The organism is Kocuria oxytropis, assembly GCF_040981195.1.
Lineage (GTDB): Bacteria > Actinomycetota > Actinomycetes > Actinomycetales > Micrococcaceae > Kocuria > Kocuria oxytropis.
In genome coordinates, this window is the sequence record NZ_JAVFXA010000001.1 from 285302 (window position 1) to 341613 (window position 56312).

A 56312-nucleotide genomic window follows, 5' to 3' on the forward strand; every position below is an offset into this window, starting at 1 on the left:
GCTGGCCCGCCCCTCGCACCGGCTGTGCCTGATCGAGCCCGCGGCCGGGCCCGTCGTCGTCGTGCTCGCGGCCGACCACGCCCACGTGGACGCCTGGTCCCTGCCCCTGCTCGCCCGGGACCTCCTCGACGGGATGGCCGACCACCGCGCCGGGCGCCCGGTCGGGGCGGGCCGTGCGCCCGCGGCGTCCTTCGTCGAGCACACGCGCGAGCTCGCCGCGCGCCCGCCGGCACCGCCGCACGTCGCCCGGCGCTGGGCGCGGATCCTCGCGGACGGCGGCGGCACGATGCCGGTCTTCCCGCTGCCCCTGGGGGAGCTCGGCGCACCGGTGCCCGAGACCGTGACCACGCGCGACGTCCTGGACGCCGCGGACCTCGCCCGCCTGGAGGCCCGGGCGGGGGCGCTGCGCGTCCGGCTGCTGGTGCTGGTGGTCTCGGTGCTGACCCGGGCGACCGCGGACCTGGCGGGCCGGCCCCTGCGCGCGGTGCTGCCCGTGCACAGCCGCACTGAGCCGCGCTGGCGGGACGCCGTGGGCTGGTTCATCACCAACTCGGTGCTCGAGTGCTCGGACCCCGCCCCGGAGTCCTGCCGGGCCGCCGTCCGCGAGACCCTGGAGCTCGGCTCGCACGCCCTGGAGCCGATCCTGCGGCCCCACGGCGGCATGCCCGTGCCCCCGGGCATGTTCATGCTGTCCTACCTCGACTACCGGCGGCTGCCGGCCGCGCCGGCGCCGGAGCAGCGAGCGCAGCACATCTCCGCGGCCGCACCGACCACCGGGGTGCAGGTCTGGTTCGTGGTGGGCGAGGGCGGCCTGCACCTGCGCGCCCGCTACCCGGGCACCGGGCAGGCCCACCGGTCGGTGGGGGCGTGGCTGGACGCCGTCGGGGCGGGGCTGCGCGCCGCGGCCCGCCCGTAGCCGCGGCGGCCTCCGCTGCGCCCGCCCCGGCCGGCCCGCGGTCCCGCCGAGGCGGGCCGCGGCGCTGCCGGGGAGGGCCGCGGCGCTGCCGGGCGCGCCGCGGCGCCACCGGCGGGGGCGCGTGCGGACCTGCCGCGGACCCGGCGCCCCGACTATCCTGGGGGGAGCGGGCAGAAGGGGTCAGATGGACGATCGGACCGTCGCCAGGACACAGGCCAGGATGATCCGCACCGCGCTGACGAGCACCGGGCTGGGAGCCCGCGAGCTGTGGCTGCGGTACGTCCACCTGGGCGGAGAGGTCGGGGAGCTGGAGCTCGACGCCTACCTGCACCATGCCCTGTACCTGCCGCCCCGGCACCGGGACGTCCTCGCGCGGGCCGCCAACCAGCTGGCGCCCGGGCACCGCGTCCCGTGCAGCCGCGACCTGCGTCCCGAGGAGTTCCCGCCCGAGGTCTGAGCGTCCGGCCCGGGCCCGGCTAGCCTGCCCGCCGGGCCGGTGGCGCCGGGGCCGCGTGCTCCTTCTGCCACGGCCACCGCCCGGTGATCTCGAGCTCCAGGGACCAGCTGAGGAAGGTGCGCACGAGCACGATCAGCGCCAGGACGCCCACCGACTCGAACGTGGGGGTGATGGCGACGGTCTTGATGATGTCCGCGGCCACGAGCAGCTCCAGGCCCAGCAGGATCGAGCGTCCGAGCCGCTGCCGGTAGCTCTCGTAGGTGTCGCGGTCCCCGCCCCGGCGTCCCAGCAGCTCCCGCAGCGCCAGGAGGCTGGCCACCAGCGTCCCGATGACGATGGCGACCACGCCGGCGACGTCGACCGCCTCCCCGACGAGCTCCATGGACTCCTGGAACGACATCCTGCACCTCCCGTGACCCGGCGGACGCGCCGGTTCGTGCCGGCGACGAGGAGGCCAGGATCTCACGCCCGCCCGGCGACCACGGTGTCCGCGGTCCCGGTGTCCCGGGATCACCGTGCGGCTGTTGACCCGCGGGCGCCCGCGTGCGAAGGTTTGATGAACGATCGGTCAGTAAAGTCGGGCGACGATGCCCGGCCACCGGCCACTCCCCGTCGCGACAGGAGTCCATCCATGCCCTCCACCCCTCAGGCCCTCCTCGTCGGCGGGGCCCGCACCCCGGTGGGCCGCTACGGCGGCGCACTGGCGGGCGTGCGCCCCGACGACCTGGCCGCCCTCGTGGTCAAGCACGCGGTGACCGACGCCGGGATCGACCCGCACGACGTCGACGAGGTGATCCTCGGCAACGCCAATGGCGCCGGCGAGGAGAACCGCAACGTGGCCCGCATGGCCTGGCTGCTGGCCGGCTTCACCGACACCGTCCCGGGCATCACCGTCAACCGGCTCTGCGCCTCCGGGCTGTCGGCCATCATCATGGCCTCCCACATGATCAAGGCCGGGGCCGCCGACATCGTCGTCGCCGGCGGGGTGGAGTCCATGTCCCGGGCCCCCTGGGTCATGGAGAAGCCCGCCAAGGCCTACGCCAAGCCCGGGGAGGTCTTCGACACCTCCATCGGCTGGCGCTTCACCAACCCCGAGTTCACGAAGCACGACAAGATGACCTACTCGATGCCGGAGACGGCCGAGGAGGTCGCGATCGTCGACGGGATCTCGCGCGAGGACGCCGACGCCTTCGCCGTGGCCTCCCACGAGAAGGCGATCGCCGCGATCGACGCCGGGCGCTTCGCCGAGGAGATCGTGCCCGTCACCGTCACGGGCCGCAAGGGCGCCACGACGGTCGTGGACACCGACGAGGGCCCCCGCCCGGGCACCTCGATGGAGGCCCTCGCGAAGCTGCGCCCCGTGGTCGGCCACGGCACGGTCGTCACGGCCGGCAACTCCTCCTCCCTCAACGACGGCGCCTCGGCGATCCTCGTGGTCTCCGAGCGCGCCGCCGAGAAGTACGGACTGACCCCCCGCGCCCGGATCGTCGACGGCGCCTCGGCCGGGGTGCCGCCGCAGATCATGGGCATCGGCCCCGTCCCCGCGACCCAGAAGGTGCTCGAGCGCACCGGCTGGGGCATCGACGACCTCGGGGCGGTCGAGCTCAACGAGGCCTTCGCCTCCCAGTCCCTGGCGTGCATCCGCCGCCTGGGCCTCGACGCGGGCACCGTCAACAACGACGGCGGAGCCATCGCGCTCGGTCACCCGCTGGGCTCCTCCGGCTCCCGGCTGGTCGTCACGCTGCTGGGCCGGATGGAGCGCGAGGGCGCCGACCGCGGCCTGGCCACCATGTGCGTGGGCGTGGGCCAGGGCACCGCGATGCTCGTGGAGAAGCTCTGATGGTGGGCCCCAGCGAGATCCTCGGCGGGGAGTTCACCGCCCTGCGGCTGGAGGAGCGCGAGGACCGCCTGCACGTGGTCCTGGACCGCCCCGCCGTGCGCAACGCCATCGACGCGACCATGGTCGAGGAGCTGCACACCGTGTGCGCCCACCTGGAGCGCCACCCGAAGATCCTGATCCTCTCCGGCACCGAGGTCAACGGCAAGGGGATCTTCGCCTCCGGGGCCGACATCGCCCAGCTGCGCGAGCGCCGCCGCGACGACGCCCTGGCCGGGATCAACTCCCGGATCTTCGACCGCATCCACCACCTGCCCATGCCGGTGATCGCCGCGATCGACGGCTACGCCCTGGGCGGGGGCGCGGAACTGGCCTACGCCGCGGACTTCCGCATCGCCACCGCGCACCTGAAGATCGGCCAGCCCGAGACCAACCTGGGCATCATCGCCGCCGCCGGCGGGCTGTGGCGGCTGAAGGAGCTCGTCGGGGAACCGGTCGCCCTGGACATCCTGCTGGCCGGGCGGATCCTCGACGCGCAGGAGGCCTTGGCCCTGCACCTGGTCACCGAGCTGCACGAGCCCGCCGGGCTGGTGGCCGCCGCGCACGCGCTGGCCGACCGGATCGGCGCCCAGGACCCGCTGGCGGTGCGGATCTCCAAGCGGGTCTTCGCCGCCCCGCCGGCCGCCCACCCGCACATCGACGAGCTCGCCCAGGCCGTGCTCTTCGAGTCCCAGGCCAAGTTCGACCGCATGCAGGCCTTCCTCGACCGCAAGAAGAAGTAGGAGCACCCCGACCATGACCGAGAAGCACGCACTGACCGTCCCCGCCGTCGTCGGCGTCCTGGGCGGAGGCCGGATGGGCGCGGGCATCGCCCACGCCTTTCTCCTCGCCGGGGCGCAGGTGACCGTGGTGGAGCGGGACGGGCAGGCCGCCGAGGCCGCGCAGGAGCGGGTCGAGCGGGACCTCGCCAAGTCCCTGGAGCGCGGGAGCGTGGACGGGAACCTGGACGAGTGGTCGCAGAACCTCACGCTGTCCCTGGACTACGCCGACTTCGCCGGGTGCGACCTGGTCGTGGAGGCGGTCCCGGAGGTCTGGGACCTGAAGGTCTCCGCCCTGCAGGAGGTCGAGCGCCACCTGGCCGAGACCGCATGGCTGGCCACCAACACGTCCTCGCTGTCCGTGGACGGGCTCGCCGAGCAGCTGGCCCGCCCCGAGCGGTTCTGCGGCCTGCACTTCTTCAACCCCGTGCCGGCCTCGAAGCTCGTGGAGGTCGTGAACTCGAAGCGCACCGGCGAGGAGCTCAGGCGGCTCTCGGTGCGGTGGGTCGAGGGCCTGGGCAAGACCCCGGTGGTCGTCAACGACGCCCCCGGCTTCGCCTCGTCGCGGCTGGGCGTGGCGATCGCCCTCGAGGCGATCCGCATGGTCGAGGAGGGCGTGGCCTCCCCGGAGGACATCGACAACGCCATGGTGCTGGGCTACCGGTTCCCGGTCGGTCCCCTGGCACTGACGGACATCGTGGGCCTGGACGTCCGCCTGGGCATCGCCGAGTACCTCGAGTCGCAGCTGGGCCCGCGCTTCGCCCCGCCGCAGCTGATGCGGGACATGGTGGCCCGCGGCGAGCTGGGCCGCAAGACCGGCAGGGGCTTCTTCACCTACGACCGGTAGCTCCCGCAGCCCCGCCGCCGAATCCACCGGTTCCGTCCGGGACCGCACGAACCGTGCCGCCGTCCCGGGCGGAACCGGTGCGTTCGCGCGCCCGAGCGGAGCGGAGCGGGGCGGGAGGGCGGCGTCGGAGGCGGGGCCTATCGTGGGGGCATGCAGGCACAGCCCGGCGCCCCCGCCACCTGGGACGGCGCGCTCAACGCCCGGCACCTGGCCGGGGACGTGTGGCGGATGGGCCGCTCCGAACGGCTGACCCCCGCCGGCTGGCGCGCCGCCGCGGCGGACGGCGTGCGCACGGTCGTGGACCTGCGCAACGCGGACGAGCGGCGGCGCCGGCCCACCGACCCCGCCGACGACCCGGCCGCCCGCGCCGGCATCACGGTGCTGCACCGCCCCACCGAGGACCCCTCCCATCCGCAGTTCCCGCTGGTGGGCACGCCGTACCTCAACCATCCGCGCGGGTACCGCGACTACCTGCGGCTGTTCCCGGGTCCCCTCGCCGAGGCGGTGCGGGCGGTGGCGACCGCCGAGGGCGCCGTGGTGGTGCACTGCTCGGCCGGCCGCGACCGGACCGGGGTGCTCGCGCTGCTGCTCCTGGGCCTGGCCGGCGCACCGCCGGAGCGCCTCCTCGCGGAGGACGAGGCCGCCGCACGCGGGATCAACGAGTGGCACCGCGTCTCGCCGGTCCCCCACCCGGTGGAGCGCCACCACCCCGAGCACGAGCTCACGGCGCTGCTGGCGGAGCGCAGTGCGGCCCTCCGGGATCTGCTGAGGGGTTTCGACGCCGAGCGCTGGCTCGTGGACGCCGGGCTGGCCCCCGGGGAGCTCGACTCCCTGCGCCGGCGGCTGGGGCGTCCGTCCTGACCGGCCCCCGGACGGCCTAGTTCCCGGCCCGGGCCTGCTCCGGCCGGTCCTTGAGGAAGTTCGTGATCCGCACGGTGCACAGCCGCGCGCCGTCCTCGTGCTCGATGACCACCTCGTGGCAGGTGAGGGACCGGCCGAGCTGCAGGGCGGTGGCCGTGGCCGTCACGGTGCCCGTGCGGGAGGAGCGGTGGTGGGTGGCGTTGACGTCCACGCCCACGGCGACCTTGCCCATGGTGGACGCGTGGATCACCGCCGCCCAGGAGCCCACGGCCTCGCCGAGGGCCACCATGGCCCCGCCGTGGAGCAGGCCCAGCGACTGACGGTTGCCCTCGACCGGCATGGACGCCACCACCCGCTCGGCCGACTCCTCGAGGACGGTGACCCCCATCTTCTCGTCGAGCTCCCCCAGGACGATGCGCCAGGGCTCGTGGGTCTCGGTGGTGGTCATGGCGCTCCTCGGGGACTCGGCGGCGTGGCACGGAACCGGGGTGGGGCGGTGGTCCCGGGGTGTGACGTAGGTTATCGTGGTCATAATACCGAACGATCGGTCAGGATGCGGGTGGCGGACCGCCCGCACGCACCCGAGCGAAAGGACCACCCACCGTGGCAGCACAGACCCGGACCATCCTCCCCAGCTACCTGCAGGGCCGGTGGTGGACGCCGGAGGACCCGCAGAAGGTCACCGAGGTGACCGACGCCTCGACCGGCGAGGTCATGGCGCACGTGTGCACGGACGGCATCGACATCGCCTCCGCAGTGGACCACGGCCGGACCGTGGGCCAGCGGGCCCTCGGGGAGCTCACCATCCACGACCGGGCCCTGCTGCTCAAGCAGCTCGCCCAGTACCTGAACGAGCACAAGCAGGAGCTCTACGACCTCTCCTACGCGACCGGCGCCACCCTGAAGGACCACTTCTTCGACGTGGACGGCGGCATCGGCACCCTCTTCACGTTCTCCTCCAAGGGCCGGCGGGAGCTGCCCAACGCCAACGTCATCGTGGACGGCGCCGTGGAGCAGCTCTCCAAGGACGGGTCCTTCCTGGGCGAGCACGTCTACACCCGCATGCCCGGCGTCGCCGTGCAGATCAACGCGTTCAACTTCCCCGTGTGGGGCATGCTCGAGAAGTTCGCCCCGGCCTTCCTCGCGGGCATGCCGACCCTGGTGAAGCCGGCGACCCCCACCGGCTACGTCACCGCCGCCTGCGTGCGCCTGATGCTCGACTCCGGCCTCCTGCCCGAGGGCTCCCTCCAGCTGGTCTCCGGCTCCGCCCGGGACCTGCTCGACCACCTGGACTACCGCGACCACGTGGCCTTCACGGGCTCCGCGGGCACCGCGCAGTCGCTGCGCCGGCACGACAACGTGCTCAACGGCGGGGTGCGCTTCACCGCCGAGACCGACTCCCTCAACGCCGCGATCCTCGGCCCCGACGCCACCCCGGAGACCCCGGAGTTCGAGGCGTTCGTCAAGGCGGTGTTCACCGAGATCACCTCCAAGGCCGGGCAGAAGTGCACGGCGATCCGGCGCGTGATCGTCCCGCGCGAGCGCGTGGAGGACGTCGTGGCCGCCGTCGCCGAGCGCGTGCAGCAGCGCGTGGTCATCGGCGACCCCCGCACCGAGGGCGTCACCATGGGCGCCCTGGCCTCGAAGGAGCAGCAGGGCGAGGTGCGCCGCGCCGTGGAGCGCCTGATCGCCGCCGGCGGCACCGTCCGCCTGGGCGGGCCGGACGCCCCCGTGGGCGACGCCGACGCCGAGGCGGGGGCGTTCTTCCCGGTCACGGTGCTGTCCTTCGAGGACCCGGACACCCCCGAGGTGCACTTCGTCGAGGCCTTCGGGCCCGTGACCTCCGTCCTGGGCTACACCGACGTCGACGACGCCGTGCGCCTGGCCGCGCTGGGCGGCGGCTCGCTCGTGGCGACCGTGTGCACGGACGACGGCGCGACCGCCGCCCGCTTCGCCGCGGGCATCGGCTCCCACCACGGACGCGTGCACTTCCTCAACCGCCAGGACGCGAAGACCTCCACCGGTCACGGCTCCCCCATGCCGCACCTGGTCCACGGCGGACCGGGCCGCGCCGGCGGCGGTGAGGAGCTGGGCGGCGTGCGCGGCGTCAAGCACTACATGCAGCGCACGGCGATCCAGGGCCCGCCGGACATCCTCACCGCCGTGACCGGCGTGTGGCACCGCGGTGCCGCGGCGAACACGGTGACCCGCGAGGCGGTCGAGAACGGCACGGGCGAGCACCCCTTCCGCAAGTCCCTGGCGAGCCTGCGGATCGGCGACCAGTTCGCCTCCGAGCTGCGCACCGTGACCCTCGAGGACATCACCGAGTTCGCCGAGCGGACCGGTGACACGTTCTACGCGCACACCGACGAGGAGGCCGCCACGGCCAACCCGTTCTTCCCGCGCCGGGTGGCCCACGGCTACCTGCTGGTGTCCTGGGCGGCCGGGCTGTTCGTGGAGCCGGCCCCCGGCCCCGTCCTGGCGAACTACGGGCTGGAGAACCTGCGGTTCATCACGCCGGTGACCTACGACGACGCGATCCGGGTGACCCTCACCGCCAAGCAGATCACCCCGCGGGTGACCGACGAGTACGGCGAGGTCTGCTGGGACGCGGTCCTGCACAACCAGCACGACGAGATCGTGGCGACCTACGACGTGCTCACGCTGGTGGCGAAGACCTGGCCCACCGCCTGACGCTCCGCGCCGCACGGACTTCCCGGGGGTGCCGCCGGCCGCAGGGCCGGCGGCACCCCCGGGAACTCCCCGCACGCCGCGCTCCGCCGGGAGGACGGCGACCGGGCGGTCCGCCTAGGACGCTCCCTCGACCGTGGCCTCGTCCAGGTAGGGCTCGCCGGCGTGCTCGGCGTAGAAGCCCTGCTCGTCCTCGTCCCCGCCCGCCTCCTCGGTCACGGGCGGCTCGAAGTCCTCGCGGAGGGTGCCCGTCACCTCGACCACGGCGCCCTCCTCGAGCTCCGGGGCCGCGTACCGGGCGCTGACCAGCAGCGGGTCCGTCCCCGGCGCCCCGGGAGCGGTGATCACGTAGGCGCTCCGGGAACCGATCAGGTCGCTCACCTCGCCGCGCAGCCGCACCTGCTCTCCGGCGTAGTCGGACAGCCCCGCCCGGAACGCCTCGTCGTAGGGGCCGTCATAGGCGAGATCGACTGCGGTGTCCGCCGTCCCCGGTGTCCGGGGGGCCGTGGCGCCGGCCGTCCCGGTGGACGACTCGGTGGACGACTCGGCCGCCGGTCCGGAGGTCTGCGTGCCGGCGCACCCCGCTGTCGCCAGGACAGCCAGGGCGAGCGCCGCCGAGACGATCGGGCGGCTCCAGGTGCGTTCTGTCGTGGTGGTCGTCACGGCACTCCTTCTCGTGGACACGGTCTCTCCGGACCCGGCGGGACGGCAGCGTCCCTCCGGGCACCATCCTCGCGCACCGGACCCGGTCCGAGCACCCCGCACCCGGGAGCGGGTCAGCGCGCCCGCAGCCCGGAGAAGGCGAGCAGGACGACCGTCTCGGCCAGCTCCTCCCACGCCTGGCCCGCCTGGGGCCGGTACCAGTCGACGATCGAGTTGATCATGCCCAGGAGCAGCCGGGAGGCCGAGCGTCCGCTGAGGTCGCCGCGCAGGTCCCCCTCGGCCTGTGCCTGCTCGATGAGCGCCCCCACCCGGCGGGTGATCGCGCGGCGGCGCTCGAGGGCGCTGGTCTCGACCTCGGAGTTGCCCCGCAGCCGCAACAGCAGCGTCACGTAGGGCATCTGCTCCACGAGCACGCGCACGGTCCCCCGGATCACCTGCTCGAGCCGCTGGACCGCGGGCGCCTCGGTCCGCTCCGCGGAGGCCAGGACCTCCTCGAGCGCGTCCAGGGCGCGGCCCAGCGCCTGCTCGAGGATCGCCTCCTTGGACTCCACGTGGTGGTAGATCGCGGACTTGGAGATGCCCAGGTGCTTGGAGAGCGTGCCCATCGACGTGGCGTCGTAGCCGTGGACGTTGAAGACCTCCACGCACACGGCGAGCAGCGTCTCGCGGTCGTAGCCGGGCCGGCCGCGGCGCGGGGCCGCGGCACGGTCCGGGGAGGCGGGCGCCGGTGCGTGCGTCATGAGGACCTCGATCTCGGTGGGGACGGGCAGGACAACGATCCTACGACGCGAGGAGCCCCCGAGCGGTCTCGGGGGCTGGTCGCGGCACGGGTGGGCGTGCGGGGCGTCACGCGTCCTTGCGGTGGTCGTAGACGCGGCGCAGCTTGCCGGAGGACCGGGCGAGGGTGCCCGGCTCGGCGATCCGGATCGAGGCCGAGGACCCGATCTTCGTCTTGATGGCGTGCAGCAGCTTCTGGCCGCCGGCCTCGGCGGCCTCGACCGTCACCTGCTCGCGCCGCTCGATGTTGATGGTCATCTGGTCCATCCGGTGCGGCCGGGTGATCTCGAGCGTGAAGTGCGGGCTCAGCTCCGGCACCTGCAGGGCCAGCTCCTCGATCTGGGACGGGAACAGGTTCACCCCGCGCAGGATGATCATGTCGTCGGAGCGGCCCGTGATCCGGCCCATCCGCCGGTGCCCGGGCCGGTCCGTGCCGGGGAGCAGCCGGGTCAGGTCGTGGGTGCGGTAGCGGATGATCGGCAGGGCCTCCTTGGTGAGCGCCGTGAACACGAGCTCCCCGGGCCGTCCGGTCTCCTGCACCTCGTCGGTGAACGGGTCGATGATCTCGGGCCGGAAGTGGTCCTCCCAGATGTGCGAGCCGTCCTTGGCGGCGGCGGACTCCCCGGCCACGCCGGGTCCCATCACCTCCGAGAGACCGTAGATGTCGCACGCGTCGACGTCGAAGGCCGTCTCGATCTCCCGGCGCATCTCCTCGGTCCAGGGCTCCGCCCCGAGCACCGCGGTGCGCAGCGACGACTCCCGGGGGTCCAGGCCGAGCTTGCGGAAGCCGTCCGCGATGGTCAGCAGGTAGGTGGGGGTGGAGAGGATGGCCTGGGGCTCGAAGTCGCGGATCATCTGGACCTGCTTCTCGGTCTGCCCGCCCGACATGGGGATGACGGCGCAGCCCAGGCGCTCGGCGCCGTAGTGGGCGCCGAGCCCGCCCGTGAACAGGCCGTAGCCGTAGGCGTTGTGCACCTTGTCCCCGGGGCGCACGCCCGAGAGCCGGAAGCAGCGGGCCACGAGGGCCGCCCAGGTGTCGAGGTCGTTCTGGGTGTAGGCCACCACGGTGGGCTGCCCGGTGGTGCCGGAGGAGGCGTGGATCCGCCGCACCTCGCTCATCGGCACCGCGAGGGACTTGAACGGGTACGCCTTGCGCAGGAACTCCTTGTCCGTGTACGGGAAGAGCCGGAGGTCCTCGAGCTGCGTGAAGTCGCCCGGGTGCACCCCGTGGCCGTCGAAGAGCTCCCTGTAGGCGGGGACGTTCTCGTAGGCGTGGTGCAGGGTCCAGCGCAGCCGCTCGACCTGCAGGGACTCGACCTGGTCCCGGCTCATCGTCTCCTCGGGGTCCGGCTGCGAGCGGTCCGCGGGGGCGGGGGCAGGGGTGTAGGGATTGGGGACGGAGCACTCGGTCATGATCAGACTTCCTCGGGCTGCGGGACAGACGGCTGGGCGGGCTGCAGGACGGGTTCGGCGGGGCGCTCCGCGGACGTCGCCGAGCGCAGGGCCGGGTTCGGGATGGTGCGGCTGCGGCCCCGGAACTCGGCGATGAGCCGGTCGCCGGCCAGGACCTGGATGTCGTAGACGCCGCTGCGCCCGGCCTGGGCGCGCACGGTCCCCACGGCGGTGAGCTCCTGCCCGCGGTAGGCCGAGGCGAGGAAGTTGATGTCCACCCCCGCGGCCACCGTGATGGTGCTGCCGTCGCCGGCCGGGTCGTTGCACGCGAGGGCGAAGCAGGTGTCCGCGAAGGCGAAGACCATGCCGCCGTGGGCGATGCCGAACCCGTTGAGCATCTCCTCCCTCAGCGTCATGCGGATCCGGGCGTGACCGTACTCGGCATGGTCCACGGTGATGCCCATCCAGCGCGAGGTGTGGTCCCCCGCGAGGATCGGATGGCCCTGGGACATGTAACTCTCCTCACAGTTCACGACCGAATGTTCAGTAGACAATCCCACTCCGGCCCCGGTGTCAACCCGGGGGCCGCGGCGGACGGAACCGGGTCGCCGCCGCGTTCCACCTGTTGACGACGCCGACGGGGACCCATATCCTGAACGAACGGTCAGTTAGTCGCGTGCGGCCCTCCCGCCCCGCGGCGCCATCTCGTCGGAAGAGGGACACCATGACTACGCAGAACACGGGACTCCACGCCGTGCCCGCGGCGGACGCCGCGGAGCAGGCGGAGCTCGACCGCGCGGGCCAGGAGCACTTCGAGCGCATCATCGCCGAGGACTCCCGGATCGAGCCGCGCGACTGGATGCCCGCCGCCTACCGCAAGACGTTGGTCCGCCAGGTCTCCCAGCACGCCCACTCCGAGATCATCGGCATGCAGCCGGAGGGCAACTGGATCTCCCGGGCGCCCTCCCTCAAGCGCAAGGCCATCCTGATGGCCAAGGTGCAGGACGAGGCCGGCCACGGGCTGTACCTCTACTCCGCCGCCGAGACGCTGGGCACCCCGCGCTCCGAGCTCAACCAGCAGCTGCTGGACGGCCGCGCCAAGTACTCCTCGATCTTCAACTACCCCGCGCGCACCTGGGCCGACATGGGCGCCATCGGCTGGCTCGTGGACGGCGCGGCGATCGCCAACCAGGTCCCGCTGTGCCGGGCCTCCTACGGGCCGTACGGCCGGGCCATGGTCCGCATCTGCAAGGAGGAGTCCTTCCACCAGCGCCAGGGCTGGGAGATCCTCTACGAGCTCTCCCACGGCACGCCCGCCCAGAAGCAGATGGCGCAGGACGCCGTGAACCGCTTCTACGGCCCCTCCCTGCAGATGTTCGGCCCCCCGGACGACGACTCGCCCAACTCGAAGCAGTCCATGGCGTGGAACATCAAGCGCTTCTCCAACGACGAGCTGCGCCAGCGGTTCGTGGACATGATCGTGGAGCAGGCCGCGGCGCTGGACCTGACCCTGCCGGACCCGGACCTGAAGTGGAACGAGGAGCGCGGCCACTACGACTACGGACCGCTGGACTGGGACGAGTTCAAGGCCGTCGTCGGCGGCCGGGGACCGTGCAACCTCCAGCGCATGCAGCGCCGCCGCACGGCGCACGAGGACGGCGCCTGGGTCCGCGAGGCCGCCGCCGCCTACGCCCGCAAGACCGCCGCGGAGCGCGCCTCCGCCGAACTCATCGGAGCCTGAGCATGAGCGAGAACACCGTGAGCCCGATCGGGACCCCCTCGGACGAGTGGCCCCTGTGGGAGGTGTTCGTGCGGTCCTCGCGCGGGCTCTCCCACGTCCACGCCGGATCCCTGCACGCCCCGGACGCCACGATGGCGGTGCGCAACGCCCGGGACCTGTACACCCGCCGCAACGAGGGGACCTCCGTGTGGGTCGTGCCCTCCGCGGCCATCACGGCCTCGGACCCCGACTCCAAGGGCGGCTTCTTCGAGTCCGCGCAGGGCAAGAGCTACCGCCACGCCACGTACTACACCAAGAGCGAAGGGGTGAAGCACCTGTGAGCTACGCATCCCACGAGTCCGCGACCCGGCAGAGCGCGGGCGAGGCGATCACCGCGGAGGACATCCAGGCCGGCGGCGCGAAGGCTCCCGAGGACGTGGCCCGCTACGCCCTCGCCCTGGGCGACGACGCCCTGATGCTCGCCCAGCGCCTCGGCTGGTGGATCGCCCGGGCCCCGGAGCTCGAGGAGGACATCGCGCTGGCGAACATCGCGCTGGACCTGCTCGGGCACGCCCGGTTCTTCCTCACCTACGCGGGCACCGCGTGGGGCAAGACCGAGGACGACCTCGCCTACTTCCGCGACGAGGAGGAGTTCCGCTCCTGCCGGCTCGTGGAGCAGGAGAACGGCGACTTCGGGCAGACCATCGCCCGGCAGCTGATCTTCTCCTACTACCAGTACGAGCTCTACCGCCGCCTGGTCCGCTCCACCGACCCGACGCTCGCGGCGATCGCGGACAAGGCGCTCAAGGAGATCGAGTACCACCAGGACCACGCGAGCCAGTGGATCCTGCGCCTGGGCCTCGGCACGGAGGAGTCCCGGCGCCGCGTCCAGGCCGGGCTCACCTACATGTGGCCCTACGTGGACGAGCTGTTCCACGACGACGAGCTCGTCCGGTCCCTCGGCGACGTCGCCGTGCTCCCGTCCTCCCTGCGCGCCGACTTCGACCGGCGGATCACCGCGGTGCTGGACGAGGCGGGGCTGTCCGTGCCCGAGGTCCTGGGCGCGTGGGGCGGCGACCGCTCCGGGCAGTTCAGCGAGCAGCGCGGGCACATTCTCGCCGAGATGCAGGTGCTCGCCCGCCAGCACCCCGGCGCCACCTGGTGAGGAGGCGGTGACGATGACCGATCACGAGCAGGCGGGCGGCACGCAGGTCACCGGCCGGGAGCTGCGCCCCCGGGACGAGGCAGCCGGCCGTGTCTGGGACGTCGCCGCCACGGTCAACGACCCGGAGATCCCCGTGCTCTCCATCGCCGACCTCGGCATCCTGCGCGGCGCCCGGGTCGAGGACGGGCGCGCCGTCGTCGTCATCACCCCGACCTACTCCGGGTGCCCCGCGATGGAGACCATCACCACGGACGTCACCCGGGCGCTCAACGCCGAGGGCTGGGACGACGTGCGGGTGGACCTCGTGCTGCAGCCGGCCTGGACCACGGACTGGATGAGCGAGGACGGCAAGCGCAAGCTCGACGCGTACGGCATCGCCCCGCCCACCGGCCGGGCCGCCGCCGGCCCCGTGCGGCTGGGGCTCGCCGTCAAGTGCCCGCGCTGCCACTCCCTGAACACCCGCGAGCTGACCCGCTTCGGGTCGACCGCGTGCAAGGCGCTCCACGTCTGCAACGAGTGCCTGGAACCCTTCGACTACTTCAAGGTGCACTGATGACCGAGATCACCGCTCCCGCCCGGCGCCGGGCCACGTTCAACACCCTCCAGGTCTCCCAGGTCCGCAAGCTCACCGCGGACTCCGTCGAGGTCGCCTTCGCGGTGCCCCCGGAGCTCGTGGACGACTACGACTACCTGCCCGGCCAGTACGTGGCGCTGCGCGCCCGGATCGACGGGCAGGAGGTCCGCCGGTCCTACTCGATCTGCGCGGAGCCCCGGCCGGGCGAGATCCGGGTGGCGATCAAGCAGGACATCGGCGGGGTCTTCTCGACCTGGGCCAACAGCTCCCTGAAGGCCGGCGACACGCTCGACGTCATGAACCCGCAGGGCGCGTTCATCTCCAAGCTCGGGCTCACGAGCATGAATGACCCCGAGAGGCTCGCGGCCGAGGAGGTCGCCAAGAACGCGTCGGTCCACCTCGTGGCCTTCGCCGCGGGCTCCGGGATCACCCCGATCATGGCGATCGCCAAGGCCGTGCTGCGCGCCTCGGAGACCTCCACGTTCGACCTCGTCTACGCGAACCGCTCCGCCATGGAGGTGATGTTCGCCGAGGAGCTCGGGGACCTCAAGGACAAGTACCCCTCCCGCCTGGCGGTCCACCACGTGCTCTCCCGCGAGCAGCGGATCAGCCCGCTGATGTCCGGGCGGATCGACGCCGACAAGCTCAAGGACATCCTGGACGAGGTCCTCCAGGTGGAGCGGACCGACGAGTGGTTCCTGTGCGGGCCGTTCGAGCTCGTGCAGCTGTGCCGGGACACCCTCGCCGAGCGCGGCGTCCCGGAGGAGAAGATCCGCTTCGAGCTCTTCAGCACCGGCCGCCCCGACACCCCGCAGGGGCAGCAGGGACGCGTGGTCCCGGAGGACCCCTCGGGCGAGCGCTACGACATCACGTTCACCCTCGACGGGCTCTCCTCCTCCATCGAGTCCCCGAAGAACGCCCAGGAGACCGTCCTCAACGCCGCCCTGCGGGTGCGCCCCGACGTCCCGTTCGCGTGCGCCGGCGGGGTCTGCGGCACGTGCCGGGCGAAGGTGGTCTCCGGGGAGTTCGTGATGGAGGAGAACTACGCCCTCGAGCAGGACGAGATCGAGAAGGGCTACGTGCTCACCTGCCAGACCCGTCCCACCTCCGAGCAGCTCACCGTCGACTTCGACGCCTGAGCCGCGCACCCGGGGCCCGGCACCGCCCAGGTGCCGGGCCCCGGGCGCGCCGACCCCCGTCCCCCACCGCACCGAGGAGCAGCAGTGATCGACCTGACCATCGACGGATCCGTGGCCGAAGTGGTGCTCAACGCGCCCGGGAAGATGAACGCCCTGGACGAGGCGGCGCTCGCCGAGCTCGGCGACGCCTACGCCGAGGCCGCCCGCGCCGGGGTCCGGGCCCTCGTGCTGCGCGGCGAGGGCCGCGGCTTCTGCGCCGGCCGGGACATCTCCGCCGTGGACCCCGCGAGCGACGACGCCCACGGCTACCTGGCCGGGAAGGTCACCCCGCTGCTGCGCGCCATGACGCAGTTCCCCGCCCCGACGTTCGCCGCCGTGCAGGGCGCGTGCCTCGGCGTGGGACTCGGCCTGGCGATCGCCACGGACGTGGTCTACGTCGCGGACACCGCCAGGATCGGCTCCCCGTTCGCGAAGCTGGGCGCGACCCTCGACTCCGGCGGGCACGCCCTGTTCACGGAGCGGCTCGGCGCCCACCGGACCCTCGACCTCATCTACACGGCCGAGCTGATGAGCGGCCAGGAGGCCGTGCGCTCCGGGCTGTTCAGCCGCTCGGTGCCCGCCGAGGAGCTGCTCGAGCTCACCCGCGCCAAGGCGGCGGCCGTGGCCGAGGGCGCGACCGGCGCGTTCCTCGCCTCCCGCGAGCTCGTGGCCCAGATCCGCGACGAGCGCCTGGGGCTGTGGGAGTCCGTGGACAACGAGAACCGGGTGCAGGGCGAGCTGTGCCGCAGCGCCGACTACGCGGAGGGCTTCGCCGCGTTCCAGCAGAAGCGCGCACCGCGCTTCACCGGCGCCCGGGGCTGACCCGCCCCACGGCGCCGCCCCTGCCGCCGCGGGCCCCGGGACGTCCCCGGGGCCCGCGGGCGTTAAGCGGTCGGGGAACAGCCCGCCCGCCCCGCCCCGCGCCGGTTAATGTGGTGGGCATGACATCTACGGTGACCTCTTCGGTGTTCGACCTCTCCGGCTTCGACCGCTCCGTCCGCCCCCAGGACGACCTCTACCGCCACGTCAACGGCACGTGGCAGCGCCGGACCGAGATCCCCGACGACAAGCCGTCCGTGGGCGCGTTCATCGAGCTGCGGGACCAGGCGGAGGCCGCCGTGCGCGAGCTCATCACCCGGGCCCGGGCCGGGGACCCGGACGCCGTGGAGTCCAAGATCGCGAACCTCTACGCCTCCTTCATGGACGAGGAGCGGATCGAGGCCCTCGGCGCCTCCCCCCTGGCCCCGGACCTCGCCGAGGTCGACGCCGTGGCGGACGTGCCCGGTCTGGTGCGCCACCTCGGCCGGATGATCCGGCGGGGCACGGGAGGGCTCGTGGGCATCGACGTGGACGCCGATCCGGGCGACCCCGAGCGCCAGCTCGTGTTCGTGGGCCAGGCCGGCCTGGGCCTGCCGGACGAGGAGTACTACCGGGACGACCAGCACGCGACGATCCGCGGGAAGTACCTCGAGCACGTGCGGACGATGCTGTCCCTGGCAGGGGTCGAGGACGCCGAGGCGCAGGCCCGTGCGGCCGTGGACCTCGAGACGCGGATCGCCTCCCACCACTGGGACAAGGTCACGGTCCGCGACCTCACCAGGATGTACAACCCCATGGGCTTCGAGGAGCTCGCGGCCTCCGGCGCGGTCCTCGACTGGCGGCTGCTGGCCGAGGGCGCGGAGCTCCCCGCGACGGCGCTGGAGACGGTGGTCAACGCCCAGCCGTCCTTCTTCACCGGGGTCGAGGAGCTGCTCACGGACGAGCTGCTCCCGGCGTGGCGGTCCTGGGCGCGCTGGCACCTGGTCTCCGCCCGCGCCTCCTACCTGTCCTCCGCGTTCGTCGAGGAGGACTTCGCGTTCTACGGCACCGTGCTCTCCGGCACCCCGCGGCTCAAGGACCGCTGGAAGCGCGGGGTGGAGCTGGTCAACGGCGTCCTCGGCGAGGCCGTGGGCGAGCTCTACGTCGCGGCGCACTTCTCCCCCACCGCCAAGGAGCGGATGGACGAGCTCGTGGCCAACCTCCTGGAGGCCTACCGCGTCTCGATCACCGGCCTGGACTGGATGACGGAGCAGACCCGGCAGGAGGCGCTCAAGAAGCTCTCCCAGTTCACCCCGAAGATCGGCTACCCGGAGCAGTGGAAGGACTACTCCTCCCTGCGGATCGACCCGGCGGACCTCGTGGGCAACCGGATCCGCACCACGGAGTTCCGCCTCGCGGAGCTGGTCCGCAAGGCCGGCCGGCCGGTGGAGAAGCACGAGTGGCTCATGACCCCGCAGACGGTCAACGCCTACTACCACCCGCTGCGCAACGAGATCGTCTTCCCGGCCGCGATCCTGCAGCCGCCGTTCTTCGACGAGGACGCCGACGACGCCGTGAACTACGGTGCGATCGGCTCCGTGATCGGCCATGAGATCGGCCACGGCTTCGACGACAAGGGCTCCACCTGCGACGGCGACGGCCGGCTGCGCAACTGGTGGACCGACGCCGACCGGCAGGCCTTCGAGGAGCGCACGGCGGAGCTGGTGCGCCAGTACGACCGGCTGGTCCCGGAGCAGCTGGCGGAGGAGGGCACGCACGTCAACGGCGAGCTCACCCTGGGGGAGAACATCGGGGACCTGGGCGGACTGACGATCGCCCATAAGGCGTGGCGGATGTCCCGGGAGGCCGGCAGCGCCTTCGGGCCCGGGGAGCTGATCGACGGCTACACCCCCGAGCAGCGGCTTTTCCTGTCCTGGGCCTACGTGTGGCAGCAGAAGTCCCGGGACGAGGCGCTGCGCCACCGCATCGCCACCGACCCGCACTCGCCCAACGAGTTCCGGGCCAACCAGGTGGTCCGCAACGTCCCGTCCTTCTACGAGGCCTTCGCGGTCGAGGAGTCTGACGCGCTGTGGCTGCCCGAGGCGGAGCGCGTCAGCATCTGGTGAGCCGGCGCCGGGGGTCCGTGCAGGGCCCCCGGCCCAGCCTCCGCGGCCGGAGGTCCGTGCGGGACCCCAGGGTCAGCCGCCGCCGGAGCTGATCACGAACACCACGGCGGCCAGCCACAGCACGAGGGCGAGCACGAAGACCCCGAGCAGGACGGTCCCCACCCAGCCGAGCACCCGCCCGGGCGTGGCCGGCGTGCCGAGCTTCTCGGCCTCGTTGGCCTGCCAGATCGCGAAGGGGCCCAGCAGCGGCAGCACCACCACGCTGAGGATGCCGAGGATCAGCGCGGTGTCGGCGTGGCTGCGTCCCGCGGCGAAGCGCTCCCAGGACGGGGGCGGACCCCACGGGGGCGGCGGGCCGCCGGCGGGGGGCAGGCCGCCGGGGCGGTCCGGGGGCGGCGGGACGTCGGGGCGGTCGTGGTCCACGGGGTCCTCCAGGGCTGGTCGGCGGCGTCGGTCAGGGAAGCGCGTAGTGGCCGGTGATGTGGACCACGGTGGCGTAGCCGGCCATCGCGAGCACCACCGACAGCGGCACGAGCACCAGGATCGTGGTGTCCACCCGGCGCAGCGCCGCCGGTCCGGCGGGGAACCGGGCGTGCACCAGCGGCACCAGGGTCCCGAGCAGCAGCAGGGCCAGCGGGACGAAGTACCGGCCCTGCACACCGTTGACGATCCCGGACTCCACCGGGGCGAAGCTCAGGTACAGCGTGCCGAAAATCGCCGCGACGTTGAGCAGCAGCACCGCCGCGAACCACACCGCGACCCGGCGGGAGGCGGCGGTGCGCGGGCCGTGGAAGAACGCGGCGCCCACGGCCACGAGCCAGCAGACCGCGCCGACGAAGGGCCCGTCGATGGTCCTGCCGGGCCCGTAGCCCATCTGCCCGACGAAGCCGGCGGCGTAGTCCCAGTCCGCGATCAGGATCGTCCGTGCGGCGATCCCCAGGACGGCGACCGGCTCGCCCAGCACGAAGGCCAGCTGGTCGCCGGGCCGCACCGTGTGCCGCTCCTCCGGCCCGCGCAGCGCACCCATCGCCTCGGTGGTCCCGGCGGCCAGGGACATCCAGACCGCGAAGCCCAGCAGCGTCAGCAGCAGGCACCCGGTGAGCACCAGGGACGCGGCCACCGGCCGACCGTCCCGGCGGCGGGGCAGGGGATACTTCCGCAGCGGGACGGCCAGCAGCAGCAGGGACAGGATCACGTAGGTGGGCTTCATCAGCGGGAGGGCGACCGCGCTCGCGAGCACGGTGCCCAGTTCCGCCCGGGTGAGGGGCGCCCCGGAGCGGTCCAGCACGGTGGCGCGCAGCACGATCGCCGTGAACGCCAGGACCACGGCGTTCGTCACCGAGTCCGCGGAGATCACCGCCGACTGGAAGAGGGCGGTGGGCAGCAGCGCCACGCAGAAGCCCACCCAGAGGAAGCGGGTGCCGCGCAGGGCCCAGAGGCCCACGGACGCGACCGCCGTGTAGGCGAGGACCTGCAGCATCCGCATCAGCGTCCAGGCGGTGCCGATGTCCAGCTCCGCCGCGGTGGCGATCCGCGCCCCCAGCGCCGAGGGCAGGTAGGGGACGGGCGAGTACGCCGCGGTGTTGGAGAACGAGGTCAGCACGTGCTCCCCCGCCAGGGGCGCGTCCAGCGCCCGCGCGCGCTCCTCGGTCGCGGTGTACAGCGGGTCGGAGTTGCGCTCCTTGGACCGCGGCGCCCCACCGTGCTCCGCCATGAACTCCTGGGCCGTGGCCGGCACGGCCCCGCCGTAGACCGGATAGGGCCCCTCGTCGGGGAGCCGCTCGGGGGCGAAGCCGCCCTGGGAGACCTGGTAGGCGCGCTTGAAGTGGGTGTGCTCGTCCGGGCCCCAGGCCGACGGCACCATCAGGGCGAAGACCGTCCCGAACAGCAGGGACAGCCCCGCGAACAGCGCCACCACGGTCCGGGGCCGCGGACCGGGGACCTCCGCGACCTCCGTGGCCTCCGGGGTCTCCGCGGGGGACAGCACCGCCGTGGCCACCGCCTCAGTCCTCGTCCGGGGGCAGCAGCTCGGCGGGACCGAACCGGCGGTTGGCGAGCACGGGCACGGTCCGGCGGACCTCGGCGATGCGCTCCCGGGACACCTCAGCGCTCAGCACCGTCTCCTCCTGCCCGGCCTCGGCGACCACCACGCCGAGCGGGTCCAGGACCGCGGAGCGGCCGACCGTGTGCTCGGAGCAGGTGTCCGCGGCCGCGACCCACACCGTGTTCTCGATCGCGCGGGCCTTGAGCAGCGCCTGCCAGTGGTCCACCTTGTGCTCGCCGGCGAACCAGGCGGCGGGCACGGTGAGCAGCTCCGCCCCGGCGTCGACCACGGCCCGGCAGATCTCGGGGAAGCGCAGGTCGTAGCACGTGATCATGCCGACCTCGAGCTCGCCGATCCGCACGACCGTCACCCCCTTGTCCCCCGGGCGGATCCGGTCGGACTCCCGGTGGCTGAAGGCGTCGTAGAGGTGGAGCTTGCGGTACGTGCCGAGGATCGCGCCCTGCGCGTCCACGGCCACGAGCGTGTTGTAGGGGCGCCCGTCGGCCGAGCCCTCGTAGCCGCCCGCGATCACGGCCACGCCGGTGCCCGCGGCCAGGAAGGACAGCTGCTGGACGAACCCGGACCAGCCCTCCAGGACGAGGGTCTCGAAGTCCTCCCCGATCAGCCGCTCGGCGAACATGGCCTCCTCCGGGAACACCACCAGCTCCGCGCCGCCGGCTGCGGCCTCCTCGGCCTGCCGGCGCATGGTCGCCAGGTTCTCGGTCGTCTCGGCGGTCGGTGCGAACTGTCCGACGGCGATCTTCACGGGTGTCCTCCTCGGCGGGTCACGGCTCGAGCTCCCACTGTAGCCGTGACCGGTGCCGCGCCCGGGACCGGTCCCGCGCCCGGGGGTGTGCCCGGTGCCGTGCCCGGCATGACGACGCACGCCGGGACGGTGCCGGGCCCGTCCCGGGCCGGGCAGCGCGCCCGGGACGGGTGCCGTGCCCACGACGGGAGCCCTACCCGGGACGGGGCAGTGCCCGGGACGGGGCAGTGCCCGGGACGGGTGCCGTGGCCGTGGCAGGATGGGGGCCGACGTGACCGCGCGGACGAAGGGCAGACGATGGGCGAGCAGTCCGGCACCCCCGGGCGGCGCCGGCTGACAGAGCGGGTGCTCGGCGGCGGGGAGGACCCCGACCCCCGGTTCACGCTGGCCAACGAGCGCACGTTCCTGGCCTGGATCCGGACCGCGCTCGCGTTCCTGGCCGGCGGGATCGCCATCGAGGCGTTCACCGCCGACATCTTCGAGGAGGGCGTCCGGACGTTCCTCGCCGTCGTCCTGCTGGTGCTGAGCATGCTGGTCAGCGCGGGCGCCACGTTCCGCTGGATCGGGGTCGAGCGGAGCATGCGGCGGCAGACCCCGCTGCCCCTGCCCGTGATCGCGCCGGTGCTCGCGGTGGGCGGGGCGATCGCGGCGGGTGTGCTCGTCGTCGTCGTCCTGCAGGGCTGACGGTGCCGCGCCCCCTGATGCCGGGCCCGCCGGGTCCCCCGCGGCCGCCGCACGGAGACCCCGGGCTGCAGCCGGAGCGCACCACGATGGCCTGGGGGCGCACCCTGATGTCCTTCGTGGTGGTCTCGGCGGTCTTCCTGCGCTGGCTGCCGCACCACGGGCCGTTCGTGCTCGTGCTGTTCGGGCTGTCCGTCCTCACGGCCACCGCCATCTACCTCACGCAGCGCCCCCGCTACGCCCGCAGCGCCCGGGGCATCGCCGAGGAGCGCACCGAGCCCGAGGTGGGCGCCGTGCTGGCCACCACGGCCGCGATGCTCGCCCTCGGCGGCCTCGGCCTCTGGGTGGTCCTGGTCCTGGTCTGACCCCTCCCCTCCCCTCGCTCCGCACGCTCCTCTCGCACGCGAGGTTGCAGGTGCCGGCGACCGAGGCCGCTCCGGTCGCCGGCACCTGCAACCTCGCGTGCGGGGCGGAGCGGAACGGGGCGGGGCGGGGCGGGGCGCGGGGGGCGCGGGGGCGCGGGGGCGGTCAGTCGATGAGGTCGCGCACCACGATGGTGTCGTCGCGGTCCGGGCCCACGCCGATCGCGGACATCCGGGTGCCGCTCATCGACTCGAGCGCCTCGACGTAGGCCCGGGCGTTCGCCGGCAGGTCCTCGAGGGTGCGGCAGCCGGTGATGTTCTCCTCCCACCCGTCGAAGTGCTCGAAGACCGGCTTCGCGTGGTGGAACTCGGTCTGGGTCATCGGCATCTCGTCGTGCCGCACGCCGTCGACGTCGTAGGCCACGCAGACCGGGATCCGCTCGATGCCGGTGAGGACGTCGAGCTTGGTGAGGAAGTAGTCGGTGAAGCCGTTGATCCGGGAGGCGTGGCGGGCCATCACGGCGTCGTACCAGCCGGTGCGGCGGGGACGGCCGGTGTTGACGCCGAACTCGCCGCCGGTGGTGCGCAGCTGCTCGCCCATCTCGTCGAAGAGCTCGGTGGGGAACGGGCCGGCGCCCACCCGCGTGGTGTAGGCCTTGATGATGCCGATCGCCCGGGTGATCCGGGTCGGTCCGATGCCCGAGCCCACGGACGCGCCGCCGGCCGTGGGGTTGGAGGAGGTCACGAACGGGTAGGTGCCGTGGTCCACGTCGAGGAAGGTGGCCTGGCCGCCCTCCATGAGGACCACCTTGTCCTCGTCGAGGGCCTGGTTGAGCAGGTAGGTGGAGTCCACGATCATCGGGGCGAGCCGGTCCGCGTAGCCGAGGAAGTACTGCACGACCTCCTCGACGTCGATGTCGCGGCGGTTGTAGAGCTTCACGAGCAGCTCGTTCTTCTGCCGCAGCGCGCCCTCGATCTTCTGCCGCAGGATCGACTCGTCCAGCACGTCCTGCACGCGGATGCCGAGCCGGCCGACCTTGTCCATGTAGGCGGGCCCGATGCCGCGGCCCGTGGTGCCGATCGCCCGCTTGCCGAGGAAGCGCTCCGTGACCTGGTCCATCGTCTGGTGGTACGGAGCCACCAGGTGGGCGTTCGCGGAGATCCGCAGCCGGGAGGTGTCCGCCCCGCGGGCCACGAGGCCGTCGATCTCCTCGAAGAGGGCCTGGGGGTTGACGACGACGCCGTTGCCGATCACGGGGACGGCGTTGGGGCTGAGGATGCCCGCCGGCAGGAGCTTGAGCTCGAACTTGTCCCCGCCCACCACCACGGTGTGCCCGGCGTTGTTGCCGCCGTTGGGCTTGACCACGTAGTCCACCCGGCCTCCGAGCAGGTCGGTGGCCTTGCCCTTGCCCTCGTCGCCCCACTGGGCGCCGACGATCACGATTGCTGGCATTGAACGACTCTCCTGCCTGGATGACACGGGACCTCTCCCGCGGGACCCGGCGCAGGCGCTCCCCGGCCGGGCACGACAACGCCCCTGCGTCGGCCCGCTCCCGTCCGCACGCCCGACACGGCGCGGCGTCGGCAGGAGGAGACCCAGGGGCTCGTACCGTCCAAGTCTAGCGGCCCGTGACCCGGGGCACGCACTCCGGCGCCGCCGTGGTGCTGACCGCGGTCGCCGTCCCGGCGCTGCTCGCGGCGCCCGACGCGGCCGTCGACGGCGCGTCCCGGACGCTCCGGTCCCCGGCCCTCCTCGGCGGGATCGCCCTGCCCGGCCCGCTCGACGACGAGCGGGCCCGGCCGCCCGTGGCGGCCGGGCCGGTGCCGCTCACCGCGGTCGCCGCGCGGGCCGGGTCAGGCCCCGTCCCCCGCGGGATGCCCGGCCAGCAGCTCCTCCAGCCGCTCGTAGCCCTCGGCCATGCCCTTCTCCATGCCGGAGCCGACCATCCCGTCGCGGGCCTCCTGCGAGGCGTGCACGGTGTGCCCGAGCAGCCGGCACCGGCCGCCGCCCAGGTCCTCGAAGCGCAGGTACTCGAGGTCGACCGCGTCGGGCCAGCCCTCGTACTCGAAGGTCTGCACGACCAGCTCGTTCTCGCGCACCGTGTGGAAGACCCCGCGGAAGGCGTACTCCTCGGTGCCGTCCCCGCCGTCCTGGACGAAGCGGTACGCGCCGCCGGCCCGGAACTCGAAGCCGTCGATCCGGGTGCGCAGCCCGCGCGGCCCGATCCACTGCCGGAACAGCTCGGGGTCCGCGTGGGCGCGGAAGACCTCGGCCACGGGGTGGTCGAACTCGCGCTCGAAGTCGATGAACGGCAGGCCGTCGGGGACGGTCAGGTGCAGTGCGTGTCCCATGGTTCAGTCCTGGGTGTGCTCGCCGCGGTCCGCGGCTCGGGTGTCGAGCACGGCGTCGAGACGGCGGAACTGCTCCTCCTGGACCAGCCGGTACCGGTCGATCCACGCGGTGAGCGCCTCGAGCCGTGCGGGGTCGAGGTGCACGGGCCGCCGCTGGGCGTCACGGGTGCGCGTGACGAGCCCCGCCTGCTCGAGCACCTGGATGTGCTTCGAGACCGCCTGCTTGGAGATCGCGAAGGGTTCCGCCAGTTCGGTGACCGTGGCCGGTCCCCGGCTGAGCCGGGCGACGATGCGGCGGCGGACCGGGTCGGCCAGGGCCAGGAAGGCCCTGTCGAGGAGGTCGTCGTCGGGGTCCACGGTGTTTGTCAACTGATTCCTTGATCAACCTGTTGGTTGTCAAAGTCTAGGACTCCGCCTCCGCCCGGGCAAGGTCCGCGACCGGATCGTGACCGGAGGGGGCGGCCGCGCTCCGGCCGGGGAGGCCGCGGGGCCCGGCCGACCCGGGCTCCGTGCGCTGCCGCACGGCGGCGGCGAGGCAGGCGGCCGTGACGACGGCCAGCGCGGCGGCCACCCCGCGGTTGACGAAGAACGCGTGGATCTGGGAGTGGTTGCTCAGCACCGTGTACCAGATGGGCACGACCAGGGCCGGCAGGGCCAGGACGGCGGCGGCGGCGCACCGGGCGGGTCCTCCGCGCCGCAGCGCCAGGGCCAGGCCCGCCCCCGCCGCGAGCAGGCACCCGGTCAGCACGAGCCCCGACGTGGGCACCATGTGCCACCAGTAGTCGACGTTCACGCGCACGCCCGCGCCGAACGCCTCGGAGACCCCGGCGTGGTCGCCCCCGGTCCGGTTCCCCACGTTGCGGCGGACCACCTCCAGGGTGGCCGGGACACCCAGGAAGGCGCCGGCGATGACCCACCGCGCGAGCCAGGTGACGGCGAAGGCGACCGGCCAGACCAGCCCGCCGAGCACCACCGCCACGAGGGTCGCGCGCAGCGCGCGGCGGTGGCACCACGTCACGGCGCCCACGGCGAAGGCGGACATCGCCCACGGCACGGCCGGTGTGGTGAGCAGGTCCACGAAGCAGAACAGCGCGGCGCCCAGGGCCACCCCGGAGTACGCCGCGCGGGGCGAGCGCCCCGCACCGGCGGCGGAGAGGAGCACGGAGAGGAACGCGAACGCGATGGAGATCGACTGGCTGAAGGACGTGGAGGGCGTGGACAGCAGGTTGGTGCCCACCACGTACGGGAGGACGAGGGCGAGCCCCACGGCGGTGGAGGTGCGGGCGCGGACGGCGAGGAACGCCCCGGCCAGGGCGGCCACCATGAGGGTCCCCGCGACGATCCGCAGGCCCTCGAGGCCCGTCAGGGCCAGCACGGGCCGCGTGAGCACGGTGTAGCCGGCCCAGTACTTGAAGTAGTCGTTGTCGGTGAGCACGGCCCCCTCGGAGATCGCCCGGAGCTGCTCCGGGCCCCCGCCGCACGTCGCCAGCCGGGGCATCCGCACCGCCCGGCTGAACGCGGACTCCTCCGGGGACGCGCCCAGGCCCGTGCCCGCCACCACGCACTCGGTGAAGGTGTCCGCGGGGGTGCCCATCCGGTCGACGGCGTCGATGGGTCCGTAGGTGCCGTCCTCGACCGCCGCCACGAGGTGCTCGACGACCGGCCGGTCCGGCACGGCCTGCCCCAGCGTCAGCAGCCCGAAGAGGGCGAACTGCAGGACCAGCAGCATCCCCAGCCCGTGCACCCAGGGCAGCAGGGGGACCAGCCGTGCCCGCAGCACCTCCCGTCCCGCGCTCACGGCTGCCGGTGCTCCGCGTCGCGGGGGCGGGCCCGGCCCGGGACGTCCCCGCCGTTCCAGGGAGGCGCGGGGAGGCGCAGGTAGAACAGCCGGGAGGTCTCCCGGCGGATCTTCGCCTGGCCGCTGAGGAGCACGCCCATGAGCAGGAACACCCCGGCGAGGAGCACGAGGGAGGCGGCCAGGAACGCCGTGGGGAAGCGGGGGACGAGCCCGGTGCCCGCGAACTCCAGGACCACGGGCAGGCCCAGGACCAGGCCCAGCACGAACAGGGCGGCGGAGACCGCGCCGGTGACGAGGAACGGGCGCTCGTGGAAGAGCAGCTGCCCGAAGATGCCCAGGATCCGGAAGCCGTCGTGGTAGGTCCGCAGCTTGCTCTCGCTGCCGGCGGGCCGGTCCCGGAATCCCACGGGCACCTCGGCCTGCGGCACCCGCGCGTTCACGGCGTGCACGGTCAGCTCCGTCTCGATCTCGAACTCGCGGGAGAGCGCGGGGAAGGACTTGACGAAGCGGCGGGAGAAGACCCGGTAGCCGCTGAGCATGTCCGAGACCCTGCGCCGGAAGGCGAAGCTGACGAGACCGTTGAAGAACCGGTTGCCGGTCTCGTGCCCCGAGCGGTACGCGGTGTCGGTGACCTGCCGGCGCACGCCGAGCACGTGGTCGTAGGGCCCGGAGAGCAGGGTGTCGATCATGGCCGGGGCGTCGGCGGCCTCGTAGGTGTCGTCGCCGTCGATGAGCAGGTAGACGTCGGCGTCCAGGTCCGCGAAGGCCCGCCGGACCACGTTGCCCTTGCCCTTCTCCTCCTCGTGCCGGACCTGGGCGCCGGCGCGCCGGGCTGCCTCGGCGGTGCCGTCGGTCGAGCAGTTGTCGTAGACGTGCACCTCGATGCCGGGCACCGCGGCGTGCAGATCGGCGACGACCTTCGCGATGGCCGCTTCCTCGTTGTGGCAGGGCACCACGGCCACGATGCGGGGGTCGGGGGTCATGGGCGCTCGTTCCTGGGTCCGGGGCGGGGGCCCGTCCATTATGCCGGGCGCCCGCGGGGCGCGGCGACGGGGCCGGGCCGCCCCGCTGCCGCTCGGTGTCCGTGTTGCGTCCTGTGACGCCGGGGTCGTCACAGTCGGCACCGGGGCGACTTCTGGGCTTGCGCACTTGGCAGCCCGGCGGGGCAGCCGCTGGAATGGGCCTTGCATCTATCCAGAGCGGCCGAGAGACCTGGCTCGTCGACGCCGCAGCAACCATCCGCGCCCCCGCCACGGGGTGCGCGGAACGGTGCTCCCGCCAGGACCGATGGAGCTGTCGCTTCCCTCCCGGGTCCGTCCCGGGCGGGTCGGCGCCCTCCCTCGGGGTGACCCTTGGAGGAAGAACGTGACACCACCACCCGTTGCGCGGCCGGCGCCGCCGTCCCTGTCCTACGAGCTCTATCCACCGCGCAGCGCCGCGAGCGCCGCCACGCTGCTGCAGACCATCGAGGAGCTCGAGCCCACCCGTCCCGACCACGTGTCGGTGACCTACAGCGGGGACCGGCGGCGCCGGGACAGCTCCCTCGCCCTGCTCGACCACCTCCTGGCCCGCACCTCCCTGCGACCCCTGGCGCACCTCACGTGCGTCGGCAGCACCCGGGCCGAGCTGGAGCGGACCGTGGCCACGCTCGTCCGCCGCGGCGTGCGCGGCGTCCTGGCCCTGCGCGGGGACCGGGACCCGGGAGCGGAGCCGGGCGAGCTCCGGCACGCCGGCGACCTCGTGGAGCTCGTGCGCGAGGTCGAGCAGCGCCACACGGCGTCGCTGGCGGCCGGCCGGCTCGCCGTGGGCGTGGCCGCCTATCCGACCCGGCACCCGGAGTCCCCCTCGTTCCGGCACGACGTCGAGGTGCTGCTGGCGAAGCAGCGCGCCGGGGCGGACTTCGCGATCACGCAGGTCTACTTCCGCCCGCAGCGCTACGAGCGCCTCGTCGCCGCGGCCCGCGCCGCCGGGGTGAGCATCCCGATCGTCCCGGGCATCATGCCGGTCACCGACCCCGGGCGGCTGCAGACCCTGTGCCGGCTGGCCGGCCTGGCCCCCCACCGGGGCCTGGCCGCCGCCCTGGAGGACGCCTCCGGCCCCGCCGAGCGGCACCGGGCCGGCGTGGCCTTCGCGGCGCGGCTGGCACGGGCCGCCCTGGACGCCGGCGCCCCGGGGCTGCACCTCTACACCTTCAACGAGCACCGGGCCGCGCTCGACCTGCTGGAGCAGGTGGACCTGCCGCGCGTCCCGCACGTGCCGGCCCCCCTCGACGAGCTGCTGCTCCCCGCCTGAGCCCCCGCCGCCCCGGCAGCACCGGCAGCACCGGCAGCACCGGCAGCACCGGCAGCACCGGACAGCGCAGCACCGCGCAGCACAGCACCGCACCGCACGACACCGCACGACATCCATGACCTCTGACAGGAGATCCGCATGAGCACCGTCCCGTTCCCCGCCGCCACCATCACCGGCTACCCCCGCATCGGCCGCCGCCGCGAGCTGAAGAAGGCCCTGGAGGCCTACTGGGCCGGGCGCTCGACCCGCGAGGAGCTCGAGTCGGCCGCCGCCGAGCTGCAGCTGGCCACCCACCGGCGGCTCGTGGCGCTGGGCCTCGGCGCCCGGGACTCGTCCCTGCCCGCCGCGTTCCCGCTCTACGACCAGGTGCTCGACACCACCGTGGCGCTCGGGGCGGTCCCGTCCCGCTTCGCCGACCTCGCCGACGCCGAGGGCCGGCTCGACCTCGACGCGAGCTTCGTGCTCGCCCGGGGCGACGCGGGCCGCGCCCCGCTCGAGCTGACCAAGTGGTTCGACACCAACTACCACTACCTCGTGCCCGAGATCGGCCCCGGCACCCCGTTCCGCGCCACCGCCGACCGGCTCGTGGCGGACGTCCGCCGCGCCGCGGCGCACGGGTTCACCGTCCGCCCGGTGCTCGTGGGCCCCGTGTCCTTCCTCCTGCTCGCGAAGGCCGACGACGACGCCCCCGCGGGCTTCGACCCGCTGCAGCGGCTCCCGGAGCTGCTCCCCGTCTACGCCCAGCTGCTCGGCGAGCTCGCCGCGGCCGGCGCGGACTGGGTGCAGCTGGAGGAGCCGGCGCTGGTCGCGGACCAGCACGTCCCGGCCGAGCAGCTCGCCGCGTCCGTGTGGGACGCCTACACGACCCTGGCCGCGGCGGCGGGCCGCCCGCAGCTGTTCGTCACCACCTCCTACGGCTCGCCCGGGCCCCTGCTGCACCCCCTGGCCTGCTCCGGGGTGGAGGCCGTGCACCTCGACCTCGTCCGGGGCGCGGCGCCGACCCCCGAGGAGTTGGAGCTCTTCCGGGGCGAGGACTCCGCCGTGCTCGTGGCCGGGGCCGTCGACGGGCACAACGTGTGGCGGGCCGACCTCGCCGCGCGGCTCGACCAGCTCGCCGAGCTGGCCCGCGGCGACGTCCGGCTGGCCGTGGCCTCCTCGACGTCCCTGTTCCACGTCCCGCACGACGTGCGCGAGGAGACCGGCCTGGACCCGCTGCTGCGGAGCTGGCTCGCCTTCGCCGACCAGAAGGTCGGCGAGATCGTCGTCCTGGCCCGCGGCCTGGCCTCCGGGCCGGAGGCGGTCGCGCAGCAGCTCGCCGAGGCCGCCGAGGCGCGGCGCACCCGGGAGAGCGCGGCGGGGGTCCGGGACGCGGCCGTCCGCGAGCGCGCCGGGGCCCTGACCGCCGCGGACATCGGCCGGGCGCCGGCGGAGGTCCGCCGGGCCGCCCAGGAAGGCCGGTCCTTCACGGCGTCCGGGCCCCTGCCGCCGCTGCCCACCACCACCATCGGCTCCTTCCCGCAGACCGCGCAGGTCCGGGCCGCGCGCGCCCGGCACCGGGCGGGGGCGCTCACGGACGCCGGGTACGAGCAGTTCCTGCGGGAGGAGATCGAGCGGGTCGTGCGGCTGCAGGAGGAGCTGGGCCTGGACGTGCTGGTGCACGGCGAGCCCGAGCGCAACGACATGGTCCAGTACTTCGCCGAGCACCTCGACGGCTTCGCGACCACCGTGCACGGCTGGGTGCAGTCCTACGGCTCCCGCTGCACCCGCCCCTCGATCCTGTGGGGCGACGTCAGCCGGGAGGGCGAGGGACTGCGCGGCGAGGCGTTCACGGTGCCGTGGATCGGCCACGCCCAGTCCCTCACCGACCGGCCGGTGAAGGGGATGCTGACCGGCCCGGTCACGATCCTGGCGTGGTCCTTCGTGCGCGACGACCAGCCGCTCGGGGAGACGGCGAACCAGGTGGCGCTCGCGCTGCGGGACGAGGTCGCGGACCTCGAGGCGGCCGGGATCGGGATCATCCAGGTGGACGAGCCGGCGCTGCGGGAGCTGCTGCCGCTGCGCCGGGCGGACCAGCCCGCCTACCTGGAGTGGTCGGTGGACGCGTTCCGGCTGGCCACCTCGGGGGTGCGGGACGAGACCCAGATCCACACCCACCTGTGCTACTCCGAGTTCGGCGAGGTGGTCGGGGCGATCGACGGCCTGGACGCCGACGTCACGAGCATCGAGGCCGCCCGGTCCCGGATGGAGGTGCTGACCGACCTCGAGGCCGCCGGCTTCTCCCGGGGCATCGGGCCGGGCGTGTGGGACATCCACTCCCCGCGCGTGCCCTCCCAGGAGGAGGTCGAGCAGCTGCTCGAGCGCGCCCTGGAGCACGTCCCGGCACGGACCCTGTGGGTCAACCCGGACTGCGGCCTGAAGACCCGCGGCTACGAGGAGACCACGGCGTCCCTGGAGCACCTCGTCGCGGCCGCCCGGACCGCGCGCGAGCGGGTGGCGCAGCCCGCCGGGCTGCCGCTGATCGTCCAGCACGGCGACCGCGGCTGAGCCCGGCCGGCCCGCGGGAGCCCGCCCGGCCACGGGGAGCCGTGGCCGGGCGGGCTCCCGCGGGTCAGGGGACGGCGACCGGTGCGGCGGCGGGGTGCTCCGGGGCGGTCCGTGCGGCCAGCAGCGCGAACGGCCCGCCCGCCCGGTGCAGCTCCCCCGGCGCGCCCCGCTCCACGACGCGCCCGTCCGCGAGCACCACGACCTGGTCGGCGTGCTCCACCGTGGAGAGCCGGTGGGCGATGGTCAGGGTGGTGCGGTCGGCCGCGAGCCGGTCGAGGGCCTCCTGGACCTGCGCCTCCGTGGTGTTGTCCAGGGCGCTGGTGGCCTCGTCCAGGACCAGCACGGGCGGATTGCGCAGCACGGTCCGCGCGATGGCCAGGCGCTGCTGCTCCCCGCCGGAGAAGCGGTGGCCGCGGGCGCCGACCAGGGTGTCCAGCCCGTCGGGCAGCCCGGCGACGGTGTCCGCGATGCGCGCGACCCCCAGTGCCCGCCACAGCTCGGCGTCGGAGGCGTCCGGGTCCGCGAGCAGCAGGTTCGCGCGCACGGTGGCGTGCACCAGGTAGGTCTCCTGGGAGACGACGCCCACGATCCGCGCGAGGTCCGCGGGATCGACGTCCCGCACGTCGACGCCGTCGATCGTCACCCGCCCGCGGGTGACGTCGTTGAGCCAGGGCAGCAGCGAGCCGAGGGTGCTCTTCCCGGAGCCGGTGGGCCCGACGACCGCCGTGGTGGTGCCCGCGGGCAGCACCAGGTCGACGTCGTGCAGGACGTCGGCGCCGTCCTCGTAGGCGTAGCGCACGCCCTCGAACCGGACCTCTCCGCGCACGCCGGCCGGGTCCAGCCGCACGGGCACGGCGGGCGGGACGATCTGGGGCTCGAGGTCCAGGTACTCGAAGATCCTGCTGAAGAAGGCCAGCGCCGACACCCACTGCACGCCGATGTTCAGCAGGCCCATCACCGGCCGGAAGACGGTCCCCTGCAGGGCGGTGAACGCCACGAGGGTGCCGATGGTCATCCCGCCGCCGGTGGCGGGGAGACCGGCCGCCAGGTAGATCACCGCGGGGATCGCGGCGAAGACGATCTGCATGGTGGCCATCCGCCAGCGCCCGGCCAGCTGGCTGCGCAGCTCCAGGCCCACCAGCCGGTCGGAGCGCTCGGTGAAGCGCTCCGCGTCCCGCCCGGTGGTCCCCAGGGTCTTGGCGAGCCGGACCCCGGAGACGGACAGGCCCTCCTCGACCTGCGTGTGCAGCGCCGCGAGCTCCCGCTGGCGCTCGTCGGTGACGTCGCGGCGGATCAGCGCCACGCGGCGGGAGAGCCAGACGGCCGGCGGCAGCACGACCAGGGAGATGAGGCTCAGCGCCGGGGACAGCGCGACCATGGCCACGGCGGTCGCCACGGCGGTGGTGAGGTTGGACGCCACCCCGGTGGCGGAGCTCGTGACCACGGACTGCATCCCGGCGATGTCGTGCGTGAGCCGGGACTGCACCTCCCCGCCGCGGGTCCGCGTGAAGAACCCCAGGGACTGGGCCTGCAGGTGGGTGAAGAGCTGCACGCGCAGCGCGTGCATGACCCGCTGCCCCATGGCGGTGGCCAGCCAGGTCTGGACCACGCCGATCACGGCGGTCAGCGCCGCGACCCCCACCATCGAGGCGGTCAGCACGAGCAGCAGCCGGGTGTCGCCGTCCGGCAGGGCGTCGTCGATGATCCCCCGGACCAGGAACGGCTGGGCGAGGTTGACGACCGAGGACGCGGTGATGAGCACGACGACGAGCGCGATCGTGGCCCGGTGCGGGGCGAACAGCGCCGCGATCCGGCGCGGGCTGACAGGATGGCGGGCGAGCTGGCGGCGGTCGGCGGGGTCCGGACGGGCGGGACGGCCCCCGCCGCCGGCCCCGGTCAGGGTGCCGCCGGCCCCGGGCGCGCTGCCGGCCGTCGGGTCACCGCCGTGCTGGGCCCGGGCTCCGGCGCGCCCGGGGCGGTGGGTCGTGGTCATGGCGTCCTCCTCCGGAAGTATCAAGGAGGTTACCTCTCTATGAGGCAACCGGCAAGAGGGGTAGGATGACGTCATGCCCCACGACGATCCCGACCCGGCCCGCCTGGGGGACCTGCTGCACGCCGTCTTCCGCCGATTGCGCCGCCGCTGGGCCGAGCAGCTGGCCCCCTTCGGACTGACCCCGCACCAGTTCCGGGCGCTCGACGCCCTGGCCGGGCACACCGGGGCGCACCGGCACCCGCACGACCGGGCCGGGGCCTGCTGCCGGGAGGACGGGCCCGGCAGCCTTCGCGTGAAGGAGCTCGCCGACGCCCTGCGCATCGCCCCGCGCTCCGCCACGGAGGTGGTGGACCTGCTCGAGCAGAAGGGGCTCGTGGAACGGGTCCCGGACCCCTCGGACCGGCGCGCCACGCTCGTGGCGCTGACGCCGGAGGGCGCCGCCCTGCGCGCCAGGGTCCGCGAGGACCGCCGCCGGGAGTCCGACGAGTACTTCGCGCGCCTGGAGCCGCAGGACCGGGTCGAGCTGGAGCGGCTGCTGCGCCTGCTCGCCGCGGAGGACCCCGAGCCGGTCTGAGGCCCGGCGGGGACACCCGGCGGCCGGCACGCCGACGGCGGGGGTCCGGGCGGCGGGGTCCGGGCGACGGGGCCCGGACCGGGGCTCAGCCGAGCTGGGCCGGCAGGTCCGGGAAGGCCTCGGCCACCCCGGCGTGCCGGATGCTGCCGGCGGCGGTGTTGAGCCCGGCCGCGAACTCCGGGTCCGCGCCCAGGGCCTGCTCCGGACCCCGGGCCAGCCGCCGCAGATACGGGGCGGTGGCGTTGGCGAGCGCCCGGGTGGCGGTGCGCGGCACCACGCCGGGCATGTTGGCCACGCAGTAGTGGGTGATCCCGTCCACCTCGAACGTCGGGTCGTCGTAGGTGGTCGGGCGGGAGGTCTCGAAGCACCCGCCCTGGTCGATGGCGACGTCCACGAGCAGGGCGTGGTCGTGGAGCACCCCCAGGTGCTCCCGGCGCACGAGCTTGGGCGCCGCCGCCCCCGGCACGAGCACCGCACCGATCACCACGTCCGCCCCGGAGATCTCCTCCTCCAGCACGTGCTCGTCGCTCATGAGCACGCGGGCCCGGTGCCCGAGCAGGTCGGTGAGCTCGCGGATCCGCGCGCCGTTGGCGTCCAGCACCGTGACGTCGGCCATCAGCCCCGAGGCCATCAGCGCGGCCTGGGTGCCCACGGTCCCGCCGCCGACCACCACGACCCGGGCCGCCGCGACGCCGGGGACCCCGCCCATCAGCAGACCGGGGCCGCCGGCGTTGGTCTGCAGGTGGTGGGCGGCGGACTGCGCGGCGAGCCGGCCCGCGATCTCGGACATGGGCTGGAGCAGGGGCAGGGCACGGCCGGCGCGCACGGTCTCGAAGGCCACCGCGGTGGTGCCCGCCTCGAGCAGTGCCTCGGTGAGCGCCCGGTCGGCGGCCAGGTGCAGGTACGCGAAGAGCGTGAGGTCGGAGCGCAGGAACCCGTACTCCTCGGCCACGGGCTCCTTCACCTTGACCAGCAGCTCCGCGCGCTCCCACACGGCCGAGCGGTCCACCACCTCGGCCCCGGCGGCCGCGTAGGCGTCGTCGTCGAACCCGGACCCCTCCCCCGCGCCGCTCTCCACGAGCACCTCGTGGCCGTCCCGCACGAGCTGGGTCACCCCGGCGGGCACGAGGCCCACCCGCTGCTCGGCCGGCTTGATCTCCCGGGGAACCGCTACGCGCATGGTCCGCACTCTCCTCTCGTCGTGGCCCGCCGGTGGTGGGTCCGCGGCGCCGTCGCCGCGGCCCCCGCCCGTCCCGTCACCGGGACCGGACGTAGCCGGCGTCCTTGTCCACCTCGTTGACCAGCTGCTCCCCGGCCGTCCAGCGCCGGAGGTTGTCCTCGAACTGGGCGGCGAGCTCGTCCCGCCACCCCACCACGTCCCCGCACATGTGCGCGGACACGTGCACGGTGTCCATCTCCCAGAACGGGTGCTCCGGCGGCAGGGGCTCCGTGTCGAAGACGTCGAGGGTCGCGGCGGCCGGGCGCCCCGCCCGCAGCGCGTCCCGCAGGGCGTCCTCGTCCACGAGCGCCCCCCGGCCCACGTTCACGAGGTGCGCGTGCGGGGCCATGGCCGCGAGCACGTCCGGGCCCACGATCCCGCGCGTGCGCTCCGTCAGCGGGGCGGCGAGCACCAGGTGGTCGGCCCAGCCGACGTGGGCGGCGAGCTCGTCGGCGGCCACGACCGTGCCGAAGTCGGGGTCCTCCGCCCGGGCGGTGCGCCCGGCACCGCGCACGTCCATCCCCACGGCCCGCAGCAGGCGGGCGGTCGCGCGGCCGATCCCGCCGGTGCCCAGCACGAGCGCCGTGGAGCCCTGGGTGCGCCGCAGCTCGCGGTGCACCCACCGGTGCGCGCGCTGCAGGTCCCCGCTGCGGTGCAGCTGCTTGTCCTGGGCCAGCACCGCGGCGAGGACGAACTCCGCGATGGGCCGGTCGAAGACCCCGTGGGCGTTGGTCAGCCGGACCGGGGAGTCGCGCAGGGCGGGGAAGAGCATGGCGTCCACGCCGGCCGCCGCCACGTGCACCCAGCGCAGCCCGGAGGCGGCGTGCCATGCGTCGGCGAGGGCGTCGGAGAAGAAGTCCCACAGCAGCAGGACCTCGGCGGGCCGCTGCCCGCCGCCGCCCGCCAGGGCCGCGGCGAGGTCCTCGCGCGTCACCAGGGTGACGTCGGCGAGGGCCCGGAGGGCGGCCTCGTTGGCGGGCGGTGGCGTGCCGTCGGCGGTCAGCACGACGACGCGGGGCGGCTCGCGCACGGTGTCCATGGGCCCACCCTACGGGCCGGTCCGATTGTTGACAATCTGCAGGGGGTGTTCCCATGATGAGCCATGACCTCACTGAGCCCCCTCCTCAAGCAGGCGACCCCGGTCGTCGTCGACTCGGCCCGCGGGTGCTGGATCCACGGCACGGACGGGCGGGACTACCTGGACTTCACCACCGGGATCGGGGTGACCAGCACGGGACACTGCCACCCCCGGGTGGTCGAGGCCGCCCGGGAGCAGGTCGGGCGGGTCATCCACGCCCAGTACACGACCGTGATGCACCCGCCGCTGCTGGAGCTCACCGAGAAGCTGGGCGAGGTCCTGCCCCCGGGCCTGGACTCCGTCTTCTACGCCAACTCCGGCTCCGAGGCGGTGGAGGCCTCCGTGCGGCTGGCGCGGATGGCCACGGGCCGGCCCAACATCGTGGTCTTCCAGGGCGGCTTCCACGGCCGCACCGTGGCCGCGGCGACCCTCACCACCGCGGGCACCCGGTTCTCCGCCGGCTTCTCCCCCCTCATGGGCGGGGTGCACATGGCCCCGTTCCCCTACGCCCACCGCTACGGCTGGGACGAGCGGACGGCGGTGGACTTCGCCCTGCGGGAGCTGGACTACCTCCTGGTGACCCGCACCGCGCCCCAGGACACCGCGGCCTTCCTCATCGAACCGGTGCTCGGCGACGGCGGCTACCTGCCCACCCCGCCGGCCTTCCTCGAGGGGCTGCGGGAGCGCGCGGACCGGCACGGCATCCTGCTGGTCCTGGACGAGGTCCAGGCCGGCGTGGGGCGGACCGGGCGGTTCTGGGGCCACCAGTTCGCGGACGTGGTCCCGGACGTGCTGATCACCGCGAAGGGACTCGCCTCCGGCTTCCCGATCTCCGCGATCGCGGCGCCGACCGCGCTCATGGAGCGGGGCTGGCCCGGTTCCCAGGGCGGGACCTACGGCGGCAACGCCGTGGCCGCCGCGGCGGGCTGCGCCACCCTGGACGTGGTCCGGGACGAGGGCCTGGTGGAGAACGCCCGCGTCCGCGGGGACCAGCTGCAGGCCGGGCTGCTGCCCCTGCAGCAGCGGTACCCCGGGATCAGCGACGTCCGCGGCCGCGGGCTGATGCAGGGCATCGAGTTCGCGCGGGAGGACGGCTCCCCGGACGCGGCCGCCGCCCTGGCCGTGCAGCAGGCCACCACCGGCCACGGGCTGCTCACCCTGACCTGCGGGCCCGCCGGCAACGTGGTCCGGCTGATCCCCGCCCTGGTGGTCTCCGAGGAGGAGATCCGCACGGGTCTCGAGCGCTTCGAGGCGGCCCTGGCCGAGGTCCTCGTCGGGGCGGCGGCGAGCGCATGAGCACGGCGGCCCTGCCCTTCCCGACCCCGCGCGCCGGGCCCGCGACGCGGGACGGCGGCGAGCTCGGCCGGCGCCTGCAGGAGGCCGGCCTCGACGCCGACACCGGCTCCCGGCGGCTGGCGGAGTACGCCTACGACGCGTCCAACTACCGGGTGCCGCCGCGCGCGGTGGTCTTCCCCCGCTCCGCGGCGGACGTCGTGGCGGCGCTGGCCGTGTGCCGGGACCTGGGCGTGCCGGTCACCAGCCGCGGCGGCGGCACGTCGATGGCCGGCAACGCCGTGGGCCCCGGCCTGGTCCTGGACCTCTCCCGGCACCTGCGCCGGGTCGGGGCCGTGGACGAGGACGCCCTGACCGTCGACGTCGAGGCCGGCGCCGTGCTCTCCGTGCTCGCCCGCGAGGTGGAGCGGCGCACCGGCGGGCGGCTGACCTTCGCCCCGGACCCGTCCTCCCGCACCCGCGCCACGGTGGGCGGGTCCGTCGGCAACGACGCCTGCGGCAACCACTCGGTGCGCTACGGGCGCACGAGCGAGCACACCGTGGAGCTCGACCTCGTCACCGCCGACGGCGCCCGGCTCACCGCCGGGACCGGCGGGCTGCGCGCCACCGACCCGGCGGACGAGGCCTCCGCCCGGCGGGCCCGGGAGCTCGCCGGCGCCCTGCGGGAGGTGGCCGCCGCCCACCTGGCCGAGCTGCGCGTGGAGCTGGGCCGGATCCCCCGGCAGGTCTCCGGGTACCACCTGCAGCACCTGCTGCCCGAGCGCGGCTTCGACGTGGCGCGCGCCCTCGTGGGCTCGGAGGGCACCTGCGCCGTGGTGGTGGGAGCCCGCATGCGCCTGGTGCCCCGCCCCCGCAGCGCCCTGCTGCTGTGCCTCGGCTACGAGGACGTGGTCGCGGCGGCCCGGGACGTGCCGATCCTGCTCGAGGAGGAACCCGCCGCGGTCGAGGGGATCGACGACAAGATCGTCGCCACGATGCGGTGGCGCCGGGGCGCGGACGCGGTCGCGGCGATGCCCCGCGGCGGCGCCTGGCTCTACGTCGACCTCGACGGGGACGATCCCGCCGAGGTCGAGGAGCGCGCCGCGGCCCTGCTCGACCGGCTGCTGCGCGAGGGGCACGCCCTCGACGGCCGGACCGTGCCGGACCCGCTCGAGCGGACCTCCCTGTGGCGCGTGCGCGAGGACGGGGCGGGGCTCTCCTCGCGCCTGGCCCCGGACGCCGCGCTGGGCCGGAGCGAGTCGTGGCCCGGCTGGGAGGACTCGGCCGTGGCCCCCGAGCGGCTCGCCGACTACCTGGCCGACCTGCGGGCCCTGCTCGGGCGGCACGGCCTCGACGGCGTGGTCTACGGCCACTTCGGCGCCGGGTGCCTGCACATCCGGATCACCTACGACCTGCGCTCCGAGGAGGGGCGGGCCGTGTTCCGGGCCTTCACCGAGGACGCGGCGCGGCTCGTCGTGTCCCACGGCGGGTCCCTCTCCGGGGAGCACGGGGACGGCCGCGCCCGCTCGGAGCTGCTGGGCCTCATGTACTCCCCGCGCGTGCTGGGCGCCTTCGCCGCCGTGAAGCGCGCCTGGGACCCGGAGGGACTGCTCAATCCCGGCGTGCTCGTGGACCCGGCCCCGCTCACCGCGGACCTCGCCCTCGAGGGCGTGCCGCAGCGGGCCTGGCGGACCTCCTTCCCCCTGGGGGAGCTGCGCGCCGGGGAGGACCACCAGGACCCCTTCGTGCACGCCGTGCAGGGGTGCATCGGGGTGGGCCGCTGCCGTGCGGACACCGGCGGGGTGATGTGCCCCAGCTACCGGGCCACCCTGGACGAGCGGGACTCCACGCGGGGACGGGCCCGCGTGCTCCAGGAGATGGTCCGCACCGCCCCCGACCAGGGGACGGGGTGGCGCTCGACGGACGTGCGCGAGGCCCTGGACCTGTGCCTGTCCTGCAAGGCGTGCGCCACCGACTGCCCGGCGGGCGTGGACATGGCCACGTACAAGTCGGAGTTCTTCGACCACTACTACCGGGGGCGGCTGCGGCCCTTCAGCCACTACAGCCTCGGCCGGCTGCCGCGGTGGCTCGGGCTCACCGGCCGGTTCGCCCGGCTGCTCAACGCGGTGCTGCGGGACCGCCCCGCCACCCGTCCCCTGCTGCGGGCGGGGATGCGGGCGGCCGGGCTGACCCCCGAGCGCCCGCTGCCGCGCTTCGCCGCGGCGGCCGACTGGATCCGCCAGGTCGCCGCCGCCGGGGTGGCCCGCCCCGGTGCCGGCACCGGACAGACCGTGCTGTTCGTGGACAGCTTCACCCGCGGCTTCCGGCCCGAGGTGGCCGGGGCCGCGGCCCGCGTCCTCGCCGGCTCCGGTCGCCCCGTCGAGTGCGCACCGGACGCCTGCTGCGCGCTGACGTGGATCTCGACCGGCCAGCTCGGCACGGCGCAGCAGGTCCTGCGCCGCACGGTCGAGGCCCTCGACGACGGGTCCGCACGTCCCGTCGTCGTCGTCGAGCCCTCGTGCGCGGCCGCCCTGCGCCACGACCTGCCCGCGCTCGTGCCCACGGACGCCGCCCGCCGGGTGGCCGCCCGGGTGCGCAGCTTCGCCGAGCACGTCACCGTGCTCGCCCGGGACGGGGAGCTGCCCGCCCCCGGCACCCCGCTGCCCCCGTCCGTGGTGGTCCAGACCCACTGCCACGAGTACTCCGCCTTCGGCGCCGCGACCCAGCGCAGGGCGCTGTCCGCGGCCGGCGTCGCCGAGGTGCGGGAGGCCACCGGCTGCTGCGGAGTGGCCGGGAACTTCGGCTTCGAGGCCTCCCACTACGAGCTCAGCCTCGCCGTGGCCGAGCAGGCCCTGGCCCCGGCCCTGCGGGAGACCGGGGACGATGTGCCCGTGCTCACCGACGGCTTCTCGTGCCACGAGCAGGTCCGCCACCTGCGCCCCGACCGGCCCGGCCGGCACCTCGCCCAGCTGCTCGACCCGCGCCCCGCCGCCCCGGCGGCACCGCGCACCGACCCCGACCGGAAGGACACCCCGTGACCACCTCCGCCACCACCACCGCCTCCGACGACGTCCTGCGCCGGTCCCGGGAGGCCGTCGCCGGGGTCAGCACCGGGGTCTTCATCGACGGCGCCTGGACCGAGGCCGCCTCCGGCCGCCGCTTCGACGTGGTGGACCCCGCCACCGAGGAGGTCGTCGCCACCGTGGCGGACGGCGGACCCGAGGACGCCGCCCGGGCGATCGAGGCCGCGGGACGGGCCCAGAAGGACTGGGGGCGGACCGCGCCCCGCGAGCGCGGGGAGATCCTGCGCCGCTCCTACGAGCTGATCATGGCCCGCCAGGACGAGCTCGCGCTGGTGATGTCCACGGAGATGGGCAAGCCCGTCGCCGAGGCCCGCGGGGAGGTCGCCTACGCGGCCGAGTTCTTCCGCTGGTTCTCCGAGGAGGCCGTGCGGATCGGCGGGGACATGACCGTCTCCGGCGACGGGCGGACCCGGATCCTGGTGTCCAAGGAGCCCGTGGGGCCCTGCGTGCTGGTCACCCCGTGGAACTTCCCGCTGGCCATGGGCACCCGCAAGATCGGCCCGGCGGTCGCGGCCGGCTGCACGATGGTCTTCAAGCCCGCGAACCTCACCCCGCTGTCCTCCCTGGCGCTCGTGGACGTCCTCGTGGAGGCCGGGCTCCCGGCGGGGGTGCTCAACGTCGTGTGCACCTCGAAGGCCTCCTCCGTGGTCGGGCCCTGGATGTCCTCCGGGATCGCCCGCAAGGTCTCCTTCACCGGCTCCACCGAGGTGGGGGTCCGGCTGCTCGAGCAGGCCGCCCAGCACGTCATGCGCTCGTCCATGGAGCTGGGCGGCAACGCCCCCTTCATCGTGTTCGAGGACGCCGATCTCGACGTGGCGGTCGAGGCCGCGATGACCGCCAAGATGCGCAACATGGGCGAGGCCTGCACCGCGGCCAACCGGCTGTTCGTTCACCGCTCCGTGGCGGAGGAGTTCTCCGCCCGGCTCGCCGAGCGCATGGGCTCCCTCACCGTGGGCCACGGCGTGGCCGAGGGCACCCAGGTGGGCCCGCTGGTCGAGGAGAAGGCCCTCGCGAAGGTGGAGGAGCTCGTGGACGACGCCCTGACCCGGGGTGCGAGCGTGCTGTGCGGGGGGCGGCGGCCCGGGGGCCGGGGCTGGTTCTACGCCCCCACCGTGCTGTCCGGGGTCAGCCCGGACGCCGCGCTCATGTCCCAGGAGATCTTCGGGCCGGTGGCGCCCGTGGTGCCGTTCGAGTCCGAGGAGCAGGTGCTGGAGTGGGCCAACGACACCCCGTGGGGGCTCGTCGGCTATCTGTTCACCCGGGACGTGGACCGCAGCTTCCGGGTCAGCGAGGCCCTCGAGGTCGGCATGGTCGGCGTCAACACGGGGCTGGTCTCCAACCCGGCGGCGCCCTTCGGCGGGGTCAAGGCCTCGGGGCTGGGTCGCGAGGGCGGCCGCGTGGGGATCGAGGAGTTCCTCGAGACGAAGTACACGGCGGTGCCCCGTGGCCGATGAGACCGTGACCGGCGGACCCGCGACGGACCCGGACGTCCGCCCCGCCCTGTTCTCCGACGCGGAGTACGCCGCCCGGCTGCGCGCGGTGCGGGAGCGGATGACCGAACAGGGCCTGAGCGCGCTGATCGTGACCGACCCGGCGAACATGTTCTACCTGACCGGCTACGACGCGTGGTCGTTCTACACCCCGCAGCTGCTGTTCGTGCCCGCGGAGGGCGAGCTGCTGCTGTTCCTGCGGGAGATGGACGCCAACGGCGCGTTCCGCACGGCCCGGCTGCACCCGGAGCAGATCGTCGGCTACCCCGAGCGCTACGTGCACCGGCCGCACCTGCACCCCTTCGACTGGGTGGCCTTCGCCCTGCGCCGCCGCGGGCAGGTCGCCCCCGCCGCCCGGGGGTGCGTGGGCCTGGAGATGGACTCCCACTTCTTCTCCCCCAAGGGCTACCGCTCGCTCGTCAACGCGCTCCCGGAGTGGACCCTCGTGGACGCCTTCGACCTCGTGAACTGGGTGCGCGCCGTGAAGTCCCCCGCGGAGATCCAGTACCTGCGCACGGCCGCCCGCGTGACCACGGCCGCGATGCAGGCCGCGATCGACGCGATCGAGCCCGGGGTCCCGCAGTACCGTGTCGCGGCGGAGATCTCCCGGGCCCAGGTCGAGGGCGTCGGCGACGCGTGGGGCGACTTCCCCGCCATGGTGCCCATGCTGCCCACCGGGGCCTCGGCGGACACCCCGCACCTCACGTGGTCGGACCGGGTGCTGCAGGACGGGGACGCCGTGGTGGTGGAGCTGGCCGGGGTGCACCGGCGCTACCACGTGCCGCTGGCCCGCACGGTCATGCTCGGCCCGCCCTCGGCCGAGCTGGGGCTGCTGGAGGAGGCCGTCGCCTCCGGGCTCGAGGCCGTGCTCGACGTCACCGCCGCGGGCGTCCCGGTGCGCGAGCTCGCGAGCACCTGGAACTGGGCGCTCGCAGAGTTCGGGCTCGAGAAACCCAGCCGGCTCGGCTACTCCGTGGGCATCGGCTATCCCCCCGACTGGGGCGAGCGCACCATCAGCATCCGCTCGGAGGACGAGAGCGTGCTCGCCGAGAACATGACGTTCCACCTCATCTGCGGCATGTGGATGACCGGGTACGGCTACGAGGTCTCCGAGTCGATCCGCATCACCGCCACCGGGACGGAGGCCCTGACCTCCTTCCCCCGAGCTCTCATCAGGAAGTGATCGCATGACCACCACCGCCACGTCCCTCACCACCGTCGACACCCTGCTCCCCCGCCCCACCGCGGGCGTGGGCGGCGACCCCACCCAGGGGCTGCTGCCCCTGGCCCGCCGGGCGGACGGGCTCGTGGGGTCGGTCATCGACTCCTCGACGTCCCTGCTCGCCGCCCAGAGCCACGACATCGTCCGCTTCGCGATGGGCGCCCCGGCCGCCGAGGTGATCCCCACGCAGGAGTTCCGGCGGATCGCCGCCGAGGTCCTCGACGAGTCCTCGTTCACGTACGGGGCCACGGAGGGCGAGCCCGGTCTGCTCGAGACCGTCGTGGCCCACCACTCCACGACCCCCGAGCCGACCCGCCCCGAACGGCTCGTGATCACCTCCGGCGGCATGCAGGGACTGGACCTCGCGTTCAAGCTCTTCGTGGACCCGGGGGACCTGGTGGCCGTCGAGTCCCCCACCTACACGAACGGCTCGGGCACCGCGCTGAGCTACGGCGCGGACGTCCTGGAGGTCCCGATGGACCGGGACGGCATGGACGTGGACGCCCTCGAGACGCTGGTCGCCGAGGCCGGGCGCACCCCGCGGGTCATCTACACCATCCCGAACTTCCAGAACCCCTCCGGCACCACCCTCAGCGAGCCGCGCCGGCGGCGCCTGCTGGAGCTGGCGCACCGGTGGGGGTCGATGATCCTCGACGACGACCCGTACGGGGGTCTGCGCTTCGCCGGCACGGACGTGCCCGGGTTCCGGGAGCTCAGCCCGGACGATCCGCTGGTGTTCTCCGTGCGGACGTTCTCCAAGGTCCTCGCCCCCGGCCTGCGGGTCGGGTGGGTGGACGCCGACCCGAGGCTGCGCCGGCTGCTGATCGCCGGCAAGCAGGCCATGGACACGTGCACGAACGTGCCGAACCAGCACATCGTGGAGCGCTTCGTGCGCCAGGGCGGCTACGACGACCACCTGGCCGGGCTGCGCACGGAGTACCGGCGGCGCAAGCAGGCCATGGACGCCTCGATCGCCCGCCACCTGGGCTCCCGGGTGGTCACGACCGACCCCGAGGGCGGCTTCTTCCTGTGGGTGACCCTGCAGGGCGAGGACGCCGCCGTGGCCACCCCCCGCCTGTTCGAGATCGCCCTCGCCGAGGGCGTGGCCTTCATCCCCGGGCCGGCGCTGTCCCCCTCCGGGCGGTTCCAGGACGCCTTCCGGCTGTGCTTCGCCTCCACGAGCCCCGAGCGCACGGAGGTGGGCGTCCAGCGCCTGGCCCGGGCCCTGGACATCGCTCGGGCCGAGCTGCGGCACTGACCCGCGGCGCCGGCCCGCCGCACCGGGCTGCCGGGTCCGCCGCACCGGGGTGCCGGGTCCGCCGCACCCCGGTGCCGGGCCGGTCGACGGCACCGGGGCGCCGGGCCGCGCCGCGGCCCGGCGGCGCTCACCGGTCGAGGGTGTGCCGCGGCGTGGTGCCGTAGACCTGCCGGTAGTACCGGGCGAAGCGGCCCGGGTGGGCGAAGCCCCAGCGGGCCGCGATCTCCTTCACGGTGTCCCCGGCGCCGGGGTCCCCGGCCGCCAGGTCCCGGTGGGCGGCGTCCACCCGGGTCCGCCGCAGGTACTGGGCCGGGGTCAGCCCCAGCGGATGGTTGGCCCGGAACGCGCGCACGAGGGCGGCCGTGGTCGTGCCGGCCGCCCGGGCGGCGTCCTCGACGGTGACCGGCTCCGCGGCGTGGTCGTCGAGGAACTGCACCGCGGCCCGGTAGCGGCGCGTCTGGGCCTCCATGGACAGGTAGCGCTCCTCGCGGTCGCCCACCAGCGGGAAGCACTCGAGCAGCCCCACGGCGAGATGGCGGGTGAGCTCGGCGCGCACCAGCGGCTCCTCGAAGGCCTCCGAGGCCAGGACACCGGCCCCGTAGCGGGCCAGCCGCGCCCAGTACTCTCCCCAGCGGTCCCCGAGGGACGTGGCGGCGGCGAAGGCCACCGGGGTCCTCGCCCCGTACACGGTGTCCGCGGTCTCCTGCACCAGCTCCACGGGCAGGTGCACCAGGGTCACGTCCACGTCCTCGGCCACCACCAGGGACGGGTGCTCGGGGCGGAACAGCACGGAGGACCCCGCGGCCGCCGCCCCGGACTCGTCCCGGATCTGCCAGTCGTAGCGGTAGCCGGACACCTGGGCCACCGTGAAGACCTCGGTGTCCCCCCAGAGGGACATCGCCCCGCCCACGTGCACGGAGGACACGGCGAGGTGCTCGTCCCCGGCCCGGGAGAGCACGTACGAGAAGTCCGGGTCCTCGGTGCCGTACCCGAAGCGCATCCCGGTCCGTTCGCCCAGGGCGGTCAGCACCTGGGGGTCCGAGACGGTGAGCTCGTGCCGGAACACTGCGCTCATGGGCCGACACCACCTTCCGCACGGGCCTCACCCGGCGTCGGCTCAGCTCTTGAGAGCCCATTGTGCAGAATCACCGGGCGGCGCGCACCATTGTGACCCGCATCCCTCCCGCACGCCCGCCGCGGCGGGCCCGGGGCCGGGAGGCGCCTCCGCGTAGGCTGGCCGGATGAGCTCACCGCGCGCCCTGGCTCCCCGCCTGCTCCGTTCCGTCGCCGTCCGCTCCGTCGTGGGCCTGGTCGCCGTGCAGGCGGTGGTGGTGGCCACCCTAGTCGCCACCGACGCGATCAAGCGCCGGCACCGGATCCGCCGCTCCGGCTTCCCCCACCCGGGCACCTTCGAGGGCGCGGTGGGAGACACCGGCACCGCGATCTACACGTACGGCGAGGACCTCTACGAGCAGATGCTGGCCGCCATCGACGGCGCCGAGCACCGGGTGCTGCTGGAGACGTACCTGTGGAAGGACGACGAGGTGGGCCAGGCGTTCCTCGACGCCCTCAACCGCGCCGCTGCCCGCGGCGTGGAGGTGTACGTGGTCTATGACGGGTTCGGCAACCTCGTGGTGCCCCGCCGGTTCTACCGCTTCCACCCGGACGTGCACGCCTTCCGCTTCCCGGTGCTGCGCCCGCGCCTGCTCGTCAGCCCGGTGCGGGCCACCGGGCTGACCCACCGCAAGCTGCTGGTCGTCGACGACCGGACCGGCTTCGTGGGCGGCTACAACATCGGCGCGCTCTACGCCACGCAGTGGCGCGACACCCACGTCCGGCTCACCGGCGCGGCGGTCTTCGAGCTCAGCCACGCCTTCACGGAGGTGTGGAACCACCCCTGGGGACCGGGGCCCGCGCTGCCGTACCGCAACCAGGAGGGCTGGGACCCGCGGATCCGGTCGATGAGCAACACCCCCTCGAACCTGGTCTACCCCATCCGCAGCGTCTACCTGGACGCCGTCCGCCGCGCCCGGCACCACATCCACCTCACCACCGCCTACTTCATCCCCGACCAGCAGATCCTCGACGCGCTGGTCGAGGCGTCCCGGCGGGGCGTGGACGTGCGGGTGATCCTGCCGGAGAACTCCAACCACGTCCTCGCCGACTGGCTCTCCCGGGGCTTCTACACCACGCTGCTGGAGGAGGGGATCACCGTGCTGCTCTACCGCGACGCGATGATCCACGCCAAGACGGCGACCGTCGACGGCCAGTGGTCGACCGTGGGCACCGCGAACATCGACCGGCTGAGCCTGAGCTTCAACTACGAGACGAACCTCGAGGTCCACGACGAGGCCTTCGCCGCGGACATGGAGCGGATCTTCGCCGCGGACAGCGAGAACTGCCGGGAGCTCGTGGCCGAGGAGTGGTACCGGCGACACCCCCTCGCCCGGTTCGCCGAGCTCGTCCTGGTGCCGCTGCGCCCGTTCCTGTGAGCCGTCCGGGACCCCGGCACCGCTCCTCCCGCCCGCCCGGGAGCGGTCCGGGCGCCGGGTGCTACCCTTCGGGCGTCGGTGGGCCGTGGAGGAGGTGGGCGTGGACGTGGTGGCGGTGCAGGACCTGGACCCGAGCGCGGCGTTCGACGTCGTCGACCTCCTGGGCGTGCTCACCAACGGCATCCTGGGCGGGGCGGTCGCGCGCCAGCTGAAGATGGACCCCGTGGGCTTCGCGGTCCTCGCCCTCGTCTCCGCGCTCGGCGGGGGGCTGCTGCGCGACACCCTCCTGCAGGTGGGCTTCCCCGTGGCCCTGACCAACCCGGCGTACCTCATCACGGCGATCGCCGGGGCCGCGATCGCATTCTTCCTGCATCTCCAGGGGACGTGGACCAACCGCGTGCTCGTCGTGGCCGACGCCCTGGCCGTGGGCTGCTGGGCGGCCACGGGCACCGGGAAGGCCCTCGACGTGGGCCTGACCTGGTTGCCGGCCGTCATGATCGGCGTGACCACCGCCGTGGGCGGCGGGATGATCCGCGACATCGCGGTGGGGCGGGTGCCGATGATCTTCGGCGGGAACACCCTCTACGCCACGGGCGCGGTGATCGCCAGCGCCGAGATGGCGGTGCTGCACGGCCTGGGCTATCCCAACTGGGGCATGGCCGCGGCCATCCTCACCGCGGCCGCGGTCACGGTCGTGGCCCGCCGGCGGGGGTGGCGGCTGCCCGGGGCGGGCGAGTGGAACGTGCGCCTGCCGCGGCGGGACTGGCCCCGGCCGTCGTGGCGTCCCCGCGGCCCCGGCCGCCACGGGCGGGGACCCCGGATGCCCGGGGGCGGCCGCCCCGGGTCCGGCGGTCCCGGGCCGGACACCGGCGGCTCCTGACCGGACCGGCCGGGACGTCCGCGCCCGGCCGGCGCTCAGGCGCCCAGGACCCGCTCGAGGCCGTCCTGCATGTGGGCCCGCAGCAGCGCGTCCGCGCGCTCGGCGTCCTGCGCGGCCAGGGCCTCCACGATCTCGAGGTGCTCCCGGAGCCGGGCGTCCGCGGACCCGTAGGTCCCCTGCATCCCGGTCAGGGACATCCGGATCTGGGTGAGCAGGGTGCGGTGCATGTTGAGCAGCCGGGGGCTGGCGGCGAGCTCCACGAGCAGCTCGTGGAAGTGCAGGTCCGCCTCCGACATCGCGCGCCCGTTCGGCTCCGGGGCGGCCTCGCGCATCTCGTCCAGCGGCACGGCCAGGGCCTCGGCGGCCCGCGCCCCGGAGCCCGTGGCCACGATCCGGCGCACGGCCGCGCACTCCACGGCCTCCCGGGCGAGGTACATGTCCCGGACCGCGTCCTCGGTCAGCTCCATGACGAACAGGCCGCGGTTGCGGTGGCCCACGAGCAGGCCCTCCTGTGTGAGCCGCTGCATGGCCTCGCGCAGCGGCCCGCGGCTCACGTCGAGCTCCCGGGCCAGCTCCTGCTCCACGAGCTGGCTCCCGGGCGGGAAGCGGCCGTCGGCGATGGCCTCCCGCAGGATCCTGGCGATGAGCGCCGGGGTCGACTCCTGGACCACGGGGGGAAGGGTGGACCGGGCTGTCATGCTGCTCTCCATCTCGTGCGCGGCCCGGGGCGGGGTGCCCGGGCCGGGGATCCATCCTAGTGCGCGCCGCGGCGCCCGGCTCAGGGCTCCTCCGCGCGGGCGAAGCGCAGGGTCTCGCCGCGGGCCCCGCCCATCCAGACGTCCTGGCACGCGGCGGCCAGCTCTTCGAGACCGTCCTCGACCGTGGCGAAGACGTTGCCCGGCACCCAGCCCACGTCGCCGTTGAGCAGCAGGTTGTTGCGCCCGTAGAAGACCGCCAGGTCGATGATCAGCCGGTGCTCGGCGGTCCCGGCGGAGGCGTCGTAGCCGTAGGCGGGGTTCTCGAGCACCCCGTCGAAGCTGAAGTAGCAGAGGTCCCCGGGGATGGGCGTCACCGTCTGGTTCTCGGGCCCGGGCTCCTCGGGCGCGAACGCGGGGACCAGCGCGTAGATCTCGTTGCGGGCGAACTTCCCGTGGAAGACCTGCCCGGCCAGGGGCAGGGCCCGCCAGACGGCCTCGGCGGTCCGGGGCGCCTCGCGGTCCAGGAGGCGGGCGCGGGCGGTGACGGCGCGCCGCTCCAGGGTGACGGTGAGGTAGCGGGTCACGGGGTGCTCCTCCCGGGCACGGCGGCGGAGCGGGCGGCGACCGGCGGGCGCGGGGCGCCCCGGCCGGCCGCGGCCTCGTAGGCCGCCGCGACGTCGAGCACCCGCTGGTCGCCGTGGCGGGGGCCCACGATCTGCAGGCCGACGGGCATCCCCTCCGCCGTGAGCCCGCACGGGACGGTGATCGCGGGCTGCTGGGTGAGGTTGAACGGGTAGGTGTAGGGCGTCCAACTGGTCCAGTCCTGGCTCGGGGACCCGGCCGGGACGTCCGTGCCGGCCTCGAAGGCCGTCCGGGGCAGCGTGGGGGTCACGAGGACGTCGTAGCGCTCGTGCAGCAGCCCCATCCGGCGGCCCCAGGCCATCCGGCAGGCCGTGGCGTCGAGGTAGTCCTGGGCGCTGAACCCGCTGTGACGCTCGAGCGCGGCGCGCAGCGAGGGGTCGATCCGCTCGAGCGCCCCGGCCCCGTGGCCGGCCACCACGGACGCCGCGCCGCTGAACCAGAGCACGTGGTAGGCCCACACGGGGTCCTCCTCGCCCAGCTCCACCTCCTCGACGACCGCCCCGAGCTCGGCCAGGACCCCGGCGCCCGCCCGCACGAGGCGCTCCACCTCGGGGTCGTTGGTCCCGTAGCCCAGGTCGGGGCTGAAGGCCACGCGCAGGCCGGCCGCCCGCTCCGGTCCGGCCAGCCGGTCCAGGAAGCTCCCGGTGGGGGTCGGCAGCGCCGACCAGTCGCGGGGGTCGTGGCCGGAGAGGACGTCGAGCATCGCGGCGGCGTCGGCCACGGTGCGGGTCAGGGGCCCGGCGTGGGCCAGGGTGCCGAACGGGCTCGCCGGGTACAGGGGCACGAGCCCGTAGGTGGGCTTGAGCCCGACGACCCCGCAGAACGAGGCGGGGATGCGCACGGACCCTCCCCCGTCGGTCCCCACCGACAGGGGGCCGAGCCGGGCCGCCACCGCGGCGGCCGAACCGCCCGAGGAGCCCCCGGCGGTCCGGCCGGTGTCCCAGGGGTTGACCGTGACACCGGTGCGGGGACTGTCCGTGACGCCCTTCCAGCCGAACTCCGGGGTCGTCGTCCGGCCGACGAGCACCGCACCGGCCTCCCGCAGCCGCGCCACCGACGGCGCGTCCTCGTCCCACGGCCCGGTCTCGTCGATGAGCAGGGAACCGCGCAGGGTGGGCCGGCCACGGGTCAGGAGCAGGTCCTTGACGGTGGTGGGCACTCCGTCCAGGAGCCCGCGCGCCGCACCACGGGCCCAGCGCTCCTCGGAGCGCCGCGCGGCGGCCAGCGCCGTCTCCCCCTCGACCAGGCAGAAGGCGTTGAGGACCGGGTCGAGGGACTCGATCCCGCGCAGCGTCGCCTCGACCGCCTCGACCGGCGACAGCTCGCCCGCCGCGTAGGCCGAGGACAGCTCCACCGCGGACAGCTCCAGCACGTCCTGCACAGGACCTCCTCGGGACGCTACGATTGTCGACAATCAAACTGTAAGCGTTTCGCCCCTCCGGTCAACCCCGGCGGGAGGAGGTGCCGGACCCGTGCACACCGTGGTCATGCTCTATCCGGGGCACAGCGCGGAGGACGACTACGCGGTGCTGGAGCGCCTCGTGCCGGACGCCGCCTTCCCCGTGGTGCGCACGTGGGAGGGCGGCACCGCGCACGACGTCGCGGCGCTGCTGGCCCTCGGCTCCCGGCGGCACCTGGAGCCGGCGGCCCGGCGGGCCCGCGCCCACGCCCCGGACGCCGTGCTGTGGGCCTGCACCTCGGGCAGCTTCGTGCACGGCCGGGAGGGGGCGCGCGCGCAGTCCGGCTGGGTGGGCGAGGCCAGCGGCGCCCCCGCCTCCTCGACGTCCTGGGCGTTCTCGGCGGCGGTCCGCCACCTCGGGGCGCGCCGGGTCGCGGTGGCGGCCACCTACCCGGCGGACGTCGCGGCCCACTTCACGGCGTTCCTGGCCGGCGACGGGATCACGGTCACGGCGCTGTCCGCGCACGACGTCCCCAGCGGCGAGGACGCCGGGCGCCTGGACGCCGCGTGGCTGTTCGGGGCCGCCCGCGCCGCGGACCTGCGGGGCGCCGAGTGCCTGCTGGTCCCGGACACGGCCCTGCACACGGTGGCCGCGCTGCCGGGGCTCGAGCGGGCGCTCGGGATGCCGGTGCTGACCGCCAACCAGGTGACCGCCTGGCACGGGCTGCGGCTGGCCGGCCACCCCGCCCGCGCCGACCGGCTCGGGACCCTCTTCCGGGCGTGAGCCCGGGGCCCGGTCCGGGCACCGCCTGACCGGGCCCCGGTCGGCCGGTCCGCCCGGGGCGGGACCCTCCGGTCCGGCACCGACCGGGCCGGGGCGGGCCGGTCAGGGCAGCCCGGTCAGGACAGCCCGGTCAGGACGGCTCGGCCTCCCGGGACGGGAGGGCGCACAGGCGCTGGCCCGGGCCCTCCGGGGCCAGGCCCAGCCGGCGCAGGCCCGCCCAGAGCGTCACCTGGTTGGCGGTGAGCACGGGCTTGCCCAGCTCCTGCTCGAGGGGCGCGACGAGGTCGTAGGTGGGCAGGTTGGTGCAGGCCACGAACACGGCCCCGGCGTCCGGCCGGTCCGCCCGGCGGACGAGGTCCGCCGTCACGGCGTAGGGGACGTGCCAGATGAGCCGGTCCAGCCCCAGTCCCGCGCAGCCGACGACGTCCTTGCCGTCCTCCGCGAGGAAGTCCTCCAGCCGCTGCGTGAGCCGCTCGACGTAGGGGGTGGCGATGGCGAGCGCCGTCACGCCGAGGGCGTCCAGGGCCTCGAGCAGCGCCTCGGACGTGGTGACGGCCGGGACGCCGGTCTCCGCGGCGATCGTCGCGGCGATCCGCCGGGACCCCTCCCGGCCGTGCACGAAGCTGCCGGACGTGCAGGCGTAGACGACGGCCTCCGGGCCCACGGCGGCCAGGGAGCGGGCCGCGGCCCGGATCTCGGCGTCGTCGCCGATCCGGGCGGCCATGAGCTCGTCCACGACCATCGGGTGGAACGGCGTGCGCGCCACCGCGAGGGAGGTGCTCGCGGGCACCCACCGCCACATCTCCCGGTCGAGGGCCATGTCGTAGGGGTTCACGACGCCGAGCACGCGGTGGACGCCGGGACCCTCCGGGATGGGCATCTGCAGGGCGGCCATGCCTCCATGCTGGCACCGCGCGCTCCGGCCGACAACGGTCGTGCCCGCGCACGGCGAGGGCCCGGGGACGGCCTGCGTCCCCGGGCCCGTGAGGCCGCGGTCAGCGCTGGAGCTGCTCCGCGGCGGTGGGGTCGGAGTCGTTGAGGAACTTCTGGATGCGCTCGGCCTCGTCGAACTCGCCGATCGCCGCGGCCGCCCGGCCCAGGGCCGCGAGCGCCCGCAGGAAGCCCCGGTTGGGCTCGTGCGAGAACGGGACGGGCCCGTGGCCCTTCCAGCCGTGGCCGCGCAGGGCGTCGAGGCCGCGGTGGTAGCCCACGCGGGCGAAGGCGTAGCCCTCGAGGGTGCGGCCCTCGGCGAGGGCGTCCTCGGCGCACATGGCCCACGCCAGGGAGGCCTTGGGGAAGCGCGCGGCGAGGTCCTCCGCCTCGTCGCCCGCCTCGATGCGCTCGGTCAGGCCCGGGTCCTCGGTGAGGTAGGTGGGCTCGGGGCCGCCGAGCAGGTTCTTGCCGGTGAGGCTCATGGGGACGGGGTCCTTTCGGTGCACGGGACGGCGGGGCGCCCGGGAAGGGCGCGGGGAGGGACGCAGGAACGACGGCGGCGCCCCGCTCGGGCAGGACGCCGCCGTCGTGCGCCGCCGCCGCGGCGGGCGGTGGCGGAGGGGTGGAGCGACTACTTGACGGAGGTCCCGGCGGAGCCGAGGTTCTGGCAGGCCTCGACCACGCGGGCGGCCATGGACTCCTCGGCCAGGGCGCCCCACACGCGCGGGTCGTACTTCTTCTTGTTGCCGACCTCGCCGTCGATCTTCAGCACGCCGTCGTAGTTGGCGAACATGTGCCCGGCGACGGGACGGGTGAACGCGTACTGGGTGTCCGTGTCGACGTTCATCTTGACCACGCCGTAGGAGACGGAGTTCGCGATCTCCTCGGCCGTGGAGCCGGAACCGCCGTGGAAGACGAGGTCGAACGGACGGTCCTTGCCGACCTTCTCGCCCACGGCCTCCTGGATCTGCTGGAGCAGCTCGGGGCGCAGCTTGACCCCGCCCGGCTTGTACACGCCGTGCACGTTGCCGAAGGTCAGGGCGGTGAGGTAGCGGCCGTTCTCGCCGGTGCCCAGCGCCTCGACCGTGGCCAGACCGTCCTCGACGGTGGAGTAGAGCTTCTCGTTGATCGCGTTCTCGACACCGTCCTCCTCGCCGCCGACGGCGCCGATCTCGACCTCGAGGATGATCTTGGCCTTGTTCGTGCGGGCCAGCAGCTCCTGGGCGATCTTGAGGTTCTCGTCGAGCTCGATGGCGGAGCCGTCCCACATGTGGGACTGGAAGATCGGGTCCTCGCCGCGGGCCACGGCCTTCTCGGACTCCTCCAGCAGCGGCAGCACGAAGCCCTCGAGCTTGTCCTGCGGGCAGTGGTCGGTGTGCAGGGCGATGTTGACGTCGTAGTTCTTCGCGACCTCGCGGGCGAAGGCCGCCATCGCGAGCGAGCCGGTGACCATGTCCTTGACGGAGGCCCCGGACCAGTAGGCCGCCCCGCCGGTGGAGGCCTGGATGATGCCGTCCGAGCCGGCCTCGGCGAAGCCGCGGATGGCCGCGTTGAGGGTCTGGGACGAGGTGACGTTGATCGCGGGGTAGGCGAAGCCCTTCTCCTTGGCCCGGTCGATCATCTCGGCGTAGACATCAGGGGTTGCGATGGGCATGCTGGCTCCTTCGGTTCGGGTGTGGCCTGGCTCCCACTCTAGCCAACGGGCCGCGGTTGGACGACGGGTGGGCGCCGCGGGTCGCCCGTCAGGTGACGGACTGGCCGAACACGTGCCGCCGGATCCAGGCGTGCATCGCCACCGCGGCGGCGGCCGAGGCGTTGACGGAGCGGGTCGAGCCGAACTGGGCGATGGACAGCGTGGTCCCGGCGGCCGCGTGCATCGCGGGGCTCAGCCCCGGCCCCTCCTGCCCCAGGACCAGCACGCAGCGCTCGGGCAGGTCGTAGGTCTCCAGCTGCTGCGAGTCGGGGAAGTTGTCGATCCCGATCACCGGCAGGCCCTCGCCCTCGGCCCAGGCCGTGAACTCCTCGACGCTCGCGTGATGGCGCACGTGCTGGTACCGGTCGGTAACCATCGCTCCGCGGCGGTTCCAACGCCGCCGGCCGACGATGTGCACCTCCCGGGCGAGGAACGCGTTGGCGGTGCGCACCACGGAGCCGATGTTGAGGTCGTGCTGCCAGTTCTCGACGGCCACGTGGAATCCGTGCCGGCGGGTGTCCAGGTCGGCGACGATCGCGTCCAGGGTCCAGTACCGGTAGCCGTCCACGACGTTGCGCCGGTCCCCGTGCTCGAGCAGCTCCGGGTCCCACTGCTCGCCCTCGGGCCAGGGGCCCTCCCAGGGGCCGACGCCGACCTCCGGGTTGGTGGCGGGGGGCCCGGCCTCGCCGGCGGGGTCAGTCAAGCCCGAGCTCGTCCTTCGTGAAGGCGTAGAGGCACGGCACGTCCGCCGTCTCCTCGATGCGTTCCTTGGCGCCGGTGCGCCGGTCCACGATGATCGCCACGGCCACCACATTGGCGCCGGCCCGCTGCAGCGCCTCCACGGCGGTGAGCGCGGAGCCGCCGGTGGTGGAGGTGTCCTCCACCACCACGACGTCGCGGCCCTGCACCGGGGGGCCCTCGACCTGCCGGCCCATCCCGTAGCTCTTCTGCGCCTTGCGGACCACGAACGTGTCGACGGCCCGGCCCTGGTCGCCGGCCGTGCGCATGATGGAGTGGCCCACGGGGTCCGCGCCCATGGTCAGCCCGCCCACGGCGTCGCAGGAGATCCCGGCCTCGTCGAGCAGCGCCAGCATCACCTGGCCCACGTAGCGGGACGCCTCGTGGTGGAGGGTCACGCGGCGCAGGTCCACGTAGTAGTCGGCCTCGATGCCGCTGGCGAGCGTGACCCTGCCCCGCACCACGGCGAGGTCGATGATCAGCTGGCGGAGGCGGTCGCGGGCCGTCGCGAGGTCGACGGGCGAGAGGTCGGTGGTCATGACCCCAGTCTATGGCGCGCGCGGACCTGCCTCCGCCGCGAGGGGTCGCGTCCTGCCGGAAAGAACGCGCCTTTCCGGCAGGACGCGACCCGCCGGCCCGGAGCTGTCCCGAGGACGCCCCTCAGCGGGGGGCCATGCGCAGCGCCCCGTCCATCCGGACGGTGGCGCCGTTGAGGTAGTCGTTGTCGAGGAACGTGGCGACGAGCTGCGCGAATTCCCCGGGCCGTCCCAGCCGGCGCGGGAACGGCACGCCCGCGGCGAGCCCGGCCCGGAACTCGTCGCTCACCGCCGCGAGCATGGGGGTCTCGACCACCCCGGGGGCGATGGTGTTGACCCGGATGCCGCTGCTCGCGAGGTCCCGGGCCGCGGTGATGCCCAGGCTGTGCACCCCGCCCTTCGAGGCGGCGTAGGCGGCCTGTCCCACCTGGCCCTCGAAGGCGGCGACGGAGGCGGTGTTGACGACCAGCCCGCGCTGGCCGTCGTCGTCGACGGGGTCGGTGGCCGCGATCCGCTCCGCGGCCAGGGCCAGGACCGTGAACGTGCCGAGGAGGTTGACGCGCAGCACGGTCTCGAACAGGTCGAGGTCGTGCACGCCCCGGCGGCCCAGCACCCGGGCGGACGGTCCGATGCCGGCGCAGTTGACCACGGTGCGCAGGGGTCCGGCAC

At 74.4% G+C, this 56312-nt stretch carries 54 protein-coding genes and 1 riboswitch (2 of these 55 running past the window's edge); of the genes, 27 read left to right on the forward strand and 27 right to left on the reverse strand.

Translation table 11 applies throughout. The features are described from left to right. Both QYM41_RS01315 and QYM41_RS01320 read left to right on the forward strand, forming a co-directional pair. Positions 1–916 carry the 3' portion of a condensation domain-containing protein gene (locus QYM41_RS01315; protein ID WP_368797926.1) on the forward strand. Its footprint begins 383 nt before the window's first position, so 916 of the gene's 1299 nt are visible here — the last part of the coding sequence; its start codon lies off the left edge, out of view; the stop codon is at positions 914–916. Between the two features lie 184 nt (positions 917–1100). Next, positions 1101–1373 carry a hypothetical protein gene (locus tag QYM41_RS01320; protein WP_368797927.1) on the forward strand — a complete coding sequence of 91 codons (273 nt, stop codon included), beginning with the start codon at positions 1101–1103 and terminating at the stop codon, positions 1371–1373. 19 nt (positions 1374–1392) lie between these two features. On the opposite strand, the gene QYM41_RS01325 is transcribed toward QYM41_RS01320, so the two are convergent. Continuing rightward, complete coding sequence (locus QYM41_RS01325; RefSeq protein WP_368797928.1) at positions 1393–1773, reverse strand: DUF1622 domain-containing protein; 381 nt, start codon at positions 1771–1773, stop codon at positions 1393–1395. 231 nt (positions 1774–2004) lie between these two features. Here QYM41_RS01325 and QYM41_RS01330 point away from each other — a divergent pair, with 231 nt between their 5' ends. The 4 genes from QYM41_RS01330 (at position 2005) to QYM41_RS01345 (ending at position 5736) form a co-directional block, all read left to right on the forward strand. Then, entirely contained in the window at positions 2005–3213 is a 1209-nt protein-coding gene (locus tag QYM41_RS01330) for a thiolase family protein (protein ID WP_368797929.1), read from the forward strand. Then, entirely contained in the window at positions 3213–3992 is a 780-nt protein-coding gene (locus QYM41_RS01335; protein ID WP_368797930.1) for an enoyl-CoA hydratase/isomerase family protein, read from the forward strand. Before QYM41_RS01330 ends, QYM41_RS01335 begins: the two co-directional genes overlap by 1 nt. A gap of 13 nt (positions 3993–4005) precedes the next feature. Continuing rightward, entirely contained in the window at positions 4006–4875 is an 870-nt protein-coding gene (locus tag QYM41_RS01340; protein ID WP_368797931.1) for a 3-hydroxyacyl-CoA dehydrogenase family protein, read from the forward strand. A 150-nt stretch (positions 4876–5025) separates the two neighbouring features. Next, complete coding sequence (locus QYM41_RS01345) at positions 5026–5736, forward strand: tyrosine-protein phosphatase (protein ID WP_368797932.1); 711 nt, start codon at positions 5026–5028, stop codon at positions 5734–5736. 16 nt (positions 5737–5752) lie between these two features. On the opposite strand, the gene QYM41_RS01350 is transcribed toward QYM41_RS01345, so the two are convergent. Continuing rightward, positions 5753–6184: a hotdog fold thioesterase gene (locus tag QYM41_RS01350; RefSeq protein WP_368797933.1), complete on the reverse strand. Its 432-nt coding sequence runs from the start codon at positions 6182–6184 to the stop codon at positions 5753–5755. A gap of 155 nt (positions 6185–6339) precedes the next feature. Here QYM41_RS01350 and paaZ point away from each other — a divergent pair, with 155 nt between their 5' ends. Next, positions 6340–8430: a phenylacetic acid degradation bifunctional protein PaaZ gene (gene paaZ / locus QYM41_RS01355; RefSeq protein WP_368797934.1), complete on the forward strand. Its 2091-nt coding sequence runs from the start codon at positions 6340–6342 to the stop codon at positions 8428–8430. Between the two features lie 114 nt (positions 8431–8544). Here paaZ and QYM41_RS01360 read toward each other — a convergent pair whose 3' ends face one another. The 4 genes from QYM41_RS01360 to QYM41_RS01375 form a co-directional block, all read right to left on the reverse strand. Next, on the reverse strand, positions 8545–9090 hold the full coding sequence (locus tag QYM41_RS01360) for a hypothetical protein (RefSeq protein ID WP_368797935.1): 546 nt from the start codon (positions 9088–9090) through the stop codon (positions 8545–8547). A 113-nt stretch (positions 9091–9203) separates the two neighbouring features. Then, positions 9204–9830: a TetR/AcrR family transcriptional regulator gene (locus QYM41_RS01365; RefSeq protein ID WP_368797936.1), complete on the reverse strand. Its 627-nt coding sequence runs from the start codon at positions 9828–9830 to the stop codon at positions 9204–9206. Positions 9831–9936: 106 nt separating this feature from the next. Continuing rightward, positions 9937–11280: a phenylacetate--CoA ligase family protein gene (locus QYM41_RS01370; protein ID WP_368797937.1), complete on the reverse strand. Its 1344-nt coding sequence runs from the start codon at positions 11278–11280 to the stop codon at positions 9937–9939. Between the two features lie 2 nt (positions 11281–11282). Then, the gene (locus QYM41_RS01375; protein ID WP_368797938.1) at positions 11283–11771 is read right to left on the reverse strand and encodes a hotdog fold thioesterase; all 489 of its coding nucleotides are present in this window, start codon (positions 11769–11771) and stop codon (positions 11283–11285) included. 212 nt (positions 11772–11983) lie between these two features. Between QYM41_RS01375 and paaA the strand changes: the two genes are divergently transcribed. From paaA to QYM41_RS01410, 7 genes are all read left to right on the forward strand, one after another. Then, the gene (gene paaA / locus QYM41_RS01380) at positions 11984–13000 is read left to right on the forward strand and encodes a 1,2-phenylacetyl-CoA epoxidase subunit PaaA (protein ID WP_368797939.1); all 1017 of its coding nucleotides are present in this window, start codon (positions 11984–11986) and stop codon (positions 12998–13000) included. Between the two features lie 2 nt (positions 13001–13002). Then, on the forward strand, positions 13003–13320 hold the full coding sequence (paaB, locus tag QYM41_RS01385) for a 1,2-phenylacetyl-CoA epoxidase subunit PaaB (RefSeq protein ID WP_368797940.1): 318 nt from the start codon (positions 13003–13005) through the stop codon (positions 13318–13320). Further along, the gene (paaC, locus tag QYM41_RS01390; RefSeq protein ID WP_368797941.1) at positions 13317–14144 is read left to right on the forward strand and encodes a 1,2-phenylacetyl-CoA epoxidase subunit PaaC; all 828 of its coding nucleotides are present in this window, start codon (positions 13317–13319) and stop codon (positions 14142–14144) included. The genes paaB and paaC overlap by 4 nt, the downstream gene beginning before the upstream one ends. Before the next feature lie 13 nt (positions 14145–14157). After that, complete coding sequence (gene paaD, locus QYM41_RS01395; RefSeq protein ID WP_368797942.1) at positions 14158–14697, forward strand: 1,2-phenylacetyl-CoA epoxidase subunit PaaD; 540 nt, start codon at positions 14158–14160, stop codon at positions 14695–14697. After that, positions 14697–15857 (forward strand): 1,2-phenylacetyl-CoA epoxidase subunit PaaE, encoded by a 1161-nt coding sequence (paaE, locus tag QYM41_RS01400; RefSeq protein ID WP_368797943.1) that lies wholly within the window; start codon positions 14697–14699, stop codon positions 15855–15857. The genes paaD and paaE overlap by 1 nt, the downstream gene beginning before the upstream one ends. Positions 15858–15941: 84 nt before the next feature. Next, a complete protein-coding gene (locus tag QYM41_RS01405) occupies positions 15942–16718 on the forward strand; it encodes an enoyl-CoA hydratase/isomerase family protein (protein WP_368797944.1) in 777 nt (258 codons plus the stop codon). Between the two features lie 119 nt (positions 16719–16837). After that, positions 16838–18820: a M13 family metallopeptidase gene (locus QYM41_RS01410; RefSeq protein WP_368797945.1), complete on the forward strand. Its 1983-nt coding sequence runs from the start codon at positions 16838–16840 to the stop codon at positions 18818–18820. A gap of 72 nt (positions 18821–18892) precedes the next feature. On the opposite strand, the gene QYM41_RS01415 is transcribed toward QYM41_RS01410, so the two are convergent. From QYM41_RS01415 to QYM41_RS01425, 3 genes are read right to left on the reverse strand one after another with little or no spacing between them, the layout of a single operon-like run. Continuing rightward, entirely contained in the window at positions 18893–19243 is a 351-nt protein-coding gene (locus QYM41_RS01415) for a DUF4190 domain-containing protein (protein ID WP_368797946.1), read from the reverse strand. Positions 19244–19274: 31 nt separating this feature from the next. After that, positions 19275–20819 (reverse strand): DUF2142 domain-containing protein, encoded by a 1545-nt coding sequence (locus QYM41_RS01420; protein WP_368797947.1) that lies wholly within the window; start codon positions 20817–20819, stop codon positions 19275–19277. A gap of 4 nt (positions 20820–20823) precedes the next feature. Further along, a complete protein-coding gene (locus QYM41_RS01425; protein ID WP_368797948.1) occupies positions 20824–21630 on the reverse strand; it encodes a carbon-nitrogen hydrolase family protein in 807 nt (268 codons plus the stop codon). A gap of 297 nt (positions 21631–21927) precedes the next feature. On the opposite strand from QYM41_RS01425, the gene QYM41_RS01430 reads away from it, so the two are divergent. Both QYM41_RS01430 and QYM41_RS01435 read left to right on the forward strand, forming a co-directional pair. After that, on the forward strand, positions 21928–22314 hold the full coding sequence (locus tag QYM41_RS01430; RefSeq protein ID WP_368797949.1) for a YidH family protein: 387 nt from the start codon (positions 21928–21930) through the stop codon (positions 22312–22314). A 2-nt stretch (positions 22315–22316) separates the two neighbouring features. Further along, positions 22317–22676, forward strand: coding sequence for a DUF202 domain-containing protein (locus QYM41_RS01435; protein ID WP_368797950.1), 360 nt, complete (start codon positions 22317–22319; stop codon positions 22674–22676). A gap of 163 nt (positions 22677–22839) precedes the next feature. Here QYM41_RS01435 and QYM41_RS01440 read toward each other — a convergent pair whose 3' ends face one another. From QYM41_RS01440 to QYM41_RS01460, 5 genes are all read right to left on the reverse strand, one after another. Continuing rightward, entirely contained in the window at positions 22840–24126 is a 1287-nt protein-coding gene (locus QYM41_RS01440; protein WP_368797951.1) for an adenylosuccinate synthase, read from the reverse strand. Between the two features lie 401 nt (positions 24127–24527). Continuing rightward, positions 24528–25025: an SRPBCC family protein gene (locus QYM41_RS01445; protein ID WP_368797952.1), complete on the reverse strand. Its 498-nt coding sequence runs from the start codon at positions 25023–25025 to the stop codon at positions 24528–24530. Positions 25026–25028: 3 nt separating this feature from the next. Next, positions 25029–25382 (reverse strand): ArsR/SmtB family transcription factor, encoded by a 354-nt coding sequence (locus tag QYM41_RS01450; protein WP_368798140.1) that lies wholly within the window; start codon positions 25380–25382, stop codon positions 25029–25031. 46 nt (positions 25383–25428) lie between these two features. Beyond that, positions 25429–26823 carry a hypothetical protein gene (locus tag QYM41_RS01455; protein ID WP_368797953.1) on the reverse strand — a complete coding sequence of 465 codons (1395 nt, stop codon included), beginning with the start codon at positions 26821–26823 and terminating at the stop codon, positions 25429–25431. Next, entirely contained in the window at positions 26820–27806 is a 987-nt protein-coding gene (locus QYM41_RS01460; RefSeq protein ID WP_368797954.1) for a glycosyltransferase, read from the reverse strand. Before QYM41_RS01460 ends, QYM41_RS01455 begins: the two co-directional genes overlap by 4 nt. Before the next feature lie 204 nt (positions 27807–28010). After that, positions 28011–28117, forward strand: a riboswitch (SAM riboswitch). Positions 28118–28188: 71 nt separating this feature from the next. Between QYM41_RS01460 and QYM41_RS01465 the strand changes: the two genes are divergently transcribed. Then, positions 28189–29115: a methylenetetrahydrofolate reductase gene (locus QYM41_RS01465; protein ID WP_368797955.1), complete on the forward strand. Its 927-nt coding sequence runs from the start codon at positions 28189–28191 to the stop codon at positions 29113–29115. A gap of 138 nt (positions 29116–29253) precedes the next feature. Beyond that, on the forward strand, positions 29254–31659 hold the full coding sequence (gene metE / locus QYM41_RS01470) for a 5-methyltetrahydropteroyltriglutamate--homocysteine S-methyltransferase (protein ID WP_368797956.1): 2406 nt from the start codon (positions 29254–29256) through the stop codon (positions 31657–31659). A 64-nt stretch (positions 31660–31723) separates the two neighbouring features. Here the strand turns inward: metE and QYM41_RS01475 are convergent, their stop codons facing one another. Further along, positions 31724–33652 (reverse strand): ABC transporter ATP-binding protein, encoded by a 1929-nt coding sequence (locus tag QYM41_RS01475; protein WP_368797957.1) that lies wholly within the window; start codon positions 33650–33652, stop codon positions 31724–31726. A gap of 73 nt (positions 33653–33725) precedes the next feature. Between QYM41_RS01475 and QYM41_RS01480 the strand changes: the two genes are divergently transcribed. Next, positions 33726–34226 (forward strand): MarR family winged helix-turn-helix transcriptional regulator, encoded by a 501-nt coding sequence (locus tag QYM41_RS01480; RefSeq protein ID WP_368797958.1) that lies wholly within the window; start codon positions 33726–33728, stop codon positions 34224–34226. Between the two features lie 85 nt (positions 34227–34311). Here the strand turns inward: QYM41_RS01480 and ald are convergent, their stop codons facing one another. After that, entirely contained in the window at positions 34312–35406 is a 1095-nt protein-coding gene (gene ald / locus QYM41_RS01485; protein WP_368797959.1) for an alanine dehydrogenase, read from the reverse strand. Positions 35407–35482: 76 nt separating this feature from the next. Continuing rightward, complete coding sequence (locus QYM41_RS01490) at positions 35483–36484, reverse strand: D-2-hydroxyacid dehydrogenase (protein ID WP_368797960.1); 1002 nt, start codon at positions 36482–36484, stop codon at positions 35483–35485. Positions 36485–36547: 63 nt separating this feature from the next. Between QYM41_RS01490 and QYM41_RS01495 the strand changes: the two genes are divergently transcribed. Genes QYM41_RS01495 through QYM41_RS01515 form a run of 5 tightly spaced genes read left to right on the forward strand, consistent with a single transcriptional unit; the run spans position 36548 to position 44848 of the window. Further along, positions 36548–37819 (forward strand): aspartate aminotransferase family protein, encoded by a 1272-nt coding sequence (locus QYM41_RS01495; RefSeq protein WP_368797961.1) that lies wholly within the window; start codon positions 36548–36550, stop codon positions 37817–37819. Next, complete coding sequence (locus tag QYM41_RS01500) at positions 37816–40833, forward strand: FAD-binding and (Fe-S)-binding domain-containing protein (protein WP_368797962.1); 3018 nt, start codon at positions 37816–37818, stop codon at positions 40831–40833. The genes QYM41_RS01495 and QYM41_RS01500 overlap by 4 nt, the downstream gene beginning before the upstream one ends. A gap of 35 nt (positions 40834–40868) precedes the next feature. Beyond that, positions 40869–42332 (forward strand): NAD-dependent succinate-semialdehyde dehydrogenase, encoded by a 1464-nt coding sequence (locus QYM41_RS01505; protein WP_368798141.1) that lies wholly within the window; start codon positions 40869–40871, stop codon positions 42330–42332. Continuing rightward, on the forward strand, positions 42322–43551 hold the full coding sequence (locus tag QYM41_RS01510; protein ID WP_368797963.1) for a M24 family metallopeptidase: 1230 nt from the start codon (positions 42322–42324) through the stop codon (positions 43549–43551). The genes QYM41_RS01505 and QYM41_RS01510 overlap by 11 nt, the downstream gene beginning before the upstream one ends. 4 nt (positions 43552–43555) lie before the next feature. After that, entirely contained in the window at positions 43556–44848 is a 1293-nt protein-coding gene (locus QYM41_RS01515) for an aminotransferase-like domain-containing protein (RefSeq protein WP_368797964.1), read from the forward strand. Positions 44849–44975: 127 nt separating this feature from the next. Here the strand turns inward: QYM41_RS01515 and QYM41_RS01520 are convergent, their stop codons facing one another. After that, a complete protein-coding gene (locus QYM41_RS01520) occupies positions 44976–45923 on the reverse strand; it encodes a helix-turn-helix transcriptional regulator (RefSeq protein WP_368797965.1) in 948 nt (315 codons plus the stop codon). A 166-nt stretch (positions 45924–46089) separates the two neighbouring features. Here QYM41_RS01520 and QYM41_RS01525 point away from each other — a divergent pair, with 166 nt between their 5' ends. Then, positions 46090–47340: a phospholipase D-like domain-containing protein gene (locus tag QYM41_RS01525; RefSeq protein ID WP_368797966.1), complete on the forward strand. Its 1251-nt coding sequence runs from the start codon at positions 46090–46092 to the stop codon at positions 47338–47340. Positions 47341–47440: 100 nt separating this feature from the next. Beyond that, complete coding sequence (locus QYM41_RS01530) at positions 47441–48220, forward strand: trimeric intracellular cation channel family protein (RefSeq protein WP_368797967.1); 780 nt, start codon at positions 47441–47443, stop codon at positions 48218–48220. Positions 48221–48255: 35 nt separating this feature from the next. On the opposite strand, the gene QYM41_RS01535 is transcribed toward QYM41_RS01530, so the two are convergent. The 3 genes from QYM41_RS01535 to QYM41_RS01545 form a co-directional block, all read right to left on the reverse strand. Continuing rightward, the gene (locus tag QYM41_RS01535) at positions 48256–48918 is read right to left on the reverse strand and encodes a GntR family transcriptional regulator (RefSeq protein ID WP_368797968.1); all 663 of its coding nucleotides are present in this window, start codon (positions 48916–48918) and stop codon (positions 48256–48258) included. An 80-nt stretch (positions 48919–48998) separates the two neighbouring features. Further along, entirely contained in the window at positions 48999–49502 is a 504-nt protein-coding gene (locus QYM41_RS01540) for a DUF3830 family protein (RefSeq protein WP_368797969.1), read from the reverse strand. Further along, positions 49499–50941 (reverse strand): amidase, encoded by a 1443-nt coding sequence (locus QYM41_RS01545; protein WP_368797970.1) that lies wholly within the window; start codon positions 50939–50941, stop codon positions 49499–49501. The genes QYM41_RS01540 and QYM41_RS01545 overlap by 4 nt, the downstream gene beginning before the upstream one ends. Before the next feature lie 91 nt (positions 50942–51032). Here QYM41_RS01545 and QYM41_RS01550 point away from each other — a divergent pair, with 91 nt between their 5' ends. Next, positions 51033–51743, forward strand: coding sequence for a maleate cis-trans isomerase family protein (locus QYM41_RS01550; RefSeq protein ID WP_368797971.1), 711 nt, complete (start codon positions 51033–51035; stop codon positions 51741–51743). A gap of 130 nt (positions 51744–51873) precedes the next feature. On the opposite strand, the gene QYM41_RS01555 is transcribed toward QYM41_RS01550, so the two are convergent. The 6 genes from QYM41_RS01555 to QYM41_RS01580 all read right to left on the reverse strand — a co-directional run. Further along, positions 51874–52638 (reverse strand): maleate cis-trans isomerase family protein, encoded by a 765-nt coding sequence (locus QYM41_RS01555; protein WP_368797972.1) that lies wholly within the window; start codon positions 52636–52638, stop codon positions 51874–51876. A 100-nt stretch (positions 52639–52738) separates the two neighbouring features. Next, positions 52739–53158: a DUF3151 domain-containing protein gene (locus QYM41_RS01560; RefSeq protein WP_368797973.1), complete on the reverse strand. Its 420-nt coding sequence runs from the start codon at positions 53156–53158 to the stop codon at positions 52739–52741. A gap of 149 nt (positions 53159–53307) precedes the next feature. Continuing rightward, positions 53308–54330 (reverse strand): class II fructose-bisphosphate aldolase, encoded by a 1023-nt coding sequence (gene fbaA / locus QYM41_RS01565; protein ID WP_368797974.1) that lies wholly within the window; start codon positions 54328–54330, stop codon positions 53308–53310. Between the two features lie 88 nt (positions 54331–54418). Then, positions 54419–55072, reverse strand: a complete 654-nt coding sequence (locus tag QYM41_RS01570) for a TrmH family RNA methyltransferase (RefSeq protein WP_368797975.1) — start codon at positions 55070–55072, stop codon at positions 54419–54421. Further along, positions 55065–55646 carry an orotate phosphoribosyltransferase gene (gene pyrE / locus QYM41_RS01575; RefSeq protein ID WP_368797976.1) on the reverse strand — a complete coding sequence of 194 codons (582 nt, stop codon included), beginning with the start codon at positions 55644–55646 and terminating at the stop codon, positions 55065–55067. The genes QYM41_RS01570 and pyrE overlap by 8 nt, the downstream gene beginning before the upstream one ends. 121 nt (positions 55647–55767) lie before the next feature. Next, positions 55768–56312: the 3' portion of an SDR family NAD(P)-dependent oxidoreductase gene (locus QYM41_RS01580; RefSeq protein WP_368797977.1), read on the reverse strand. 214 nt of this gene lie beyond the right edge of the window; 545 of the gene's 759 nt are visible here — the last part of the coding sequence; the start codon falls outside the window, past its right edge; the stop codon is at positions 55768–55770.

Bases quoted from the DNA above. Each gene is read 5' to 3' on its own strand.
- QYM41_RS01320 (WP_368797927.1), top strand. From the start codon at position 1,101: ATGGACGATCGGACCGTCGCCAGGACACAGGCCAGGATGATCCGCACC.
- QYM41_RS01325 (WP_368797928.1), bottom strand. From the start codon at position 1,773: ATGTCGTTCCAGGAGTCCATGGAGCTCGTCGGGGAGGCGGTCGACGTC.
- QYM41_RS01330 (WP_368797929.1), top strand. From the start codon at position 2,005: ATGCCCTCCACCCCTCAGGCCCTCCTCGTCGGCGGGGCCCGCACCCCG.
- QYM41_RS01335 (WP_368797930.1), top strand. From the start codon at position 3,213: ATGGTGGGCCCCAGCGAGATCCTCGGCGGGGAGTTCACCGCCCTGCGG.
- QYM41_RS01340 (WP_368797931.1), top strand. From the start codon at position 4,006: ATGACCGAGAAGCACGCACTGACCGTCCCCGCCGTCGTCGGCGTCCTG.
- QYM41_RS01345 (WP_368797932.1), top strand. From the start codon at position 5,026: ATGCAGGCACAGCCCGGCGCCCCCGCCACCTGGGACGGCGCGCTCAAC.
- QYM41_RS01350 (WP_368797933.1), bottom strand. From the start codon at position 6,184: ATGACCACCACCGAGACCCACGAGCCCTGGCGCATCGTCCTGGGGGAG.
- QYM41_RS01365 (WP_368797936.1), bottom strand. From the start codon at position 9,830: ATGACGCACGCACCGGCGCCCGCCTCCCCGGACCGTGCCGCGGCCCCG.
- QYM41_RS01370 (WP_368797937.1), bottom strand. From the start codon at position 11,280: ATGACCGAGTGCTCCGTCCCCAATCCCTACACCCCTGCCCCCGCCCCC.
- QYM41_RS01375 (WP_368797938.1), bottom strand. From the start codon at position 11,771: ATGTCCCAGGGCCATCCGATCCTCGCGGGGGACCACACCTCGCGCTGG.
- paaA (WP_368797939.1), top strand. From the start codon at position 11,984: ATGACTACGCAGAACACGGGACTCCACGCCGTGCCCGCGGCGGACGCC.
- paaB (WP_368797940.1), top strand. From the start codon at position 13,003: ATGAGCGAGAACACCGTGAGCCCGATCGGGACCCCCTCGGACGAGTGG.
- paaD (WP_368797942.1), top strand. From the start codon at position 14,158: ATGACCGATCACGAGCAGGCGGGCGGCACGCAGGTCACCGGCCGGGAG.
- paaE (WP_368797943.1), top strand. From the start codon at position 14,697: ATGACCGAGATCACCGCTCCCGCCCGGCGCCGGGCCACGTTCAACACC.
- QYM41_RS01410 (WP_368797945.1), top strand. From the start codon at position 16,838: ATGACATCTACGGTGACCTCTTCGGTGTTCGACCTCTCCGGCTTCGAC.
- QYM41_RS01430 (WP_368797949.1), top strand. From the start codon at position 21,928: ATGGGCGAGCAGTCCGGCACCCCCGGGCGGCGCCGGCTGACAGAGCGG.
- QYM41_RS01440 (WP_368797951.1), bottom strand. From the start codon at position 24,126: ATGCCAGCAATCGTGATCGTCGGCGCCCAGTGGGGCGACGAGGGCAAG.
- QYM41_RS01445 (WP_368797952.1), bottom strand. From the start codon at position 25,025: ATGGGACACGCACTGCACCTGACCGTCCCCGACGGCCTGCCGTTCATC.
- QYM41_RS01460 (WP_368797954.1), bottom strand. From the start codon at position 27,806: ATGACCCCCGACCCCCGCATCGTGGCCGTGGTGCCCTGCCACAACGAG.
- metE (WP_368797956.1), top strand. From the start codon at position 29,254: ATGAGCACCGTCCCGTTCCCCGCCGCCACCATCACCGGCTACCCCCGC.
- QYM41_RS01475 (WP_368797957.1), bottom strand. From the start codon at position 33,652: ATGACCACGACCCACCGCCCCGGGCGCGCCGGAGCCCGGGCCCAGCAC.
- QYM41_RS01480 (WP_368797958.1), top strand. From the start codon at position 33,726: ATGCCCCACGACGATCCCGACCCGGCCCGCCTGGGGGACCTGCTGCAC.
- ald (WP_368797959.1), bottom strand. From the start codon at position 35,406: ATGCGCGTAGCGGTTCCCCGGGAGATCAAGCCGGCCGAGCAGCGGGTG.
- QYM41_RS01490 (WP_368797960.1), bottom strand. From the start codon at position 36,484: ATGGACACCGTGCGCGAGCCGCCCCGCGTCGTCGTGCTGACCGCCGAC.
- QYM41_RS01495 (WP_368797961.1), top strand. From the start codon at position 36,548: ATGACCTCACTGAGCCCCCTCCTCAAGCAGGCGACCCCGGTCGTCGTC.
- QYM41_RS01500 (WP_368797962.1), top strand. From the start codon at position 37,816: ATGAGCACGGCGGCCCTGCCCTTCCCGACCCCGCGCGCCGGGCCCGCG.
- QYM41_RS01515 (WP_368797964.1), top strand. From the start codon at position 43,556: ATGACCACCACCGCCACGTCCCTCACCACCGTCGACACCCTGCTCCCC.
- QYM41_RS01520 (WP_368797965.1), bottom strand. From the start codon at position 45,923: ATGAGCGCAGTGTTCCGGCACGAGCTCACCGTCTCGGACCCCCAGGTG.
- QYM41_RS01525 (WP_368797966.1), top strand. From the start codon at position 46,090: ATGAGCTCACCGCGCGCCCTGGCTCCCCGCCTGCTCCGTTCCGTCGCC.
- QYM41_RS01535 (WP_368797968.1), bottom strand. From the start codon at position 48,918: ATGACAGCCCGGTCCACCCTTCCCCCCGTGGTCCAGGAGTCGACCCCG.
- QYM41_RS01555 (WP_368797972.1), bottom strand. From the start codon at position 52,638: ATGGCCGCCCTGCAGATGCCCATCCCGGAGGGTCCCGGCGTCCACCGC.
- QYM41_RS01560 (WP_368797973.1), bottom strand. From the start codon at position 53,158: ATGAGCCTCACCGGCAAGAACCTGCTCGGCGGCCCCGAGCCCACCTAC.
- fbaA (WP_368797974.1), bottom strand. From the start codon at position 54,330: ATGCCCATCGCAACCCCTGATGTCTACGCCGAGATGATCGACCGGGCC.
- pyrE (WP_368797976.1), bottom strand. From the start codon at position 55,646: ATGACCACCGACCTCTCGCCCGTCGACCTCGCGACGGCCCGCGACCGC.